Annotated in this window: 53 protein-coding genes and 2 pseudogenes (1 of these 55 running past the window's edge); 28 read left to right on the forward strand and 27 right to left on the reverse strand. The window is 54.5% G+C overall.

The annotated features are described in order from the left end of the window. Positions 1 to 213: hypothetical protein (locus tag ACHUEV_RS16335; protein WP_394181758.1), on the forward strand; the 213-nt coding region annotated here is incomplete at its 5' end. Between the two features lie 349 nt (positions 214 to 562). Here the strand turns inward: ACHUEV_RS16335 and ACHUEV_RS16340 are convergent. Continuing rightward, positions 563 to 700, reverse strand: a pseudogene (locus ACHUEV_RS16340) (IS30 family transposase); the annotation flags it as partial. 605 nt (positions 701 to 1,305) lie between these two features. Between ACHUEV_RS16340 and ACHUEV_RS16345 the strand changes: the two are divergent. Continuing rightward, the gene (locus tag ACHUEV_RS16345; RefSeq protein WP_394181760.1) at positions 1,306 to 4,449 is read left to right on the forward strand and encodes a Hint domain-containing protein; all 3,144 of its coding nucleotides are present in this window, start codon (positions 1,306 to 1,308) and stop codon (positions 4,447 to 4,449) included. Positions 4,450 to 4,942: 493 nt separating this feature from the next. On the opposite strand, the gene ACHUEV_RS16350 is transcribed toward ACHUEV_RS16345, so the two are convergent. Further along, on the reverse strand, positions 4,943 to 5,839 hold the full coding sequence (locus ACHUEV_RS16350) for a LysR family transcriptional regulator (protein ID WP_394181762.1): 897 nt from the start codon (positions 5,837 to 5,839) through the stop codon (positions 4,943 to 4,945). 117 nt (positions 5,840 to 5,956) lie between these two features. On the opposite strand from ACHUEV_RS16350, the gene ACHUEV_RS16355 reads away from it, so the two are divergent. The 6 genes and pseudogenes from ACHUEV_RS16355 to ACHUEV_RS16380 all read left to right on the forward strand — a co-directional run bounded on the left by ACHUEV_RS16355 (position 5,957) and on the right by ACHUEV_RS16380 (position 10,864). Then, positions 5,957 to 6,385 (forward strand): DoxX family protein, encoded by a 429-nt coding sequence (locus ACHUEV_RS16355; protein ID WP_394181764.1) that lies wholly within the window; start codon positions 5,957 to 5,959, stop codon positions 6,383 to 6,385. A 65-nt stretch (positions 6,386 to 6,450) separates the two neighbouring features. After that, the gene (locus ACHUEV_RS16360; protein ID WP_394181766.1) at positions 6,451 to 7,338 is read left to right on the forward strand and encodes a VOC family protein; all 888 of its coding nucleotides are present in this window, start codon (positions 6,451 to 6,453) and stop codon (positions 7,336 to 7,338) included. 9 nt (positions 7,339 to 7,347) lie between these two features. Next, a complete protein-coding gene (locus ACHUEV_RS16365; protein ID WP_394181768.1) occupies positions 7,348 to 7,848 on the forward strand; it encodes a cytochrome b in 501 nt (166 codons plus the stop codon). Between the two features lie 54 nt (positions 7,849 to 7,902). Further along, on the forward strand, positions 7,903 to 8,577 hold the full coding sequence (locus ACHUEV_RS16370; protein WP_394181770.1) for an NAD(P)-dependent oxidoreductase: 675 nt from the start codon (positions 7,903 to 7,905) through the stop codon (positions 8,575 to 8,577). A 386-nt stretch (positions 8,578 to 8,963) separates the two neighbouring features. Next, a complete protein-coding gene (locus ACHUEV_RS16375) occupies positions 8,964 to 9,341 on the forward strand; it encodes a ferric reductase-like transmembrane domain-containing protein (protein WP_394181772.1) in 378 nt (125 codons plus the stop codon). 362 nt (positions 9,342 to 9,703) lie between these two features. After that, positions 9,704 to 10,864 (forward strand): annotated as a pseudogene (locus ACHUEV_RS16380) (IS30 family transposase). Between the two features lie 843 nt (positions 10,865 to 11,707). Here the strand turns inward: ACHUEV_RS16380 and ACHUEV_RS16385 are convergent. From ACHUEV_RS16385 to ACHUEV_RS16410, 6 genes are all read right to left on the reverse strand, one after another. Continuing rightward, entirely contained in the window at positions 11,708 to 12,094 is a 387-nt protein-coding gene (locus ACHUEV_RS16385) for a hypothetical protein (protein WP_394181774.1), read from the reverse strand. A 629-nt stretch (positions 12,095 to 12,723) separates the two neighbouring features. Then, positions 12,724 to 13,257 (reverse strand): hypothetical protein, encoded by a 534-nt coding sequence (locus ACHUEV_RS16390; protein ID WP_394181776.1) that lies wholly within the window; start codon positions 13,255 to 13,257, stop codon positions 12,724 to 12,726. 76 nt (positions 13,258 to 13,333) lie between these two features. Next, positions 13,334 to 13,462 carry a hypothetical protein gene (locus tag ACHUEV_RS16395; RefSeq protein ID WP_394181778.1) on the reverse strand — a complete coding sequence of 43 codons (129 nt, stop codon included), beginning with the start codon at positions 13,460 to 13,462 and terminating at the stop codon, positions 13,334 to 13,336. 466 nt (positions 13,463 to 13,928) lie between these two features. Next, a complete protein-coding gene (locus ACHUEV_RS16400; protein WP_394181779.1) occupies positions 13,929 to 14,171 on the reverse strand; it encodes a helix-turn-helix transcriptional regulator in 243 nt (80 codons plus the stop codon). Between the two features lie 8 nt (positions 14,172 to 14,179). Beyond that, positions 14,180 to 14,821, reverse strand: a complete 642-nt coding sequence (locus ACHUEV_RS16405) for a hypothetical protein (protein WP_394181781.1) — start codon at positions 14,819 to 14,821, stop codon at positions 14,180 to 14,182. Continuing rightward, the gene (locus tag ACHUEV_RS16410) at positions 14,818 to 15,996 is read right to left on the reverse strand and encodes a tyrosine-type recombinase/integrase (RefSeq protein ID WP_394181783.1); all 1,179 of its coding nucleotides are present in this window, start codon (positions 15,994 to 15,996) and stop codon (positions 14,818 to 14,820) included. Before ACHUEV_RS16410 ends, ACHUEV_RS16405 begins: the two co-directional genes overlap by 4 nt. Positions 15,997 to 16,487: 491 nt before the next feature. Here ACHUEV_RS16410 and ACHUEV_RS16415 point away from each other — a divergent pair, with 491 nt between their 5' ends. Continuing rightward, positions 16,488 to 16,880, forward strand: coding sequence for a RidA family protein (locus tag ACHUEV_RS16415; protein WP_394181785.1), 393 nt, complete (start codon positions 16,488 to 16,490; stop codon positions 16,878 to 16,880). A 4-nt stretch (positions 16,881 to 16,884) separates the two neighbouring features. Next, positions 16,885 to 17,661 (forward strand): glucosamine-6-phosphate deaminase, encoded by a 777-nt coding sequence (gene nagB, locus ACHUEV_RS16420; RefSeq protein ID WP_394181787.1) that lies wholly within the window; start codon positions 16,885 to 16,887, stop codon positions 17,659 to 17,661. Here nagB and ACHUEV_RS16425 read toward each other — a convergent pair. The 6 genes from ACHUEV_RS16425 to ACHUEV_RS16450 form a co-directional block, all read right to left on the reverse strand. Beyond that, entirely contained in the window at positions 17,634 to 18,371 is a 738-nt protein-coding gene (locus ACHUEV_RS16425) for a copper homeostasis protein CutC (RefSeq protein WP_394181789.1), read from the reverse strand. The genes nagB and ACHUEV_RS16425 overlap by 28 nt on opposite strands. Next, the gene (locus tag ACHUEV_RS16430) at positions 18,368 to 19,567 is read right to left on the reverse strand and encodes an MFS transporter (protein ID WP_394181791.1); all 1,200 of its coding nucleotides are present in this window, start codon (positions 19,565 to 19,567) and stop codon (positions 18,368 to 18,370) included. Before ACHUEV_RS16430 ends, ACHUEV_RS16425 begins: the two co-directional genes overlap by 4 nt. Before the next feature lie 2 nt (positions 19,568 to 19,569). After that, positions 19,570 to 21,003 (reverse strand): M81 family metallopeptidase, encoded by a 1,434-nt coding sequence (locus ACHUEV_RS16435; RefSeq protein WP_394181793.1) that lies wholly within the window; start codon positions 21,001 to 21,003, stop codon positions 19,570 to 19,572. Between the two features lie 70 nt (positions 21,004 to 21,073). Beyond that, positions 21,074 to 22,978 carry a beta-N-acetylhexosaminidase gene (locus tag ACHUEV_RS16440; protein ID WP_394181795.1) on the reverse strand — a complete coding sequence of 635 codons (1,905 nt, stop codon included), beginning with the start codon at positions 22,976 to 22,978 and terminating at the stop codon, positions 21,074 to 21,076. Positions 22,979 to 23,002: 24 nt separating this feature from the next. Next, positions 23,003 to 23,773, reverse strand: coding sequence for an SDR family oxidoreductase (locus tag ACHUEV_RS16445; protein ID WP_394181797.1), 771 nt, complete (start codon positions 23,771 to 23,773; stop codon positions 23,003 to 23,005). Positions 23,774 to 23,834: 61 nt separating this feature from the next. Beyond that, a complete protein-coding gene (locus ACHUEV_RS16450) occupies positions 23,835 to 24,749 on the reverse strand; it encodes a MurR/RpiR family transcriptional regulator (RefSeq protein ID WP_394181799.1) in 915 nt (304 codons plus the stop codon). A 198-nt stretch (positions 24,750 to 24,947) separates the two neighbouring features. On the opposite strand from ACHUEV_RS16450, the gene ACHUEV_RS16455 reads away from it, so the two are divergent. From ACHUEV_RS16455 to ACHUEV_RS16500, 10 genes are all read left to right on the forward strand, one after another. After that, positions 24,948 to 25,451, forward strand: coding sequence for a hypothetical protein (locus ACHUEV_RS16455; RefSeq protein WP_394181801.1), 504 nt, complete (start codon positions 24,948 to 24,950; stop codon positions 25,449 to 25,451). Between the two features lie 2 nt (positions 25,452 to 25,453). Further along, positions 25,454 to 26,950 (forward strand): M81 family metallopeptidase, encoded by a 1,497-nt coding sequence (locus ACHUEV_RS16460; RefSeq protein ID WP_394181803.1) that lies wholly within the window; start codon positions 25,454 to 25,456, stop codon positions 26,948 to 26,950. Continuing rightward, entirely contained in the window at positions 26,947 to 28,050 is a 1,104-nt protein-coding gene (locus ACHUEV_RS16465) for a D-TA family PLP-dependent enzyme (protein WP_394181805.1), read from the forward strand. Before ACHUEV_RS16460 ends, ACHUEV_RS16465 begins: the two co-directional genes overlap by 4 nt. Positions 28,051 to 28,059: 9 nt before the next feature. Beyond that, positions 28,060 to 29,202, forward strand: a complete 1,143-nt coding sequence (gene nagA, locus ACHUEV_RS16470) for an N-acetylglucosamine-6-phosphate deacetylase (protein ID WP_394181807.1) — start codon at positions 28,060 to 28,062, stop codon at positions 29,200 to 29,202. Next, positions 29,199 to 30,119: an ROK family protein gene (locus ACHUEV_RS16475; protein WP_394181809.1), complete on the forward strand. Its 921-nt coding sequence runs from the start codon at positions 29,199 to 29,201 to the stop codon at positions 30,117 to 30,119. Before nagA ends, ACHUEV_RS16475 begins: the two co-directional genes overlap by 4 nt. A gap of 159 nt (positions 30,120 to 30,278) precedes the next feature. Next, positions 30,279 to 31,442, forward strand: coding sequence for a Gfo/Idh/MocA family protein (locus ACHUEV_RS16480; protein ID WP_394181811.1), 1,164 nt, complete (start codon positions 30,279 to 30,281; stop codon positions 31,440 to 31,442). Then, the gene (locus tag ACHUEV_RS16485) at positions 31,439 to 32,323 is read left to right on the forward strand and encodes a carbohydrate ABC transporter permease (RefSeq protein ID WP_394181813.1); all 885 of its coding nucleotides are present in this window, start codon (positions 31,439 to 31,441) and stop codon (positions 32,321 to 32,323) included. Before ACHUEV_RS16480 ends, ACHUEV_RS16485 begins: the two co-directional genes overlap by 4 nt. A gap of 9 nt (positions 32,324 to 32,332) precedes the next feature. Further along, a complete protein-coding gene (locus ACHUEV_RS16490; RefSeq protein ID WP_394181815.1) occupies positions 32,333 to 33,211 on the forward strand; it encodes a carbohydrate ABC transporter permease in 879 nt (292 codons plus the stop codon). A gap of 37 nt (positions 33,212 to 33,248) precedes the next feature. Then, positions 33,249 to 34,466 carry an ABC transporter substrate-binding protein gene (locus ACHUEV_RS16495; protein WP_394181817.1) on the forward strand — a complete coding sequence of 406 codons (1,218 nt, stop codon included), beginning with the start codon at positions 33,249 to 33,251 and terminating at the stop codon, positions 34,464 to 34,466. A gap of 92 nt (positions 34,467 to 34,558) precedes the next feature. Further along, complete coding sequence (locus tag ACHUEV_RS16500; RefSeq protein ID WP_394181819.1) at positions 34,559 to 35,692, forward strand: ABC transporter ATP-binding protein; 1,134 nt, start codon at positions 34,559 to 34,561, stop codon at positions 35,690 to 35,692. A gap of 107 nt (positions 35,693 to 35,799) precedes the next feature. Here ACHUEV_RS16500 and ACHUEV_RS16505 read toward each other — a convergent pair whose 3' ends face one another. Next, entirely contained in the window at positions 35,800 to 36,597 is a 798-nt protein-coding gene (locus ACHUEV_RS16505; RefSeq protein ID WP_394181821.1) for a sulfotransferase family protein, read from the reverse strand. 154 nt (positions 36,598 to 36,751) lie between these two features. Between ACHUEV_RS16505 and ACHUEV_RS16510 the strand changes: the two genes are divergently transcribed. Further along, positions 36,752 to 38,329: a DUF5928 domain-containing protein gene (locus tag ACHUEV_RS16510; protein WP_394181823.1), complete on the forward strand. Its 1,578-nt coding sequence runs from the start codon at positions 36,752 to 36,754 to the stop codon at positions 38,327 to 38,329. 8 nt (positions 38,330 to 38,337) lie between these two features. Beyond that, the gene (locus ACHUEV_RS16515; RefSeq protein ID WP_394181825.1) at positions 38,338 to 38,700 is read left to right on the forward strand and encodes an HIT domain-containing protein; all 363 of its coding nucleotides are present in this window, start codon (positions 38,338 to 38,340) and stop codon (positions 38,698 to 38,700) included. A gap of 42 nt (positions 38,701 to 38,742) precedes the next feature. On the opposite strand, the gene ACHUEV_RS16520 is transcribed toward ACHUEV_RS16515, so the two are convergent. Then, a complete protein-coding gene (locus ACHUEV_RS16520) occupies positions 38,743 to 39,672 on the reverse strand; it encodes an ABC transporter ATP-binding protein (RefSeq protein WP_394181827.1) in 930 nt (309 codons plus the stop codon). Positions 39,673 to 39,759: 87 nt separating this feature from the next. Between ACHUEV_RS16520 and ACHUEV_RS16525 the strand changes: the two genes are divergently transcribed. Beyond that, complete coding sequence (locus ACHUEV_RS16525; RefSeq protein ID WP_394181829.1) at positions 39,760 to 39,939, forward strand: zinc-finger domain-containing protein; 180 nt, start codon at positions 39,760 to 39,762, stop codon at positions 39,937 to 39,939. Here the strand turns inward: ACHUEV_RS16525 and ACHUEV_RS16530 are convergent. Next, positions 39,936 to 40,397: a hypothetical protein gene (locus ACHUEV_RS16530; RefSeq protein ID WP_394181831.1), complete on the reverse strand. Its 462-nt coding sequence runs from the start codon at positions 40,395 to 40,397 to the stop codon at positions 39,936 to 39,938. The genes ACHUEV_RS16525 and ACHUEV_RS16530 overlap by 4 nt on opposite strands. A gap of 35 nt (positions 40,398 to 40,432) precedes the next feature. Here ACHUEV_RS16530 and polA point away from each other — a divergent pair, with 35 nt between their 5' ends. Beyond that, a complete protein-coding gene (polA, locus tag ACHUEV_RS16535; RefSeq protein WP_394181833.1) occupies positions 40,433 to 43,246 on the forward strand; it encodes a DNA polymerase I in 2,814 nt (937 codons plus the stop codon). Positions 43,247 to 43,288: 42 nt separating this feature from the next. Here the strand turns inward: polA and ACHUEV_RS16540 are convergent, their stop codons facing one another. The 5 genes from ACHUEV_RS16540 to ACHUEV_RS16560 all read right to left on the reverse strand — a co-directional run bounded on the left by ACHUEV_RS16540 (position 43,289) and on the right by ACHUEV_RS16560 (position 48,613). Further along, on the reverse strand, positions 43,289 to 43,756 hold the full coding sequence (locus tag ACHUEV_RS16540; RefSeq protein WP_106356244.1) for an Hsp20 family protein: 468 nt from the start codon (positions 43,754 to 43,756) through the stop codon (positions 43,289 to 43,291). A 143-nt stretch (positions 43,757 to 43,899) separates the two neighbouring features. Continuing rightward, a complete protein-coding gene (locus ACHUEV_RS16545; RefSeq protein ID WP_394181835.1) occupies positions 43,900 to 44,709 on the reverse strand; it encodes a trypsin-like serine peptidase in 810 nt (269 codons plus the stop codon). 54 nt (positions 44,710 to 44,763) lie between these two features. Continuing rightward, positions 44,764 to 46,080, reverse strand: a complete 1,317-nt coding sequence (glcF, locus tag ACHUEV_RS16550) for a glycolate oxidase subunit GlcF (RefSeq protein WP_394181837.1) — start codon at positions 46,078 to 46,080, stop codon at positions 44,764 to 44,766. Further along, positions 46,080 to 47,159: an FAD-binding protein gene (locus ACHUEV_RS16555; RefSeq protein ID WP_394181839.1), complete on the reverse strand. Its 1,080-nt coding sequence runs from the start codon at positions 47,157 to 47,159 to the stop codon at positions 46,080 to 46,082. The genes glcF and ACHUEV_RS16555 overlap by 1 nt, the downstream gene beginning before the upstream one ends. Before the next feature lie 20 nt (positions 47,160 to 47,179). Next, on the reverse strand, positions 47,180 to 48,613 hold the full coding sequence (locus ACHUEV_RS16560) for an FAD-linked oxidase C-terminal domain-containing protein (protein ID WP_394181841.1): 1,434 nt from the start codon (positions 48,611 to 48,613) through the stop codon (positions 47,180 to 47,182). A gap of 82 nt (positions 48,614 to 48,695) precedes the next feature. On the opposite strand from ACHUEV_RS16560, the gene ACHUEV_RS16565 reads away from it, so the two are divergent. The 3 genes from ACHUEV_RS16565 (at position 48,696) to ACHUEV_RS16575 (ending at position 50,208) form a co-directional block, all read left to right on the forward strand. Further along, complete coding sequence (locus ACHUEV_RS16565; protein ID WP_394181843.1) at positions 48,696 to 49,394, forward strand: DUF599 domain-containing protein; 699 nt, start codon at positions 48,696 to 48,698, stop codon at positions 49,392 to 49,394. Further along, a complete protein-coding gene (locus ACHUEV_RS16570) occupies positions 49,391 to 49,729 on the forward strand; it encodes a hypothetical protein (RefSeq protein WP_394181845.1) in 339 nt (112 codons plus the stop codon). Before ACHUEV_RS16565 ends, ACHUEV_RS16570 begins: the two co-directional genes overlap by 4 nt. A 98-nt stretch (positions 49,730 to 49,827) precedes the next feature. Then, on the forward strand, positions 49,828 to 50,208 hold the full coding sequence (locus ACHUEV_RS16575) for a hypothetical protein (protein ID WP_394181847.1): 381 nt from the start codon (positions 49,828 to 49,830) through the stop codon (positions 50,206 to 50,208). A 15-nt stretch (positions 50,209 to 50,223) separates the two neighbouring features. On the opposite strand, the gene ACHUEV_RS16580 is transcribed toward ACHUEV_RS16575, so the two are convergent. From ACHUEV_RS16580 to ACHUEV_RS16595, 4 genes are read right to left on the reverse strand one after another with little or no spacing between them, the layout of a single operon-like run. Next, a complete protein-coding gene (locus tag ACHUEV_RS16580) occupies positions 50,224 to 52,290 on the reverse strand; it encodes a hypothetical protein (RefSeq protein ID WP_394181849.1) in 2,067 nt (688 codons plus the stop codon). Further along, positions 52,287 to 55,040, reverse strand: a complete 2,754-nt coding sequence (locus tag ACHUEV_RS16585; RefSeq protein WP_394181988.1) for a DUF4159 domain-containing protein — start codon at positions 55,038 to 55,040, stop codon at positions 52,287 to 52,289. The genes ACHUEV_RS16580 and ACHUEV_RS16585 overlap by 4 nt, the downstream gene beginning before the upstream one ends. Beyond that, complete coding sequence (locus ACHUEV_RS16590) at positions 55,040 to 55,909, reverse strand: DUF58 domain-containing protein (protein WP_394181851.1); 870 nt, start codon at positions 55,907 to 55,909, stop codon at positions 55,040 to 55,042. Before ACHUEV_RS16590 ends, ACHUEV_RS16585 begins: the two co-directional genes overlap by 1 nt. Next, positions 55,906 to 56,910 (reverse strand): AAA family ATPase, encoded by a 1,005-nt coding sequence (locus ACHUEV_RS16595; RefSeq protein ID WP_394181853.1) that lies wholly within the window; start codon positions 56,908 to 56,910, stop codon positions 55,906 to 55,908. Before ACHUEV_RS16595 ends, ACHUEV_RS16590 begins: the two co-directional genes overlap by 4 nt. Positions 56,911 to 56,980: 70 nt before the next feature. Between ACHUEV_RS16595 and ACHUEV_RS16600 the strand changes: the two genes are divergently transcribed. Further along, positions 56,981 to 57,556 (forward strand): DUF1285 domain-containing protein, encoded by a 576-nt coding sequence (locus ACHUEV_RS16600; protein WP_394181855.1) that lies wholly within the window; start codon positions 56,981 to 56,983, stop codon positions 57,554 to 57,556. Here ACHUEV_RS16600 and tmpT read toward each other — a convergent pair. Next, positions 57,553 to 57,671, reverse strand: the 3' portion of a protein-coding gene (gene tmpT / locus ACHUEV_RS16605; protein WP_394181857.1) for a thiopurine S-methyltransferase. It continues 520 nt past the right edge of the window; 119 of the gene's 639 nt are visible here — the last part of the coding sequence; its start codon lies beyond the right edge, outside the window; its stop codon occupies positions 57,553 to 57,555. The genes ACHUEV_RS16600 and tmpT overlap by 4 nt on opposite strands.

Raw genomic sequence — 57,671 nt, forward strand, 5'->3', positions numbered from 1 at the left:
AAGCGGCTGTGGCCTCGGCATGACTTTTTCTCGCCTGAACTATGGGTCGAAGACGATAACATCTTGGTTGATCGTTCGTGTTTCGAAGGTCCTGATCTCTGGGCCGATCCAAAGATAAAGTTCGTGTTTTTTATGAGTGATCGATTGGGCCAAGCGCAGATTAAGGCGCGTATGAAAAATGCGTTTAAGCTCGTTCGGTGCCGTGTTAGTTAGCTTCCCTTCGAAAGTAATAGCAGCACAAACAGCGCAACTGATCGGGTTTGCGCGGTGAACTTGCAAACTAACGCATTCTGACGCACACCGAGGCAGTTTTCCGTATACGCACTCGTTCGCAAGAAGCCGTCATTTGAGCAGAGCGCAGCATTTGTCAAAATGGGCTCACTGCCGCCATCAGATCGGTCGCAGCATTTTGCCAATTGGGTCCCGCCACCCCCTTTTAAGAACGGCCCATAGCCGCCGTTGACCATGTCTTCCAGATGCTGCGGTGCGGCCTGCCAGACCAGCCATTCGCTGCAAATGCGAAATCAGGTGATCCGCGAATTCACACAATGCGGGGGTGGTTTCAACTGATCGCTGCAACACGTGCTTCAAATTTCTTAGCAGCGGTTCGGTATTGCAAGGTCTTTCTAGGTCGCTCGTCAAGCTGGCGGGCGACGGCGCTGAGTTTGGCTTGGCTAAAGCCTGATATATCAGTGCCTTTGACCTATACATTTTCCCGGGCGGCAAAGAGCTCAAGCAATACCGCCGTGCCTATAAAACGCCGCGAACGGGCGCAAACAACGATGAGACGTTGCGTTATTGCGCGCGCAAAGCAGACTGTGGCGCGTGTGCCCTAACTGTCTGTGATGCTGACTCTAGCATTCAGACTGCTGTGGTGCACAAGTTGAACGATACCGCCAGCTTTCAAGACCGTACAATCCGGGCTCAGCTTGGGCTTGCAGGAAATCCCAAAGACTTGCCTCTCTTCCAAATGGCGATCGATCCTCCCGATCAAACCTACACCTACGAATAGTGGCGTAATCCTTCTGCACTTTCGCCTATCCTTTCCGCACGCTCGTGCGGACTAGGAATCGCGTTATTCCTTAGATGTCGTGAATCGGATTGGAGATGGACCATGGCACGGTTTCAAACCGTACGCCGAATTCGGCTTGAGGCTATCTATATCTTCACAGACCTCCACTTAAGCCGTGGAGCACCACCCTAACCCAAAACGCGATACAATTGACCGATTTGCCACTTGTGCGTGCATAAAGTCGGACCTAAACTGAAAATCAAGAATAGCTACTGAAGGCACTAGCTGGCACTATGGCAACGACATTCTCTCTGTTCTATCTTGGCATAGCGCCAGAAATCGACTCCGTCGAAGGCAATCTGACGTCCGAGAATCACAATGCGCTGAACGGATTAGTGTTTGGCGGGCCCAGCGACATCATTTCGGGCAACCTCCAGACGTTGTCACCTGATGCGACCAACTCCTACACTGGAGGTGTGAATGCGGACGCGTATGGGGCCGAAAATCTAATAGAGAACGAGACGTTTTCGATCGATGGCGGTGCGCTCCAAACGCATGACACGACGATGCTCTATAACAGCACGGTGATCCAATACACGGATGGATCGACCGCGACAGTCGATGCGATCGTAATGCAAGACACGGACGGAAGCCTGTATCTGCTGCCACCGACAACCGGCCCCAACGCCTATTCGGACGCGCTAGAGGCAAAGCCGATCGAGTCGGTAACACTTGGCACTGCGGCACCCTCTGGCGGAACCGATACCTACGGCATGACCGCTGATCGTTACGTTCTGGACTTCAATTACGTTGATACCGACGGCGATGGGATCATCGATTCCGAAGATATCGATGATGACGGCGATGGAATCCTCGACATTGATGAGGGTGCGAGCACCACAGTACCGACGACAATCACAATCATCTTTGACGCCGATGAAAGGGCTGATGGCGACAATACAAGATGGGAATTGCGTGATCCAAGTGGGACCGTAATCGCAAGTGACACGACAATTGCCAACAATGTGATCGAAATTACGGACGTTCCGGTGAACGGGGTGGGTGATTATACCTTCACCGTCAATGATAATGGCGGTTTCTTATCCTTTGGCAACGGGCTTAACGGCAGCGACCCCGCCAGCTATGTCGTCCAAGTTGACGGAGTAACCGTTGTCGACTCAGGGCCGAACCCAAATTTCGGCGGCTCAACGAGCCATACCTTTTCGGTTGCTGAAGTCGTAACCGAAGTCGACACAGACGGTGATGGTATCGCTGACCATCTTGACCTCGATAGTGATAATGACGGCATCACGGACAACGTCGAGGCGCAGACCACCGCAGGATATGTGGCACCTACTGGTATTGACAGTGACGGTGATGGGCTCGACGATGCCTATGAGACTGGCGGACTTACTCCGGTGGATACTGACGCCGATGGCACCGCGGACTTTCTGGATACTGACAGCGACAACGATGGCATCAGCGATACTGACGAGGCTGGCCATAGTGTAACACAGGCCGCTATCGATGCATCTGCCGATACGGATGGCGACGGTATCAAGGATGTCGTGGATGACGTGGTTGGTTTCGACGCTAACGACGCCGATATCGACGGCGCGGGAAACTTTACGCTGGCTGATAGCGATTTTGACACCGCACCAGATGGCAGCAACGCCGCGCCAACCACCACCGACCTTGACTATCGCGACACAGCAAGCGCGTTCGACAAGGACGGGGATGGCATCGTCAACAGCGCGGATCTCGATTCCGACAACGACGGGATATTAGACACGGACGAGGGCTTTAGCAGCGGTCAGGTCTATTGGGATCACAATGACGGCAGCGGGACGTCGTACCTCGCCAACACTAACGGAGATGCGGCTTCGATCCTCAACTCGACAAGCTCCATTTCGTTTGGTTCAGGATTCGTGGCACCGACCAGTTCTTGGGAACATATCCTTCAGGGCGCCGACGCGAACACTCTCGCCGAAGCGGTCGCGTTGGATGAGTATGTCGAGGTCTCTTTCACACTTACCCAAGATGCATATCTGACCGAAATTCAGCACGGTATCGTTCCACTGGATTGGGGTGGCACAGCCGCAGGCAGCTATAATGTCGCAGTGAGCGCGTCTGACGATGGCTTTATTTCTTCGACCACAATTTACGATGATGGGTATCAGCCCACCCCACCGAACGGGTCATATGGGATCAGCATCGAGTCCATCGAACCCTTCGAAATGGTGGCTGGTCAGCAATACACTTTGCGTTTCTATCTGTTCGACGAACAGAACAGTTATTCGCCCGACAACACGCTCGCTTTTGATGATCTGTTCCTTACATTGGAGACGAAGCCGGATTCCGACGGTGACGGTATCGCCGATTACTTGGATCTGGACAGCGACAATGACGGGATCACCGACAACGTCGAGGCGCAGACAACAGCGGGCTATATTGAGCCCACCGGGATTGATTCTGACGGTGATGGGCTCGACGATGCCTATGAAACTGGCGGACTTGCTCCGGTAGACACTGACGGTGATGGGACCGCTGATTTTCTGGATACCGACAGCGACAACGATGGCATCAGCGATACAGACGAGGCCGGCCATGGTGTTACGCAGGCTGCCATCGATGCCTCTGCCGATACCGATGGCGACGGTATAAAGGATGTTGTGGACGATGTGGTTGGTTACGACGCTAACGACGCCGACATCGACGCATCGGGCAATTTCACGCTGGCCGACACCGACAATGACACCGCCCCCGATGGCGCCGGCGCGGTGCCCTTGATCAGCGATCTTGATTTCCGCGATACAATTTGTTTTTCGCGTGGCACACAGATTATGACCGATCGAGGCGAAGTTGCGGTAGAGGACCTGTCGGAAGGCGACTTGGTTCTGACGGCAGATAACGGCTACCAGCAGCTACGATGGATCGGCAGCCAGAAGGTGTCGGGAAGCCGTCTTGAAGACGAACCAAACCTGCGCCCTATTCGAATCCGCAAAGGTGCCTTGGGGAATAACACGCCGTCCTGCGACCTCGTCGTATCACCCCAGCACCGCGTACTCGTACGCTCCAAGATCGCCCGCAGAATGTTCCACGCTTCCGAGATATTGGTAGCCGCCAAGTTCCTTCAGTCTGTCGACGGCGTGTCCGAAATCACAGATTGCGACGGCGTGGAATACTTCCATCTCTTGTTCGAGCGCCATGAAGTAATCTGGTCAAACGGGGCATGGACGGAGAGTCTCTTCACTGGTCCACAGGCCTTGAAATCGGTCGGAGCGGAAGCGCGCGCGGAAATCATGGCGCTCTTCCCAGAACTTATTGAACGCAATTACGAGGCTCAGCCTTGCCGCCAATTGGTCTCTGGTCGCAGGGGGCGCAAATTGGCGTTTCGGCACGAAAAGAACCAGGTCGCATTGGTTGAACATGCTTAAAGTCGAGCTTGTTGTATGGCTGCTCGGCAGCCTCAAGCGTGAACGAGGAAGACAGGTGATGCGCAGCAACGGCAGCTCACACGTCGGATCCTGAACTGCCGATTATGATCCTTAAACAATTTGTAGTGCTAAACGTCCGCTTTTGCACGACTTAGCTAAAGTTTCGCGTCCGCAGCGAATGACCGCAACCCGCCCTTGGTGTCGATCGACATGAACGGCCCGAAGCGGACCTTCGCGGATTGGCCTAACGCTGCGATGCAGCTTCCACAAACCAAACATTCACGCCATGTGTAGCAATTCTAATCCTCGAGGTTAGTTATGCGGACAAAGATGCCGTCGACACTTTTGGTTTGAAGGGCCGCTATCCTCGCCTTTCGCCAGCCGCAAAAAACGCCAACGAGAATAAGAACATCACTGTGGTCTGCATACGTGACACCATGGTGGTAAAACATAGGACTGGGCCAACTAGGTCACACATTTGGTTGTCGAGACACTACTTCAAAACGGCGGGGAACCCATCCGACCCAGCCAAAAAGTCCAGAAAACTTCTTACCTTGGCAGGCAGATAACTACGATCAGCGTAAATGGCCTGAATATGCAATTTCGGCCATGCTACGTTTGGCAACACGGCTTCAAGTCGATCGTCTTTCACGTCGTCTTGGGCGGCCCAGTTCGGAAGCATCGCAAAGCCCATTCCGGCTACCGCTGCTTGATGAAGAATGCTTTCGTTGGAGCTTACCAAAATTGGCCTGAGTTTGACATCAATCCCGTCTTCGCCGCCAAACTTGAGCCGCCCGTCCGCGGCAACTTGAGAATACGCAAGCATCGGGGCGTTGTTCAGATCTTCCGGAGTTCTGGGGCGGCCAAAGCGGTCTAAAAAGGAAGGGGCTGCCACGAGCTGAAACGTAACCTCCGCCAGTTTTCGCGCGATCAGCCCGTCGTCCAATTTGAACGCAACGCGCAATGCTAGATCAATACCTTCTTCTACCATGTTAATCTTGCGGCCACTTAGGTCGATATCAAAGGTTACATGCGGATTTTGCTGATGGTAGGTGGTCAGAATTTTCGCAAAGGCCGGATTAGACATCCAAACAGGTAGCGACATTCTGAGCGTACCGCGCGGCGAAAGGCTGTCTGTGGTCAATTGCGCTTCAGCTTCGGTCAGCCCGTCAAGCAAAGGGCGGATTGTTTGCAAATACTGCGCGCCAGCCTCGGTCAGGCTAACGTTCCTGCTATTGCGATTGAGCAAACGCGCACCGACGCGAGTCTCTACATGTTTGACGTGTTTGCTGGTCATCGCAGGGGAGATATTTAGGCGCTCTGCAACGGCCGAGAAGTTTTTGTGCTCTGCAACCTCTACAAAAACACGCAAGCTCAGAAGTGTGTCCATCATCAACTCATAGTAAATGTTGCTTCAATAAATAAACTGATGATGCCGAAATGGGAAATCTTTATTCATGTCCTCATCACAATACGCTTCAACAGCAGATTTATGAAAGAGAACGACATGACAACGATTGACACAAACCCCGTACAATCCAGCAAGGGCTGGAATATTGGCCTCTGGGTCGTCCAAGCCCTGTTGGCTGCGATGTTCCTGATGGCCGGCGCAACAAAGCTGATGTCCGGATCGGCCGAATTGGTTGCGATGGGGATGGGCTGGGCCGAGAACGCCCCCCTCCTTTTGATCAAGTTTATCGGTCTGGGCGAGGTCGCGGGCGCACTTGGCCTTATCCTTCCAGCTGCCACCCGCATTATGCCACAACTGACGAAACTAGCTGCTGTAGGCCTGTGTGTTGTTATGGTTCTGGCTGCCGGTGTGCATATCTTTCGCGGTGAATTCGAAGTCGTTCCAGTGAACGCCGTTTTGTTCGCACTGGCCGCTTTGGTGGTTTGGGGACGCGCGAACAAGGCACCAATTGCTCCACGCGGTTAGTCCATCACGGCTCGCGCTCTGGTGCCTCTTGCCAGAGCGCGTTATTACTCAAAAGGTTGCTTTCGATGCTACATACCCCCCTCCTTGCCAACACTGGCCACCCTACGCAAATTGACCGCCTGTCTTGGGGCATGGTGGAACTCCAGGTGACAGACCTTGATCGTTCGGTCGCTTTCTGGACCTCGGCCTTGGGGCTGGTCAAACGCGAACTTGCATCTCCCGGCATCGCACTTGGTACGAAAGATCGCACACTGATCGTCCTTCGTCCCGGTGCAAACACCCCTGTCGCCGCGCCTTATACGGGCATGTACCACGTCGCGATTGGTGTCCGCAGCCAGGCGGAATTCTCGCGCCTGCTGACCCGCTTGATCCACTTGAATGTTCAAGTAGGGCCGACGGATCACTTGATGGCGAAATCGCTATACTTCCACGATCCCGACGGTTTGGAGATTGAGATTACATATGAGACACCAGAACGGTTTAGCCATTTTGGAGATATGTCTAAGGGCCTGACTTTGTTCGATGTTGACGGTAACCGGCATTCTGGCCGCGGACTGCTTGATGTGAGTGTTGAACTTGCCTTTGCAGCAGGGGCGGACCCTATGGCCCCTTTGGCCGGTGACACCTACCTTGCGCATTTGCACTTTAAGGTCGCAGCACTCGAGTCCGCTTTGGATTGGTTCGAGACCCTTGGTTTTGAGCGTCACCTGACGCTGGATAACTGGGGTTTTGCCGATATGGGAGCAGGCCAACCCAATACGCACCGGTTGGCAATGAATATCTGGGCTGGGCCAAATCGCCCGCCTAGGCCGCAAAATATGGCTGGATTGGTGCACTACGAGCTGATCTCCAACGTGGACGTCGTCGCCTCCTCTCACCTGCGCCAAGACGGCGATGTCTTTCGCGGCACCGACCCCACAGGTGTCAACGTTACTTTGCGTATAAGTAGATAGGACCACCTAATGCCCCCACAACCTCAATCTTACCGCCCCGCTCAGATCATTTTGCACTGGGTCGTTTTTGCGGCCATCTGGGTGCAGTGGCTTTTTAACGAGCCCATAAAACGCACCATTCACGCAATGCAGATCGGTACCACACCGGCCGGAAATGACATGACGATGGCCTGGGTACATGTGGGATTTGGATCAACGATCTTTCTCGCTGTGTTGGCAAGGCTGTACCTGCGCTACCGCTATGGCACGCCCGGTCACGCCCCCGGCACACCCCCGATGCAGGCCAAGATCGCAACAACTGTTCACTGGGCGCTTTACGGCGCGCTGATCGGTATGGTGATCACGGGCGGGATGACATGGAACGGCGTTGCTGATTTGGGTTACGCGCACCGGCTTTTGAATATGGTGCTCTTTGGTTTGATCACGACACATGCTGCCGCCGCCTTGTTCAACCAGTTCGTGCGCAAAGATGGCACGCTACGGCGGATGATCGTGTCGCGCAAAATCTAACCAAAACGGGGTCCGTCACGATGGCGTGCCCACCATTTGTCAAAGGAAACGAAGATGACGAAGACAATCCTCCTTTACGGCGGTTCTGGCCGCACGGGAACATTTGTGATGCAACAGGCCTTGGCCGCAGGACACAGCGTGCGCGCCTTGGTTCGCAATCCGGCCGTAATATCGCAAACCGACGCCAAACTGACGCTTATCAAAGGCACGCCTGAAGATGCCGATGACGTGGCCGAGGCGATGCAGGGCTGCGACGTGGTTATCAGCACGCTGAATAATGCGCGCGCCTCGGATTCCCCGTTTTCCAAGCTGGTGAACCGGGACTCGCTGTTGAAAGATATCATTGATGTCACTATCGCCGCGATGCACGATCAAGGCCTGCGCCGCATCGTGTCATTGGGGGCCGCAGGGGCGAACGAAAGCTATGACACCGCACCATTATTGATGCGGATGCTCATCAAGTGGTCCCATTTGGGCCATGCCTACCGCGATCACGAAATGGTCGAGGATGCGCTCGCCGCGTCTGGACTGGATTGGACAGTGGGCCGCGCGATGATGCTGGGAAAAAAGGAAGGCACGGCCCCAGTCATCGAAAGCTATGTGGTGGGCGGAGCCAACCAACCTAAGCCCGTGATGCAGATCTCACGAACCTCCGTGGCGCAGTGGCTTATCGAAGCCTTGGATCGCGCAGACCTTCATGGCAAAGCACCGATGATCTCGCAAAAATAAGTCTGGCCCGCCGCGATAGAACTGCGCGGCGGGTTCGTATCACTACGACAAACACCACGCGGCCATTTTCAACTAGTTCGTGCGCAAGGACAGCACGCTGGCACGCATGTTCTCCGCGCTCAAGATGTGAGAATACCGCCCGAGCCGCGGCGAAAACTCATGGCTCAGGCGTATGTTTATAAAAGCACATATGACGGGACAAAAAATGCAACGTTTCTTCGCAGCGACCTCACCTTAGCTCACATGGGCAGTGCTTGCCTCCCCCGGGGTCATGATGACTTTCACCGCGTTGACATCCGATGATCCGCGGGTTTTCCACCAGCTCGTGCACCCGTCCGGTGAAACCTCCGCACGGTTGTTGGTCGTGCTGATGATGGCAACCCCCTTTGGCGCTGCTGCTCAAGGGATGGCGGGGGCCGCAATGGTTGAAACGCAATCGCCGCTATTTGGGCGTCGCCTCATTTGGCTATGCGTTGCTGCACACGGTGTTCTACCTGCTGGATAAGGCGTCACTGACCACTGTTGTTGATGAATTGCCGCGCCTTTACATTTGGACTGGCTGGGTGGCGTTTATCATCTTCATACCGCTGGCACTGACATCAGTGGATTACTTCGTGCGAAAAATGGGCACATGGTGGAAGTGGCTGCAACGCTGGACCTATGCCGCAGCCGTGTTTACACTGGTACATTGGGCCGCTTTGCATGATTGGAACGGAGCAGCACCCGCCCTGGTTGTCACTTTGCCCCTCCCTGATCGCGCTTGAGGCCTACCGTGTTTGGTACTGGTATCTGCGGCCACGGCACATAGTGGCATAGCGACTGCATCGACGTCCTAGATCAATATATCAAGGAGAGCGAAGGGGGTTAACCCGCAAGCGACGCTTTCCTCGTCTACTGTTGCGGTCATCAATACGGGATGTAATTGCAAAGCCGAATGTCGCTCGCCGCGGTTCGCAGCCATTCGTACGAGCCGCAGCATCGGTCAAATTAGGGCTCGAAGCCGACCTTCGCCGCACTTGCGAATGTCGTTCGGCGCAAAGTCAGCATGTCGATGTCGGCTATGCGGGGGCGGTTTCAACGGGTGAGCGCAACACTTTAATCTTTTTGGAAAGATGGAGTGTGAGAGATGAAATATCGGACGCGGACGTTTTACACGGACAAACAGAAGTCTGAGATGTGGGATCGGTGGCAGCGCGGGGATTCGATGAGTTCGATTGGGCGGCATTTCAATCGCGCATCGTCTTCAATCTTCCCGCATTTGAAACAGTTCGGCGGGATACGGCCCGCTGCCCGTAAGAGGTCGCGATTTGCTTTGAGCCTGACGGAGCGGGAGGAGATATCTCGCGGCTTGGTTTCAGAGCGGTCGTTGCGGTCTATCGCCAAGAGCCTGAACCGGTCGCCTTCAACGATCAGCCGAGAGGTTCGCAGGAATGGCGGGCGTCAGGCTTACCGCGCGGCGCGCTCGGATCAGCGGGCTTGGGACTGCGCAACGCGTCCCAAATCATATAAACTCTCGTTCAATGATCCATTGTGCCACCTGATTGCACGCAAGCTGCGTCGGAAATGGTCGCCGCAGCAGATTGCTGGTTGGCTCAAGCGGAAACATCCCGACGAGGAGCAGCATCGCGTGTCCCACGAGACGATCTATCGCAGCCTTTATGTGCAGACGCGTGGGGTCTTAAAGAAGGAATTGCAGGAGTGTTTGCGCAGCCCGCGTGCCATCAGGCGGTCACGGCACGCAACTTAGAAAGGGTTGAAGCTGCGCAAGATCAAGAACGCCATCCCGATCAGCGAACGGCCGCCCGAGATCGAAGATCGCGCCGTGCCGGGGCACTGGGAGGGCGACCTGATCGTGGGGGCTAACAACAGCTACATCGCGACGCTGGTAGAACGCCATTCCCGGTTCGTGATGTTGGCCAAAGTCGAGAACAAGGACACCCAAAGTGTTATCACGGCCCTGATCAAGCAGGCCCGCAAGTTGACCAAAGCACTGTATCGGTCACTAACATGGGACCGTGGTTCTGAGATGGCCGGACATGTGGCGTTTACCATGGCGACAAAGATCGACGTCTATTTTTGTGATCCGCAGTCACCTTGGCAACGCGGGAGCAACGAAAATACCAACCGGTTGCTTCGCCAATACTTCCCGAAAGGCACCGATATATCAGGCTTCAGCCAAGCCAAACTCAGCGCTGTCGCTCGCCAGCTCAACGAACGGCCTAGAAAGACCTTGCAATACCAAACCCCAGCAGAGAAATTTGACGCCTGTGTTGCTGCGATCAGTTAAAATTACAGGGACGAAGTTGCCGTTCGCCCCAGCTGCACCAATGGCCGCTTTTGAACGAACGGCTAAAGGTCGACTGCAATTCTGACCGTTCAACAAAAGGTCATTTTTGGACGACGCTGAAATTCGCTCCACTAATGCCCAATAAACAAACGGTATCTTTCAATTGTTGGACCCGTCGCAGACCGTAAGCTTTGCAAGTAAGCCTCTCTATTTTCCGTCCATTCATCACATAATTGCTTAAGTCTGACGCTGTCTTCGCGGAATTGACACCACTTGTCTGCTTGGGGTCCAACAATTTCGAAAAACATTCGTTCATAAAAGTTCTGACAAGATGATACGTAATCCGAAAGATAATATCGCCTTTGTGCTCCCCTTCTTGAAATGACTTTGACCGTTGCATTCTGATCCATCATTTCATCGGCCATTGCGCAGTCACTACTTTTTCGACCTACTTCCAGCCACTGTCTGATCGACCAACCTGGGTCCAACATTGTGTTCGATAGCACCGGGGGCGCAGATGGATCGTTCAAATTATGCTGAAGAGCATGTCTTTTTTAGTTGGTTTGCGCTCTTCGAGCTTCTCCCCTTGCGTCCATCCAAGCATACCAGCCCAAGAGCAATATGAGAATGACGCCACTTTTTATTATAGAACGCACAAATTTCGGCATCGAAGGCTGTCTCGTTTTGAAAGTTGAATTATAATCCAGATTGGTCTTGAGTGTTGGCCACACCAAGTCCTTAATTCACTAATCACACAGGGTGTTTCGTCTCTCTTGTCGATACATTCACCTGCATACCGAAACTGAGAACGCAGATTTACTACCGCACAAGCAACCTGTGTGATCAGGGGTCGAGTTGAGATAAAGGTATATATGCGTTTGCAGGATCCACGGCATCAGGAGAAAACTGATTGCATGTCGACACAACGGACGCTTTTGTTTGATCGACCGGCAGACCAGTTTCAATACCAGTTAGGGCCATGCTCAGCATAATATGACCGGCACTTCCTGGTTCGAATGACGAATACTCCATAACTTCTCTTGTCTGACCGATTGGATCAGACATATGGTCCGAGACCATTACTTCATAAATCCCATACGCATTCTCGACATTTCCCCCCCACAGATCGCATATTATTTTTTGCGCTTCTTCATCCGTTAGCGCAGCTACAGGTCCTGCAAATAATATCGCCATAGTTAGATAGATGGATTTGGTTTTAAAAAACTGCATGCGGTGAGGGACTTTCTGGTTGTTTGTACGATGACGAAATGCAGCGGCACCACAAATATTGCAGGGATAAGACTTGCACGGAATCCGGCGCCGATGCAAATCGGGGTTATCCCGCCAGTTTTCCTGATCCGGACATTCGCTGCGAGACATCAATTAGGCAATGTGGGCTCACTCCGGCCATTCGCTGCACCGAACGCAAAGGTCGGCTGTGCGGGACGAAGGGTGAATTCGCTGCGATTGCGAAAGAGGCTGCTTTCGTGCGCTTTGTGATAGAGCCGTCTGCGTTTCCTGTGACGGTGGTAAAGTTCCAAGCCCTCGTCGCCCCATAAGACATCGGTCGGCGTGATTTGAGCGATTTCTAGAAAGGCCGAATTGACGGGTCCAGTACGGTACTGGGAGGACGCCGCGCGCCTGTGGGGATCAGCGGCGCCAGGATGCACCCGGGCTGACGGGAACGGCGTTCCGCCAGGCGCTCAAACCCTTGCAGCGCCGACAGATCCGTTCTCCAAAGCCTTCACTCCAGAAAACAACATCGCATCTCAGACAAGGACGCTCTTGTGGTACGTCGCCAAAGGCCCTCCTGCGGGCGATGTCCGAAAATGCTACGTCGACCGAGGTTTTGTTCGTGATCATGTCAAATCCGCGCTGACTTTCGTGCGCATAGCCGACGTCGCGGTCGGTCGTGGAGGCATGCCCTCGTTTTCAGCAGCATGGATTGACGCCGTTTCACATGCACCTAGACGCGCCAGGTTCCGGTCCAGGACATCACTGTCAGACTGCGGCATTCGGTGCCCCGAATAGAGATGCCGCATATGTGCTGCAGAGACCCCGTCGGCCTCCATCACGAGGCGCACCATCGGATCAGCCAGCATTTCCTCAAGGAAGACGTCGGACAACGCTCTGCTTGTCAGCTTGTCCCTGGCGCGGGCATAGTCCAGATCGGCAAGGGAAACGGTCAGAGACCGTGTAAGCCCCGGATGCGATGTCCGGGGATGAAGTTTCACCATGACGGAGGCTTTCCAGGCTGCGGGATCCTGTTGACCCGGGGGTGAAACCAATTCCGTTTCGATCTCGTACTCTCCCGCCGGAAGCGTCTCGTTGAAGCCTGGAACGGTGAACGGGCGGGAAAAAACCGCAACGGTCTTGTTCGTCAATTCTTCCATGAGTGTGGTCCTTTCCCTTGTTGCTGCGGGTGGTCCGCGCGCCCGCTTAGAATGGGGCGCGTGGCCGGTGCAAATCTCAAGATGTCTTGGATTTCGCTGGTGCTTCCTTGCCAACGGCCTTGGACTCGTTCTCTTTGGCAGGGGTCTTCGCAGGCTTCGGCTTCATTGCGGCCGCAGCCCTGGCTGTCAGGTCCTTGAAGGACATATCATCGATCCTTTGATTGGCTGGTGCCAACATCGTCTTGTATCTTTGTTGTGACGGTCGGCTAGTAATAAAAGTAGCAACTTTGGTCCCGGGTTAAGTCCTCGTTGTTCAATGGCCCAAGTGGTGGCTCGATGGCTCATTTTTAGACTCCCTTCAAAATCTTAATATTAGGTTTAAGTTGTTGATATGAATGTCATGCGTGGGTTAGCTACGTTCGGAAAATAGCTAGTCCAGTTCTTGAGGCTTTAGACTGTTCCCGCGATGGTATTGAGCTAGTTTCTTATGGCTGTACTGCTTCGTTGATCTCGACGCCGAAATGGCGAACATAGTTACACCGGTGTAAGAGATCGTTGTGTATTAGCGAGAATGCAAAAAGCTCCGTTGAAGTAGTCAGCCAAAACACCCAAACCATTCCAACTAAGTGGATAATGGCCGGCTCAGCCCTCAGAACCCTCAGTGGTCGCTGCTAATTGTCCCGTCGTGTTTCCATGCGAGACAACGCCTCAAGAACTTCCGATTGTTTGAAACGGGAAAGCCGACCTGGTTTAATCGGTTTTGGCAGCGAGCCGTCTTCGATCCGACGATAGATCGAACTCCTGCCCAATTTTAGATAGGCCATCAACTCCGACAATTTCAGGTAATTTTCACTCATCTTTAGTGCTCCATAGTGCTTCTGATGGAGGCAAGATAATTCAGAAGAGTGCGACATATAGCGGGTTATGTCACACTTTTGTGCCGGTAATACAAACGGCAGTTAGATGTCACTGACCATTTGGGGTTTTCTTTGTTCAAATGCCTTGCGGCTGCCGCTATCGTTTTGCCTTCCGTAACAAGCTGGCGCATGCGCTTTATACGATCCCCACTGCTGTCATTCGGGGGGCGACCTCCTCGTACGCCACCTCTGCTCACTTCAGATCCAACATGAACATCATCATAGAAACGTTTACGCATTTCCATTTCTTGTAACGTTCTCCCCAAGCGAACACTAAATGCTATTAAGTGATCGATACTTGATTGATCTGAAGTATCATCCTTGATTTTTTCTTGCAGCTCCTCGATGTCTCTGACGCTAGCTGAAGCACGATCAATAAATGCCATTTCAGATAGTAGTTCTTTCTGTGGGTCTTGGTGTTTTGAGCCTGTTTTGGCAGCGCTACGTTTAACCGTGTCAAGAAAACTCTTGATATCTTCCAGGTTAACTGGCGACAGTGATCTGCGGGACGACTGTACAAGTACATTTGCCAAACCTTCTTGATCGTATGGGCCATACGGTGGGATTATGATTGTTGTCGTCCCAATGCGAGACATCTTGTCTTGTTGGGTTTTGCTTTCGACTTGCTTAGGTGTTCGTTGTGTCATGAACTGATCGATTTGAGCGCTTGTATGCCGTCACTGGAGATATGAGTCGCCCATCTTTCCATGAGCACGCGGCGTTGTTCGAGAAAGTCGGTACGGCGATATGAACGCTCAACTTGAGAACCGATTACGTGAGCTAATGCCGCTTCTGCGACCTCACGAGACACATCTGTCGCTTCTGCAGCCCATGTTCGGAAACTGGATCTGAATCCGTGAGGGCGGGCTTGCAGTGCTCGTGCCCGCATTAGCTTGGACATTGTTGAATCAGAAATGACACCTCGTTTAGTGCCGGGGAAAAGGTAACCGTCTCTTGCGTGGAGTTTTGCCTCATCGACTACCGATTGGGCCAGTTTTGACAGGGGAACACGGTGCTCTTTTCCTGACTTCATCCTGTGAGCGGGAATAACCCAAATGTCGCCATCTAACTCATTGATGTGCATTTCGCGCGCTTCAGTCGACCTAACAGCGGTCAAAATGACAAGCCGCAAGCAAAGGTTCGTTACTGTGGCAACCGATAAGGTTTGATAGAACTCCGGTACATCTTGCCACGGCATTGCAGGGACGTTGTTGGATACTTGCCGCGATTTGCCGAGCAGGGCAGCGGCTTTCGTTGTCGCTTGAAGGTCAACATCCAATCCCATTGCCGCGCCGTGCTTGATGACAATGCCAAGCCGGCGCATAGCTTTTCTGGCAGTCTCCCCCTTTGTGTGCCAGATTGGTGCCAGCGTGTTCTTAATGTCTAGCTGGTCGATCTCTTCGATTGGGACTTGTCCCAATTTAGGTAAGACATGCAGTTCTAACGGAGAAAACCAACGACTGTTTTTACCATCGTTTTTCAGTTCGGCTTTACGTGCTTCGAAGGCAGCCTCTGCGACGGCTTGCAGCGTGTTGTCTGAGCGTGCAGCTTGCCGTTTAAGTCTTTCGCGCTCCTTAATGGGGTCCTTGCCGGTGCGGGCAACTGAGCGCCATTCTCTCGCGGAGATGCGTGCTTCTTTTAGGTCAACTTCTGGATATGCGCCTAGGCCAATCTCACGACGGCGGCCATGAATTGTAACACGCAAAAACCACTGTGCGCCGCCATCATTCCTCCGGTGGAACAAAAGATTGTTTCCGTCTGAATACTTGCCACTGGGTAAGTTGCGTAGTTGCATTGCCGTCAACTTATTATGTGCCGCCATCGTCCACCTCACAATCCACCTTTAAGGGCTGGATATCATGAGACTGCGTTGGACACTATGGTTTGGATAGGGTCGTTTTATGGTAGGCTTTGTCTATATTTACAGGCGCCTTAGACGTGACTTGAAGCGTACAGGGGCATGTTTCCAAAGCTGGCCGCGGGCACCACTTAAATCAGCATTGGTGACTAGAATAAGCTGACGAGCAGTCGCTACAGGGCGGCTGATTGGCGGCCACTAACGGACCAATGATCAGCACTGGGTGACATTTGGCGCGCTCTGAGCAATAAGAGGTCGTTGATCTTGACGATTCCCGAGTGTTTGAAGCTATAAATTAGGCGTGTTAAGCACCTTCTCACAACAGGCATATTCGGATGACAAGAAAGACGCTCATTTGGTGCCCGTTTAGATAAAAAATCTGTTCGCTTTGCTTGCTCCAATCGCGTTTGTTGGGCTAGTCTCAAGACATAAAAATCTCATATTTGGAGTAACTTATGTCTGAACAACGCCTTATTCGATATGATACTGCTGACGCTCAGGCGGGTGGGCAGAAACGACCTTTTGCGAAGGCCGTGCGCGCCGGTGATTATGTGCATGTTTCGGGGCAAGTTCCGACCGTTGATGGCGAGGTCGTGAATGGTGGCATCGTGGCGCAGACTGAACAGGTCATTTCCAATATCAAAGAGGTGCTGGCGCTTGCCGATTGCGGCATGGAAGATATCGTCAAAGTGAATTGCTGGCTTGAGGATACGCGAGATTTTTCATCATTCAACGCAGTATTTGAAAAACACTTTGGTCCCAATCCACCGGCACGATCGACTGTGGAATCACGTCTCATGATCGACGCAAAGGTCGAGATTGATGTGCTGGCATGGAAGCCGTTGTGATCTGATGAAGGTCCTTATTCACGAAACCCAAGCTACGGCAGTTGATTGCGTTGCTGGCCTTTTCGCGGATCGTTTGAAGCAAGAGCCCGAAACGGTTCTGGGTCTTGCGACTGGCGGCACGATGGAAGCGGTTTATGAACGTTTGATCGCACGTTACAAGGCCGGCGACATGAGCATGGCCAAAGCGCGGTCGTTTAACCTAGACGAATATGTTGGGCTGCGCCCTGATCACCCATGTTCTTATTGGTATTACATGCGCAAAAAACTGTTCGATCATGTTGATATCAAACCAGAGAACACGTTTTTGCCATGCGGCGATGCCCCGGACCCAGAAGTTGAGGCCAACCGATACGAGGATGCCATTGCGGCGGCTGGGGATATCGGTTTGCAGCTGCTTGGATTGGGCGCGAATGGCCACATCGGTTTCAATGAGCCGACCTCGAGCCTTGCATCACATACCCGGATCAAAACCCTGACACGGACCACTCGGGAAGCAAATGCGCGCTATTTCGATAGCTTTGATGATGTGCCCCGTTTGGCGATAACGATGGGGATCGGCACCATTATGCGTGCTGAGGAAATCGTTTTGCTCGCGTTTGGTGAAGCAAAGGCGGATGTAGTCGCAAAGATGATCGAAGGTCCCGTTTCTGCGGCTTGTCCAGCGTCAATTCTACAGATGCATCGCAAGGTGACCGTCGTGATTGATGAGGCCGCCGCGAGCAAGCTCGCGTTACGTGATTATTACGAAGAAGTTCACCCAGAGGTGCGTGCACCCAGTTGATCGAGCGCAGATCGAAGCGCTGCAACGCGGTTCGCATCGGTGCTTCGGGCATCTTTTGGTTGGAAACCAAAGTCGCTGACCTTTTCGTTTTCGGGAGGAGGCAAAGGCGAGGAGCAGGATGCGTGAACCTCGGTTAGGTTCAGGTGTGATGCTAAATCGGCGATGTTTTCTGCGCTAATACCGCCCCCGGGCATGACGGTCACGCCGTGGCCCGCCATCCGCGACAGGCGATCCGCACCCGCCAGTGCATTGTTTGCGCCACCTGAAGACAGGATGCGTTTGATCCCGATTTCCCGACACAACCGCATCGCGGCATCCACATCTGGTGTCAGGTCAATTGCCCGGTGAAGCGTGATGTCGAGCCCTTCGGCTGCTTGGACCAATGTACGCAACATTTGTTCATCAAGCGATCCGTCCGGCTGTGACGCGCCAATAACAACCCCCGATAGCCCAGCATCACGTACCGCAGCGATTTCGGTGAGTTGTGCGCTGAGTTCTGTCGCGGACCAAACAAAGTTACCTGCGCGCGGACGGATCATGGCCATGACAGGTAGCGGGCAATGTGCTGCGATTTGCATCAGGCCAGCCGAGGGTGTCAGACCGCCGACTGATAATGCGGTACATAGTTCAATCCGGTCTGCCCCACCGTTGACGGCTGCCGCAATTCCTGCGGGGTCGTCAACGCAGATCTCCAGCGTGATCCGTTTCATGGTGTTTTCCATTCTAATGCCATTACTAGACCCGCCCCGACACAGCCGGCGATCCCGCTAAGCACCGCAGCTAGGCCATAACCACCAAATGTTGTTCCAATTCCAAACATCGCCGCACCCAATCCACCGCCAAGAAAGACGTTGACCGCAAGTAATGACGCGGACAAGCCTGGGCGGTCGCTGATCAGGTCTAGCAGATAACTGATTGGTAGCGAAATAATTCCGGCTGCTGCAAAACCTGCAATGCAGCTTGCCACATAGATGTGCCAAGGCGCGGTCGCCGCTGCAATTGCGCCTAGGTATGCAAGGTAAAGCGCCGAACAAATGAGTAGGGCGGTGGTGATCCGCAATGTCCGGGTCACCCGCGACCAAAACACCATGAAAATAACTTCGATCACGGCAACCAATCCGACAAGGAAGCCGACATCTGCAGTCTGACCTTGGGCTGACCCCGTGACCACAAGCGGAAGCAGCGCCGCATTCACATGAAGCACCTGACTAATGAGCGCGATACCGAGCACCCGCAAAAGCAGCCGAGGCGCAATGATACGGCGCAGATCGTGCAACGCGGCAGGCCGGGGAGTGATTTCAATGGGCCGGGTTTTTGTGTCCGGTTCCATCCAAAATGTCACCGTTAGGAAAATCCCCAAGGCAACGACGGCAGCGATTAGATAGGCAAAGACCATGCTGTCCCGCCCCGCAAGCAAGAGACCAACAGCGCCGGGCATCAAGACCCACGACAGTGAAATCATGATCCGCATCAATGCGTTCGCGATGCGTGCTTCCTCTGGGTCAAAGCGGGCCGAATGTGCGCGGACGTTGCCGAACAACATGGAATTCATCGCGTGAAACAAAGCCAGTGGCCCCAATATGGCGATGGTGAAAGTTGTGACGCTGGGAAACGCCCAGACCAATCCAAACCCCAAAATGCCAAAGCAGCTGACGAAAATTAGGGGGCGTCTATAGCTTTGAAAGCGGTCAGAAATCATCCCGACACCAATCGCCATAAAAACGTTGGCCAATGCTGCGGCAAGCGCCAGCGCTGCATAGCCGCCGTCGCTCATCCCCAATTCTTTGATCGCGATCATCGATTGGTAGGGCGACGTGGCCGCGCCGCTGAACCCATAAAGGAATACAGCCGCAGCCGACGCGCGCATCACGCGATGGCGTTTTAGAATGTCAAACCAAGGACCCATTATCAGCCTTTGAAGCGTGCCGAGACTTGCGGCTCTGGCGTAAAACTATCGCGTGTCTCAAAGGGCAGGGTGCCTTTAGGGCGGTGAATGTTCGCTAGGCGCGGGATGTCTTGATTGACCACACCATCTGTCAGGGCCATCAGATTAGGGTTTGCGATAGGGGCAAGCTCGGGCGACAGATAGCCGGATTTGACGACCAAAAGCGCGACCTGCGTTGGGCCCAACCCAAGCAATTCGAAATCCGCGATATTGTGGTAGGGGCGCCGCCGCGCTGCCAAAACAACGGTGATCCCGCCAATTTGGACGACGGCCTGTCGATCAGCGGGGCTCGGACCCTCATGACACGTCTGGACTGCCACATCCGCGGTCACGCTAACACCACTTGGATCAAGCGATGCGCCTATTTTCAACGTCAGTTCCGCACCTTGGCCCGCCACAAAGCAAGCATCGACCGCAGGCTGGTCCGTGATGCCCGCGACCAATGCGTCCTGCCAGTCGCGCGCGATTAAAGCGGCCAGAACGTCGGCCCGATCACCCACGCCGCCGCCGGTTGGGTTGTCGCCGCTGTCAGCTAGAATGACGGGACTTGTTTCAGTTTTGATTGCCAGATCAAGCATGTCGTCCAAGGTGCCTGTCGTGGGACCAAAGTGGAATTCATTGCGTGCCTCCCAAAAGCTGCGAGCAATAGCGCTGGCGGTTTTTTCTGCTGCGGGGCGGTTCGTTGCGGTGACGACGGCGCAAGCCGCCGCGCGTGGTTCATCGGCCCAAACGTAACCTATCATCAGGTCAGTGCGCCAAATGTCGGCGTTTTCATAGCCGGGAAAGGCGGCATAAAGCGATTTTGCAGGCTCGTCTTCGGTTGAGGAACGTTCACCGGGTAGGAGATGCGGGATGGGTACGCGCGCCACGCCCGGACGCCACCCGGTTTTTAAAGCGCGCATCAGCATGCCAAAGGCCGCGTTCATCGTTTCCGCGATGTCGATATGTGGGGCTGTCCGGTAGGCCGCAAAAATGTCGATCTGATCAACGATCTTTTGCGATACATTGCCGTGTAGATCATAGCTGACAGCGATTAACATATCGGGACCAACAGCGGCACGCACCGCAGCGATCCAGTCGCCTTCGGCGTCGAACATGCCATCCACATTCATTGCGCCATGCATAGCTAAATATACCGCGTCGAATGGTTTGGCGGCTTCTAGCCGTTTTTGGAATTCGGTCTTTAGCGCCTCATATGTATCGCGCGAAACGGGTCCACCGGGCACCGCGCGGGCATGAAGAAGCGGCGCGATGTCACTCTCATAATCGCCAAGAAACGCAAAATAGGGGTCTGCGGTCAGGTTGTCACCGCGTAAAACGCGGAAGTCCTCAAGCTGCATAAGAACCGGAGAGTAAGTCGAACATTCGGTGTGAATACCGCCAACGGCGATGCGCATAGGATAATCCTTGTCGAAACAAATTTAAGTAATTGGGAAGGTGAGCGGGCCGAATGCGGCCCGACCCGTTTTATAGTTCTGGGTGCAGTCGCACCTGACGCGCAAAGCGCAGCCAGTCTTTGTTGTCTTTCTGGGTCCAAGCGGCCTCGGCGACGGCGCTAAGGCGGGGAAAGACAAGATCGTTAAACCACTGGCGTGTCGTGAAATGTTCGCACCAGATGCACGCCTGAACGCCACGCATTTGGCCGCGCAGTTCGCTAGGGAAATCACCCTCGGCTTCGTAGTTGTAGGTTTGTTCCGGAGGCACTGGTCCGGCCCAGCCTGCGCCGTTTTCCAGCCAATCGGTGCCTTGTACCATGTCTAGATAGTAGGCCTGACCGGGGGTCATCACGACGTCATATCCCTTTCCGGCCAGTTCGATTCCAACTTTTGGGTTTTCCCAAGCCATGAGCAGTGTGTCTTCTGGTGGCACCCCGCCGCCATGCGCGATTTCGTTCCAGCCAACCATGGTTTTGCCGCGGGCGGTTAGCATCTGCTTGACCTTTTTCAGGAACCAGCTTTGCAGTTCGAAAGTGCCTTGCAGCCCTTCCTTTTCCATGAGTGCCTTAGCCATCGGTGAGGTCAGCCAAGCGTTATGCGCTACCTCATCACCACCGATATGGATGTATTTTGATGGAAAGATTTCGGCGATCTCGTCAAAGATCTTATCCAGCACTGCAAAGGTCTCTGGCACCGCTGGGTTCCACGCATTGTTGAAATACCCTTGGACCGGGTAATAGCTGTTCGCGGGTTCATCGGGGTCCACAAGAAAGGGAAGGGCGGCCAGAACTGCAGCCGCATGACCGGGCGTTTCTATTTCCGGCATAACCTCAATCCCGAGGCTTGTAGCATGAACGACGACAGCGCGCATTTGGTCTTGGGTGTAGTAACCGTGGCGCGCTGCTGCACCATCGCCAAGCTGCGGCAGCATGTTGGGTACATCAGCGCCACGCGTTGCCCCTGTTTGGGTTAGTTCAGGGTAGGCTTTGATTTCCGCCCGCCAGCCTTCGTCGTCGGTCAGATGCCAATGGAAGATATTCATTTTGTGCCAAGCAAGCATGTCGATGACGCGTAGGACTTCGTCATAGCTCCAGAAGTGGCGCGAAACATCTAGGTGGCAACCGCGCCAATCATAGCGCGGGGCATCGGAAATCGTGCCACTTGCCGGGAATTGGAGCTCTAGATCAGTGAATGCGCCATGCATCATTTGGGCCAGAGCGATTAACGCGTATCTGCGTCCCTCGTTGGTGCTTGCCGATATTGTGATCTGATCGCCGAATTCGATTTTATATCCCTCGTCGGATATGGCCTGATCATCGGCAAAGCCCACCGCGCGGCTTCCCGGCGTCGGGGATAATTGAAATAGCCGTTTGCAGGTCGGGAATAATCGCCTGTGAAGCGCGCCAACCGCTAGCATCTCACGTTTATGATCGACAGTTGTTCCGCTGGCAGCGTGCAAAATGACCGGGGCAGCGTTACCAGTGGCTTCGATTTCATTGGGCCATGGCAGCAGCGCGAAGGGTAGCGTCAGTCGCCCCTCGGGCAGTCTTGAGACCGGGCGGGCCGGGGATTGGTCCGCGTGCATTAGGTCACCTACCTGCACGGTCGTATGCGTTCCGGACGCGTCTGTTACCCAAGCAGTTTTGGCAGCGTCGTTGCGGTGAAATGGTGAGCGGTTGATACCCGTCACTGAAAATGTCCAACTATCACCCGGCTGAATAGGTGTGTCATCGATTGGTGCGAGTTCGTGGAAATTGGCGTCGCGGCGTAAAAACGTGGCTCCGGTTAGTTCATGTTCTGGCATGATCCGCGTGATCGAGGTCAGCGATAGCTTGAAATCCTTTAATGGCGCATCAGACAGGTTCGTGAGTGTCAGCGTCCAAGTTCCTTCGGGCGCAGGGGAAGGGTGCCACGCATTTTCAAGAAAATAGGTCATCGGGAAAGTCCTGTTGGGGTTTTTCTAATAATCTTCTGATTGGCTAAAAGTGCGGGCCAGAGCGGGAATGCCTGCAGTCAGACCGCAATCCACGGGCAGGCAAATACCGGTGATTGCTGCGGCTAACGGTGAGGCAAGAAAACCGACCGCCTCGGCCACATCAACCGGGTCGACGATGCGGCCTAGGGCGTAATGCTCGGCGGCTTCTTCAAACACTTTGGGGTTGGCGATGGCGCGGTCGGTCCATGCTTGGGTGCGCACAGTGCCGGGCGCGACCGTATTGGCGCGAATTCCGTGTTTACCGTATTCCACCGCAACCATTCGGGTGAAATGGATTAGGCCGGCTTTGGCGGCGGAATAGGCGGGGTGGCCGAAAACGCCCATCCCATTAACAGAGGCGATATTGATGACAGAGCCTTGCGATTTAATGAGCTGATCCGCGAGCGCCTGAAACACGAAATACGCACCGTCTAGATTTAGTGATCTGTCCGCTTTCCAGTCGTCGACGGTCGCGCTTTGGAGGCTGACTGCGACCGAGGCCCCGGCGTTGTTGATCAACGTCTTGAGATGCCCCATTTCCCCGACGCTCTTCGCCATCTGCGCGCAACTATATGTGTCAGTGACGTCAAGCCGAAGTGGAACGAACCCGTCACCCAATTGCGTGGCTGCGCGGGTTGCTGCGTCGCAATCAATATCCGCAAGAACGATAATGTCGTGGTCGCGTTTCAGGCGCGTCGCTATGGCGCGTCCAATGTCGCCGGCGCTTCCGGTGATGATAGCAAGGCTTGCCGCCATGGTCGTCCTCGTTCGTGTCCTAAGGGCCATGGTCGGCGCAGTCGCCGACTGGCCGCGTTGTTTAGTCGCCTAAAATTTGGCTATCGTCGCCGCCGTCACGATGTTTCAGCAGCTGTTCTTTGATCCCGCGTAATATTTGGGTGGATTTGTTACGGTCCTGATACGCGACCAGGTTTGCAATGATATCGATCACGGCCAACGACGCGTAGCGTACAGATGTGGCGCGAAAGATGTTCTTGCCCTCGGGCAGGCTGACTGGGACGACAACGTCGGCTACTTCAGCTAACGGCGACCCACCTTGCGTCAGTGCAATCGTTGGCATGCCGCGATCGCGCAATAGCTCAAAACATCTGATAAGTTCCTCGTTGCGCCCAGAAACGGAGGCCCCAAAAACGACTGTGCCGGGCTGGGCGGCAGCAGAAAGCATCAGGTTCATGCCGTGATCGTTTGACGCTGAAATCTGTGCGCCAAGTCGAAACAGGCGGTTCTGAAGTTCGTTCACGATCATCGAGGAATTTCCGCCAGACCCAAAGGCATAGATCATCTGCGCGCCCGACAGCAGCTTTACCGCCGCGTTGACCTGTTCCAGATCCAAAGTGCGGTGCATTTCAAAAAGCGCGTTCTGCGCTTTTGTCACGATGTCCTCGGCGACTTGTTCTGGTGTGCTGGTGACCGCTTCGGGTTTTAGATAACGCAGGCCGACGTAGGCGCATTTGGCCAGTTGTACTTTGAAGTCAGAAAATGATGCGCATCCGAGACGGCGACAAAAGCGCGTAACAGTTGGTGGGGATACGCCCGCACGCTCTGCTATATCGGTGATCGAGGCATTGGTGGCAAATTCCATGTCCGACAGAACGGTCTCGGCCAACTTCTTTTCTTGCGCTGATAGTCGCCCGTCTTCATCGGCGAGCGCTAAAACGAGGTTCCCTGCCGATGTGTTACCTGCGGCAAGAGAAGGGTCAGAAGGGTCGGTCATGTTTAATCTACCGCTTTGCGGTCCTTTTTTCGTCTGGTTGCCTTTACAGTGCAAGGCGATGGACCCCGGCGTCGGGATCAATTTTTGGGCAATGACGAAATTTATTTTCGCCTTTTGATGTTATTCAGGCATATTCGTCTGGATTTATCCAGATAAATTGCACCATAATAGAAATTAATTTCACAGGACGCCTGATAAATGACCAAACGCGACCCATTTCAGAACCCATTTCCGGAAACCGACGCTGATCGGCGGGAAATATGGGAGATGCTTGTCCCAAGGGACATTGATGCATTCGTCGCGGCCGATTGGTCAGAGGTGGCTGACGACTTTATTGCAGAGAACTTTACTGGCGTCAGCGGCCATTTTCAGGAAGACCCGGACAAATATGACTTGGCCTACCCGACACTGGTGGCTTATCGCGATGACTGGTTGCGTCAGGCGCAAGATTTTAGGGCGCAGTGTGACGCAGGCGTTTACGTGAACGACCCCCGCGACGCTATCTACCACGCGACCCGACTAGAGCAGATCGAGATAACTGGCGACGCTGCATTGGTGCGCAAGAAGTTCGATGGTCATAACCCGCGCACAGATGGCACCTCTGAACGCATGAATTGGCAGACACTATACTGGTGTCGCAAGCAGGACGGACGCTGGAAGATTGCTGGTTTCGTCGGCTACTTGCCGCATATCAAGGAATAAGCATGGCTGACCTCGACGCAAAGCGCATCTTTGTCGCAGCGATGGCAACGGAAACGAATACGTTTTCGCCTATCGTCATAGACCGAAGCGCATTTGAGGAATCCTTTTATGCTGCGCCGGGCACCCATCCTGACACGGCCACCTTGTGCACCGCGCCGATACCGGTTGGACGCAAGGTTTGCGCCAGATTGGGGTGGCAATTGATTGAGGGCACTGCAGCTTGGGCTGATCCCGCGGGATTGGTTTCGGGCGCAGCACATGTCGGGTTGCGCGATGAAATTTTGTCGCAGCTGCGGGATGCGATGCCCGTCGATGCTGTTGTGTTGGGCCTGCATGGCGCGATGGTCGCGCAGGGCTGCATGGATCCCGAAGGTGATTTGCTTGCCCGTGTGCGTGATATTGTTGGCCCCGATGTGCTGGTCTGTGCGGAAATGGACCCACACAGTCATTTGACAGCGAAGCGCGTGGCTGCTGCGGATTTCTTTGTCGCGTTTAAGGAATTCCCGCACACCGATTTTGTTGAAAGGGCCGAGGACCTTTGGGCAATTGTTGTGGATACGCTGCAAGGGCGTGTGCGTCCCGTCATGTCGACCTACGACTGTCGCATGATCGATGTGTTTCCGACATCGCGCGAACCAATGCGTGGCTTTGTGAACCGAATGATTGGGTTGGAAAATGATGACCCCAAGGTGCTGTCGGCGTCGGTCATTCACGGCTTTATGGCTGGTGATGTTCCGGAAATGGGCAGCAAGATCATTGTCGTGACGGATGGTGATCAGCGGCATGGTGATGATTTGGCTGAAAAGCTGGGGCAAGAGTTGTTCGCCAATCGTGGTAAGCACCTGATGCCAACCTTGACCGAGCAAGAGGCCGTTGCTGTCGCGATGAATGCAACAGTTGGTCCGGTTGTTCTGGCGGACATGTGGGACAATCCGGGCGGGGGTACTGCGGGCGATGCGACTGTGGTGTTAAAAGAACTGATCGCTCGAGGGGCAACTGGCGTTGCCGTCGGCACGATTTGGGACCCCATCGCCGCCAAGCTGTGCATGGCTGCGGGTGAGGGTGCGGTGATGCCCTTGCGCTTTGGTGGGAAATCCGCGCCGGAGACAGGTGACCCAGTTGATGCGTTGATCAAGGTGGTCCGCCTGAATGCCAGTGCTCAAATGGGGTTCGGCGAAAGCATCGTGCCGTTTGGGCCCGGTGCCCGTATTGCTTTGCTGGATACGAATGGCAAAGAGATCGGTATCGAGGTGATTTTGAACACCGTGCGCGCGCAAAGCTATGATCCATCACTGTTCACAGCCATGGGAATTGATCCAACGGCGCAAAGCATATTGGTGATCAAATCGACCAACCATTTTTATGCGGCGTTTGAACCGATTGCGTCGGAAATCCTGTATTGTTCGGCTGGCCGTCCGTACCCGAACGATCCAGCGACAAATCCGTATCGGTTTGTGCGTAAAGATATCTGGCCCCGTGTCGAGGACCCATTTGCATGACCAAGACTGACGACTTTCCATGGCCCGCACCGGGCACCCCCTTGGCCGATGTTTTGACGCCGATGCCTGTGATCGATGAAGTGCGGTTGGCCAACAACATTGCCCGTGCGCAGGAATATGTAACCGCGCAGGGCAAGGCGTTTCGTCCGCATATTAAGACCCACAAAATTCCGGCGATCGCGCATCAGCAACTGGCGTCGGGTGCGGTTGGTATCAACTGCCAAAAAGTAACCGAAGCCGAAGTGTTTGCAGATGCAGGATGCGATGATATTTTGATTACTTACAATTTGCTTGGGTCCGCCCGGTTGGCGCGATTGCAGAAGTTGAATTTGCGTGTGAACAAACTGCGCGTTGTTGCTGATAGTGCCGTTACCGTTGCGGGTTTGTCGGATGCGTTTGCCGATGCCAGTAAACCGCTTGCAGTGCTGGTCGAATGTGACACCGGGGCAGGGCGCTGCGGTGTGCAAACACCTGACGATGCCGTTGAATTAGCGCAGGCGATCAACGCGGCAAAGGGGCTGCGGTTCGATGGCTTGATGACTTATCCTCCGGTCAGTGGTGCCGCGACGGTTGAAGACTTCTTTCGCAAAACAATGGCACGTCTTGCTGACCTTGGGATCGACTGCCCTGTGCGTAGTAATGGCGGTAGCCCTGACTTGTTTGCTTCGGGCAAAGTGCCAAGCGCGACTGAACACCGCGCTGGCACCTATGTTTACAATGACAGATCAATGGTGCGGGCGGGCGAATGTGGGGCCGACGATATCGCGATGCACGTCTTGGCGACTGTAGTCTCAAGGCCAACGCCGACGCGTGCGGTGCTGGATGCTGGATCAAAGGCGCTGACCTCGGATTTGCTAGGGTTTTCTGACCATGGCGAGATTGTAGAGCTACCCGGCGCGCGGATTACGTCGCTGTCAGAGGAGCACGCTGTCGTTGATCTGACGGATTGCGCGGGGCCTTTGCCAGAGGTTGGTACGCGGGTCCGGGTGATCCCAAACCACACCTGTGTCGTGTCCAATTTGTTTGATCGCATGGTATTTCACAAAAATGGTGTCGTAACCCGCGTTGAAACCGTGGCTGCCCGTGGAACGGTTTGGTAGGGTCGCTGCATGACTCAGCAAACTGCTTTTCACGCTGCCCGCATTTTTGACGGGGAGACATGGCACGACGATGCCGCCCTTGTTGTCGAAGATGGCCGCGTTGCGGGGATTGTGCCTGCAGTGCGTGCCCCCGCGGCGCAGCGCTTGTCTGGCGTGATTGTGCCTGGGCTTGTTGATCTGCAGGCGAACGGTGGTGGCGGTGTTTTGTTTAACAACGCGCCAACGGCAGAGTCGATCGGCGCGATCTGCAATGCACATGCGCAGTTTGGTACGACTTCAGTGATGGTGACGCTGATTACTGATACCGAAGATATCACGGTACGCGGAGTTTCCGCAGCGCGGGATGCCAAGAATGTGGACGGTTTTCTTGGGCTGCACCTTGAGGGGCCGCATCTGGCAGCAAGCCGTAAGGGTACCCATGATGCGGTTTTAATCCGTTCAATGACAGCGCGGGATCAGGCGTTGCTGGTCGATGCTGCCATGCAGATCGAACACCTGATTTGCACGGTTGCTGCGGAATCCGTCAGCCCTGAGCAGGTTCGCGCCTTGGCCGATGCCGGGGCGACGGTTAGTCTTGGTCACACTGATTGCACATATGAAATTGGCCGCGCCTACGCGGACGCAGGTGCGACGATGGTTACCCACTTGTTTAATGCCATGGGGCAGATGGGGCATCGCGCGCCGGGGCTGGTTGGGGCTGCGTTGGATGATGGGCGCCTTTGGGCGGGTCTGATCGCGGATGGATATCATGTTGCTAACGCTGCGATGCGTGTGGCGCTGCGCGGCAAGGCTGGCCCGGCCGGTATTTTCCTTGTGTCTGATTCAATGTCCACGATTGGCAGTGACCAAACGGGTTTCACACTGAACGGGAGAAAGATTTACCGCGCTGATGGGCGGTTAACGCTTGCCGATGGTACGCTTGCGGGTGCTGACATCGCGTTGATCGATGCTGTGCGTTATGTGCATCGGTCGCTAGGTTTGACGTTATGTACCGCCTTGCAGCTCGCTACGGTGCAGCCTGCGCGCGCGCTTGGGATTGAGGATCGTGGTCATCTGGGGCAAGGCGCACATGCAGATTTCTTTTGTATGACCTCTGACCTTAGGGCTGATGGTACATGGATTGCAGGGCGAAAAGTAAAGGTAGCTGCATGATCTTGTGTTTTGATATCGGCGGTACTGCCATCAAGGTGGCCGAGGCTTATAGCGCTGACAAGGTGATCCCAAAGGGGCGGGTTGCGACGCCGACCGACGATTTTGACGCTTTCGTTGCGGTGCTAAAAGATGAAATCGACAATGCCAACACACAGCCAGAGGTGATCGCCTTTTCCATGGCAGGCGTTCTTGATCCCGAAACCGGCGTTGCCAATATGGCAAACATCCCTTGCCTGACAGGACGCAAATTGCAGGCCGAACTGGAGACGATTTTGGGTCTTCCGGTCGTGCTGGCCAATGATGCGGATTGCTTTGCCTTGGCCGAAGCGACGGTCGGTGCGGGGCGCGGACATGACGTGGTGTTCGGCCTGATCTTAGGTACTGGCGTGGGCGGCGGTGTTGTTGTGCGCGGTGCGCTGATTAACGGGGCAGGCGGCTTTGCTGGCGAAATCGGGCATGGTCCGATCACCCAACGGATTATCGACGATCCTGCGGTGACTTTACCCGCGTTTGAGTGCGGTTGCGGGCAGGCCGGGTGTCTTGACGCGATTTGTTCAGCGCGTGGCGTTGAACGCCTCCATCACCACCTACACGCCATACGCCAAGATAGCCCCGCAATCGTCGCAAATTGGGAGGCGGGCGATCCCGCCGCATCGCAAACGATTGCCGTTTGGATCGCGCTTTTGGCTGGGCCATTGGCCGTGATGGAAAACATGTTGGGTGCTGGCATCGTTGCTGTTGGCGGCGGTATGTCGAATTCGCCGGCGCTGATTGCGGCGCTTGATGTTGCCGTTCGCGACAGATGCCTGCGTCGATTCGAGCGCCCTTTGATCGTGCCAGCGCAGTGTCCGGTCGAGCCAGGGCTGGTTGGGGCGGCCATTTTAGGCCTGCAGCATTATAAAACGATCGCGGCCTAGCACGTAAATCAGTTTCATCGAACTGCTGCTTTTTTAGTAGTTTGTGAAAACAAATTACACAAGCTGTAGATCTTTATCGGCTTTCCATGAATATTTCTTGACGGTTAGGTGTATTTCAGACCAGTCTAAGAAAATAAATTTCTTATCTGGGGGCGCGACATGAAAGTCGCCATTATCGGTCTTGGGTTTCGTCTGGGCTATCTTGGTCACGTTTTTAACGAGATGGACCCCGATTTTGAGATCGTTGGATATTATGATCCGGCACCCGCTGGGCTGCCCACGCTAGACGAACATGGGATTAACCCCGGCACAGCCTTTGCGACCCCGCAGGACCTGATCAAAGCGGGTGGGTATGATCTGCTGATGATTGGTTCGCCCAATCACCTGCATCTTGAGCATATTCAGATGGGGTTGGAAGCTGGGAATAAGGTGTTCTCTGAAAAACCTATCGTTTCGACGATTGAACAGACCTATGCTTTGGCCGCGCTGATGGGCAAGTTTGGGCCGGAAAACCTGATGGTTGGTTTGGTGCTACGTTATGCGCCGCTGTACCAAGATCTGATCGCTGCCCGCGATGCCGGGATGTTGGGTAATATCGTGTCGGTCGAGGCAGCCGAACATATCTACCCATATCACGGTGCGTTTTTCATGCGTGATTGGCGCAGATACGAAAAATGGTCGGGCAGCTTTATGCTCGAAAAATGTTGTCATGACCTGGACCTGTATAACGGTCTGATTGGCGCGCGCCCTGAACGCGTCGCGAGCTTTGGCGGCCGCAAAACCTTTGTCCCCGAAAATGATCCCCGTAACGAAGGGATCAACGATATGGATATCTTTCATCGCAAGCCGACAGGTTGGAATGGGTCTGACAAGGTCTTTGATAGTGATGGCGATATTATCGACTATCAGGTGGCGATCATTGAATATGCCAATGGTGTTGGCATGAATTTTCACACCAATCTAAATGCCCCAGACCAGTTCCGGCGCTTTGCGGTGTTCGGGACCAAAGGGCAGGCCGAAGGTGATTTCATTCGTGCAAATTTTAAGGTCACCGATGTTCTATCTGAGGAAACGAAAATCGATAAAACCTACGTGGCGAGCACGCTGTCACAGCATTATGGCGCTGACGAAGAAATGGCGTCCAAGGTTGTGGCGCATGTCATGCATGGTGGGCCGTTGCCCGTATCGCCATTGGATGCGCTTGAGGCAGGTATTCTAGCTTTGGCAACTGACGACGCCCGGCGATCACGCCAAGTCGTCGACCTGCGCCCTATTTGGGATCGCTACGACGAAGCCCTCGCTACCAAGGAATTTGTCGCATGACTCAGAACCGTTCGGCATGGATTTTTGCATGGGCGTTGCTGGCACCTGCGATCCTATATGTCTTGGTCATCGTGGCTTGGCCATTGGTCGAGACTTTTCGATTGTCTTTCACGAACGCTTCGCTGCGGCGCACCGTCGATTATGTTGGCTGGCGCAACTACGAGAAAATCTTTGACGCCGATTTTCTGGAAATCATCATACGTACGTTCACTTGGACCTTCTTTTCAGTGCTGCTGAAGATGCTAATCGGCACGTTTGGTGCTGTCTTGCTGAATTGCGCAGTTCCGGGGCGGCATTTGTTCCGTCTGCTGACGATGCCGCCGTGGATTGTGCCAATGGCGATTGGCATTTTTATGTGGGGTTGGATGTATAACGGGCAGTTCGGCATGATTTCCGGATTGCTACAACGGTTTGGTATTGTTGACGGCCCGGTTGCTTTTCTTGCTTACGGAAATACGGCCTACTGGTCGACCATCGTGACCGATGTTTGGATTGGTGTGCCGATGGTCACTATCTATTTCCTTGCCGCAATCCAATCCATCCCCCGCGATCTGTACGAAGCTGCATGGACCGATGGCGCAAGCCGATGGATGCGTTTTCGCCGGATCACACTGCCATTGATGGCACCCGCAATTATCACGATGTCGATGTTGTCGTTGATTGCGACGTTCAACAGCTTTGACATCATTTGGATCCTGACACAGGGCGGGCCTTCGGGTTCGACGACCACAATGATCATCGACACCTATTCAACTGCGATTGGATCCAAGAAATACGGTGAGGGTGCCGCACGCGCCGTGGTGATCTGTATGTTCCTTTCGCTGTTTTGCGTCGCTTACTTTCGGATGACCCGCAAGCTGGCAATGGCAGAGAACGGGTAGGGCTTAATCATGGCTAAGATATTCAAAATAAACAAAACCAGCACCATGATTGACCGCTACAACTGGTACGAGCTGATCGGAATTTATGCTGGCATCGCGCTATTCCTGTTCTTCATGCTCGCGCCCTTTATCGAAGGGTTTCTTGTCAGCCTTAAACCTTTGTCACAGCTATTTTCATCGCCCTATTCATTCTGGCCTGAAAACGGCTCGTTCCGCGCCTATTGGACGATGTGGGAAAGCGTGCCGCAATTTGGTTGGTATATCTTCAATTCACTGCTGATTTCGACCGTCGCAACGTTGATCGTATTGGTTTTGGTCGTTCCCGCCGCATACGCCTTTGCCCGGTTTAAGTTCAAAGGAATGGCATTGGTGCTGGGTGCGTTTCTGGCGGTGTCGATGTTTTCTGGGGCGGTCCTGCTGATCCCGCTATTCCGCCTGATGCGGACGCTTGGGCTGCTGAATACGTATTTTGCGATGATTGTGCCGGGGGCTGCGTTTCTTATACCATCGGCGATCTGGCTGTTGCGGACATATATGATGCGCATCCCGATTGAGCTGAACGAAGCCGCCTATATGGATGGGGCGTCGCAGTTCTATACCTTCCGGCGGGTGATCCTTCCGATTGCTCGGCCCGGTATCATCGTCGTGGCGATCATGACGTTCATCGGTGCCTATGCGCAGCAGTTTATCTTTGCGCTGACCTTTAATTCCAAGACCGAATACATGCCGCTACCGGTCGGGCTATATGCTTATTTCGGCAAGCAAGAGGTCATCTGGAACGAACTTATGGCCGCCAGTTTTGTCGGCATCGCCCCGGCGCTTGTCATTATCTTTTTCCTACAACGGTATCTTGTCGGCGGTCTGACCGCAGGCGCGATCAAACAATAATAAGAAACTTAACAATCAACCAACGCGGAGACATAAATTGAATACTTTTACACAAAAGACCCTTTTGGGCGTAATGCTTGCCGGTACAACGGCGCTTCCAGCTTTGGCTGACGACATCAGCTGGATCTACTGTGGTGACTCTATTGACCCGGTGCACGAAAAATACATCGCCGATTGGGAAGCGGCCAACGAAGGCTGGACCGTCACCCCAGAAGTCGTCGGTTGGGCGCAGTGCCAAGACAAAGCCACCACTCTGGCCGCAGCGGGTAGCCCTGCAGCAATGGCCTATGTCGGTTCACGCACGTTGAAAGAATTCGCGCTCAGCGAATTGATTGTGCCTGTGCCAATGACCGAAGAAGAGCAGGGGCTTTATTACCCACATATCGTCGACACTGTAACGTTTGAGGGCACACAGTGGGGCGTTCCAATCGCCTTTTCGACAAAGGCATTCTACTGGAACAAAGACATCTTCGAAGCCGCTGGCCTAGACCCCAACACGCCGCCAGCGACCTGGGAAGAAGAAATCGCCTTTGCAAAACAGATCACGGAAAACACCGACTTTGCTGGTTATGGGCTATCGGCCAAAACCTTTGATAACACGATGCACCAGTTCCTGCACTGGGTTTACACTAACAACGGCCAGATCATCGACGCAGACGACAACATCGTGATGGACAGCCCAGAAGTGCTGGCCGCGCTTCAGGCATATCAAGATATCGTGCCGTACTCTGTCGAAGGGGCGACCGCATACGAACAAAACGAAATGCGGGCGATCTTCTTGGATGGTCAGGTGGGGATGCTACAGGCATCCGTTGGCGCGGCGATGCGTCTTGCAGATACTGATATCAACTGGGGGGTTGCGAACCTGCCGCTTGGCCCGTCGGCTGACGGCCCCGGTACGCTGTTGATTACGGATTCACTGGCGATCTTTGCAGGATCCGGCGTCGAAGAAAAGGCGATCGAATTCGCAAAATTCATCACCTCGCCAGACGTGCAGTTGGAATACGAAATGTCGCCAACAGCAGGCCTGACACCGCTACGTCCGTCAGCACGTGTTGATCAGCTTGTCGAAGAAAGCCCATTCTGGGGGCCTTACATCGAAGGCATTGCTTACGGCGGGCCTGAACCTTTGTTCACCGATTATAAAGGTTTCCAGAATGTCATGATCGACATGGTTCAATCCGTGGTGACTGGCGACGCGGAACCAGCTGAGGCGCTAAGTGAAGCAGCAGCTGAAATCGAAGAGTACAAATAAGTATCCCCCGTGTGGTCCAGCCGCCATTCTGCCGGTGGCTGGGCTGCGGAGGCCGTATCGGTAAAATACAAAGATGACGTCAGGAGAACCCGTTGGGTCAGCTTTCTCTTAAGAATATAATAAAGAACTTTGGTGATTTTGAGGTCGTAAAGGGCGTTTCTCTTGATGTGAATGAAGGCGAATTTGTCGTTTTCGTTGGCCCATCTGGCTGTGGTAAATCAACGCTGTTACGCATGATTGCAGGCCTAGAGCACACAACAGACGGCGACATCGTCATCGATGATAAGCGCGTGAATGATCTGGCACCCGTCAAGCGTGGCATCGCGATGGTGTTCCAGTCTTACGCGCTCTACCCACATATGTCCGTTTATGAAAACATCGCGTTCCCATTGCGGGTTGAACGCGCATCCGAGGCCGAAATTCGTAAGAAAGTTCAGGCCGCTGCCGAAATTTTGCATCTGGACAGCCACTTGCAACAAAAGCCCGGCAACCTATCGGGTGGGCAGCGCCAACGCGTCGCAATTGGCCGGGCCATCGTCCGCGAACCCGAGATTTTCTTGTTCGATGAACCCTTGTCGAACCTTGACGCCGCATTGCGTGCGGACATGCGGATCGAACTTACGCGCCTGCACAAACAACTTGGCGCGACGATGATCTATGTGACCCATGATCAGGTCGAAGCCATGACAATGGCGGACCGTATTGTGGTGTTGAACGGCGGCTATATCGCCCAAGTCGGCGTCCCGCTTGAGCTTTATCATAAACCACAGAACACTTTCGTCGCGGGCTTTATTGGCAACCCACGCATGAACTTGCTGCCAGTGAATGTTCTAGCTGTGACCGAAAACGGGCTTGAGGTCGATTTCAACGGAAAACCACTGCGTGTCGACGTGCATGTACCGGAGGATAAGCGCAGTACACTGGTCGGCATGCAAGTCACGCTAGGCATCCGCCCAGAACACGTCGCGCTTGGGGCAGGCGAGGCAAGTATGTCTGTCACACCCACAGTTGTCGAACAGCTAGGCCAACAAACAATCGGATATGCGGCGCTATCTGAACAGGAAAACAATTTCTGCTTCGTGCTGAGCGGAACCCAGATTATCGAGGCTGAACAAGCAACACAGGTAAGCTTTTCTGCCGGCGACTGCCATATATTCGACAGGGACGGCAACGCGTTTGAGCGTAAAATCGACCTATCTGAGATGACGGCGCCAAAGATTGGGTAGGTGAAACCCTTGGGTTGCTGCCGTCCCGAAGGCGCGGACCGAGTACAAAACATCGGTTAATGAACGCCATGTCGCTAAGTGAGAAGAAATTCGAAATTGTTACCGCACTAGCTTCCCAGCTTTGCGTGGACTTCGTCTAGGTCGATTTCGCCAATGGGCATTTTGTTCGCTGGGTTTTCAAAGTCGTACTTAAAGATACGGAAGTCCTTTTTGTACATCTCGTAGACAAGGTGCATCGAAAGATCATCGAAATAGTCTTCGACGGGGTGTAGGCGTTTGGGGCCGTGACCTTCGCTTTCGTTAAAGCGTGGAATCGTTTCTAGGTCGATGGAATGCGGGGTTTCGATTTCATCAAGGACGTGTTGCATGCCTTCATTGAACTTTTCAGTCCAAAAGATGCTATCGTAGCGGCCACCGTTCACAATGTAGGTCGAGATATGGCCAGACATGGCAGACCAGTGGATGTCGGGCTCCATCGGGCGGCGCCAGCGGATGGTGTCACGCGCGAAAAGCAGAAAACGACGAAAGCTCTTGATTTGATCGAATTCAAAGCCGGTTTCTGGGTCGCCGACTTCTATCCCGTATTTCTGGATCAAAAGCGGTACGAGGTTGCCGCGATAGTATTTGCCGTTACGCTGAATGCCGCAGATCTTGTCAAAGAAAGAAGACAAGATACGGGTGTAAGGGTTGCGAACGCATGTGAACGCATAGCTTTTGTGCTGCGCTACATTGTTGGCAATTGGTCCTTGGCTTTCGTCCAGCGCCCATTTGTGCATGCCTGATTTGGCGTCGTGGATATCGCCATCAAAGAATTCGCCGTGGTCGGAATAATACATGATCTGCCCGATAGTCGAGCATGCGCATTTTGGGACCACCCGATAAACGACGCTTTCGCTGGTGGTCATCCAGGTTCCGGGAAAACTTGGCAATTGTTATCTCCTTTTGCGAAACGGCGCAGTCATTTACCCTTTAAGAGCAAAGAAACACTGTTTATTCAATGACTGTTCACGGTAAGAAGCCGTAAACTGTCATTCTGATTGCAGGGGTCGCCTACCGCACATGGCAAGAATCGCCTTTATCCTTCTATGCCACAAGAACCCCGATGCGATTGTTAAGCAGGCGGAGCAGCTGACGGCGGCTGGTGATTTTATTGCGATCCATTTTGACGGCTCTGCGAATGCGCAGGACTATGCGACGATCACGCAGGCATTGTCCGATAATCCTAACGTCACCTTTGCAAAGAAACGTATCAAATGTGGATGGGGCGAATGGAGCCTTGTCCAAGCAACGCTTTATGCAATCGAAGCGGCCGTTGATGCATTTCCCCGTGCGAGCCATTTTTACATGGTGTCTGGGGACTGCATGCCGATCAAATCGGCGCAGTTCACGCATGATTTTCTTGATGGCCACGATTGTGATTTTATCGAAAGCTACGACTTTTTTGAAAGCACTTGGATCAAGACCGGGTTTCGCGAAGAGCGTCTGATTTATCGGCACTTTTTTAACGAACGCACCCAAAAATGGTTGTTCTACACTTCCCTTGGATTACAGCAAAAGCTTGGGATCACGCGAAAGATCCCCGCTGACATTCAAGTCATGATTGGGAGCCAATGGTGGTGTCTGCGGCGGCGTACAATCGAGGCATTGCTAGAGTTTGTCCAAGAACGGAAAGACGTTATGCGCTTCTTCCGTACGACGTGGATTCCGGATGAGACATTCTTTCAAACTCTCGTGCGCCACTTGGTCCCGAGCCAAGAAATCGACAATCGGACGCTGACATTCCTGATGTTTACCGACTACGGGATGCCAGTGACGTTCTATAACGACCATTATGATTTGCTGCTTGGTCAGAACGGATTATTCGCCCGCAAAATTAGCGCCGAAGCCGAAAATCTACGTGAAGAGCTGGGCGAATTGTATGCGAGCGATAAGACGGATTTTGTGATCTCTGACGAGGGCAGGAACCTGTTTGGTTTCTTGGCCGACCGCGGGCGTATTGGCCGCCGTTTTGCACCTCGGTTTTGGGAGAGCGAGACAACGTTAGGCCGTAGCCGTGAACTGCTGATTGTCGCATGTAAGAAATGGCACGTTGCCAAGCGCCTAGTTGCTGGCATTCGCGAGCATACGGGTGTTCCGGCTGTTGAGTATCTGTTCAATGAAGAAGACACGCCCCTGCCTGATTTAGGCGGTATTGAGGCGAGCCTGAGCAAGCGTGGTCGCCATCGCCGGGCGTTTTTGCGTATGTTGTTTGATCACTACCAACGTGATCGCATGGTCATCTGCTTGGATACAGCGGATTTGGAACTGATGCGGGATTTCTTTTCTGATCGGGCGACGGTGCGATTGCTAGAAGTCGAATGTGAATTCGATGACGATTACCTTACAGGTCATGCAAAACGCGTTGGGCTTGCGGGTGCTGACGCAAGCGAAGCGACCATTTCCCGGCTGTTGCCAACAATTCGTAACGATATTGTCCACGAACGAAACAGCATGCGCGATGAGGCGTTCTCCGGAGCGCTAAGAATTCGAGAAAACGCGAGCATTGATGAAAACGCTGCCGCCATTGGCCAGTTCTTAAGCGTGAACGCTGACGTGGCGCGCGCCCTTGCTGAAACCCCCCATCTATTTGTCGATTGAGGATACCCATGGAATACGCATACGACGACCAGAACATTTTCGCAAAAATCCTACGCGGTGAAATTCCGAACAAAACCGTGTTTGAGAATGATCACGCGCTCGCGTTTCACGATATTCAGCCACAGGCCCCCGTGCATGTCTTGGTGATCCCCAAGGGGCCATATATGAGCCTTGATCATTTTGCGCGCGACGCTTCGGTTGAAGAACAGGCCGGATTTTTCCAAGCGATCGCTGCTGTTTGTGATCAAATGGGCGTAGAACAAGGGTTCCGCAGCATTTCCAATACCCGTGTTCATGGCGTCCAAGACGTGCCGCATTATCACATGCATATCATTGGCGGTAAGCAGTTGGGCCGTATGCTGCCGAACTGAGGGGCGGCGATCAAATTTAGCTAAATTTGATCTATGCCTGCGCTACTTTGCTGAGGTCAGCGATAGAAATACATCCTCAAGATCGGCTTGCTGTGTTTTCACGTCTTTGATCGTGATGCCTGCGTTGCGAACGATATTCAGCACGTCGTCTGCTGGTGTCGTCGTGCTTTGATAGGTAAAGGTCAAAGAGCCATTGTCGAGCTTCTGTCCTATGATGGCGTCAGGTAAGTCGGGCAGGTCAACTGGGCTATCAGGGGTGATCACCAGCGTTTTACTATCTAGCTGACCGAGCAGGTTCGCGGTGCTGTCCCTCACGATGACCTCGCCATGATTGATGATCGCGATATCGTCGCACATGGCCTCGGCTTCCTCGAGGTAATGTGTCGTCAGGATGATCGTCATCCCTTCGTCGTTGAGTTTGCGCACGTTCTGCCAGAGCATATTGCGCAGCTCGATATCGACGCCAGCGGTCGGTTCATCCAGCACCAAGATTTGCGGTGAATGCACAAGCGCCTTGCCCAGCAACAACCGGCGCCGCATCCCGCCCGAAAGTGAACGCGCATAGGCATCGGCCTTATCGGTGAGACCGATCAGTTCAAGAATCTCGGCTGTTTTACGTTGGGCTTTGGGCACGCCGTAAAGCCCGGCCTGTACATCAAGCGACCCGGCTGGGGTGAAGAATGGGTCAAGATGCGGTTCTTGCGGCATAATTCCGATGGATGCACGTGACTGGCGTGGATTAGTGTCTTGGTCGAATCCCCATATTTTCACAGACCCTTCGGTTTTGACCACAAGACCCGCCAATATATTGATAAGCGTAGATTTTCCTGCGCCATTCGGCCCCAGAAGTCCAAAGATGGACCCGCGCGGGATGTTCAGATCAATGCCTTTCAACGCTTCTTTTGCTGGGCTGCGCCCCGTGGCAGCATAGGTTTTCTTAAGCCCGGAAATTTCTATTGCGTTGTCGGTCATGCTGGTCTTTCCCCTGCGCGTCGGCTGCGGTATATCAGCACTGATCTAAGGCGGGCAGCGCCCCGCGGCAAGCTAACAGGTGATATCATGACCACGCCCGCCCCAGAGACCCGGATTGTAAACGATTGGCGTGTTGCCTGTGATGGTGGCGAGGGCGGTCTGGGCCATCCACGCGTTTGGCTGCAGATCCCACACGAGGTTGGTTTCGTTGAGTGCCCATATTGCGATGCAAAACTGGTGCATGCCGATTTTGAGGGCAAGGTTTAATCTAGTCTGATTGCGCCATCGGGGCACAGTAGTCTTGCGTTGCCGTCACCTGAAACGACGCGTAGCGCTGACTTGATATCCTGTGCGACCCAGACCTCGAAGGCGCGGCCATCATCCAGTTGAGCATGACCCGTGCCATAAGTTTGGTGCGGAGCATGGTTTTCGTAAACGACGGTGCCCTGCGTTTCATCTGTGCATTCTAACGTGATCTGACCAGTCAGTGTTTTGTTGTAGTGCATGCGCTGCCCGGTGCAGGCAATCCCATTGTCCAATGTACCAACGACAGAATTCAATGGGCCAAACCCAAGTGCGATGCCACTAAACCATTGCCCGTCCGTTCCAATGCAAGCCAATATTTGGTCGCACGGTTGCTCATTATTGGTTGGGCAGGTTTCCAAGTATTGTGCGCCCAAAGGGCCACCGGCGAAGATGATCACTGGAAGGATCAGACGGAACATGGCAAAACTCCGGTCTAGCAATAGGGGACGGTAACATGACAACGCAATTCGGCAAAGGTTGCCATCTTCATCTGATCGACGGTTCGGCGTTCATCTTTCGCGCCTATCACGCGCTGCCACCACTGACGCGCAAATCCGATGGTTTGCCAGTGGGCGCTGTCAGCGGCTTTGTGAACATGTTGCAACGCTATGTTGAGAATAACTCTGGCCCCGATTCCGCGACCCATGTTGCCGTCATTTTTGATAAGGGCAGCCATACATTTCGCAACGACCTCTATGATCAATACAAAGCCAACCGTGAAGCAATGCCAGAGGATCTGCGTCCGCAGATGCCACTGACGCGCGAAGCCACACGTGCATTTAACATCGCCTGTGAAGAGATCGAAGGTTTCGAAGCTGACGATATCATTGCAACTCTTGCGCACCAGGCGCGTGATGCCGGTGGGCGTGTCACAATCGTTTCATCGGATAAAGACCTCATGCAATTGGTCGGTGGCGGCGTTGAAATGCTTGACCCGATGAAGAACAAGCGCATCGATCCTGACGGCGTGCATGAGAAGTTTGGCGTTGGTCCCGAAAGAGTGGTCGATGTGCAAGCACTCGCTGGTGATTCCGTCGACAACGTGCCTGGTGCGCCGGGAATCGGGATCAAAACAGCGGCTCTTTTGATCAATGAATATGGCGATCTGGAAAGCCTTCTTGACCGCGCGACAGAGATCAAACAGCCCAAACGCCGTCAAACGCTGATCGATAATCGCGCGCAGATCGAATTGTCGAAGCAGCTCGTCCAGCTTGATTGCGATATGGACCTGCCATTCGATTTGGACAGCTTAGAAGTACGCGATCCTGATCCGGAAACGCTGTTGGGGTTCCTTGCGCAGATGGAGTTCCGGACGGTTACCAAACGTATCGCTGACAAGCTTGGGGCCGAGGCCCCGGTGATCGAAGCAGCACCACAAGCCACCGAGGTCGCAGCGCCAGAGGCGGTGCCTTTCGATGCAGATAGCTATGAATGCGTGTCCGACGACGCCGCTTTGCAGGTCTGGATCGATCGCATCCGCGAACGCGGTTATGTCGCTGTTGATACTGAAACCACTGGTCTGAACGAAATGGTCGTTGATCTGGTCGGTATCTCACTAAGTGTCGAGCCAGGACAGGCTTGCTACATTCCGCTGGCCCATAAGGCTGCGGCGTCTGATGACTTGTTTGGCTCTGACGATGTTGCCGAAGGGCAGATGGATTTTGACCGCTGCCTCACGATGCTGAAACCTGTTCTTGAGGACGTGTCGATCATCAAGATCGGTCAGAACATGAAATACGATTCCAAGATATTTGCTCGTCTTGGTATCGCCGTTGCCCCGATTGATGACACGATGCTGATGTCCTATGCGATGAATGCAGGCGTGCATAACCATGGCATGGACGTGCTATCTGAACGTTATTTGGGGCATACCCCGATCCCGATCAAGCCGCTGTTGGGCACGGGCAAGTCCGCCATCACATTCGACCGTGTGCCAATTGCTGACGCTGTGAAATATGCAGCAGAGGATGCCGATATTACTCTGCGCTTATGGCAACAGTTTAAACCCCAGCTGCATGTAAAGCGCGTCACCACCGTCTATGAAACACTTGAGCGTCCGTTAGTTCCTGTTCTGGCGCAGATGGAAATGCACGGCGTCAAAGTTGATCGCGATACGCTGTCGCGGATGTCGAACGCCTTTGCCCAGAAGATGGCGGGGCTAGAGCATGAAATCCACGAAATGGCAGGGCGCAAGTTCAACGTCGGATCACCCAAACAATTGGGTGAGATCATGTTCGACGAAATGGGGCTGGAAATGCCCGATGGTAAGAAACCGTCCAAAGGCAAGACCGGCGCGTATTCGACGGGTGCAGATGTGCTTGAAGATCTTGCGACGATCCATGACCTTCCGCGCCGGATTTTGGATTGGCGGCAACTGTCAAAGCTAAAATCCACCTACACCGACGCTTTGCAGGAACACATCAACGCGGACACAGGGCGCGTGCATACGTCGTATTCTATCGCTGGCGCGAACACGGGGCGCTTGGCATCGACTGACCCTAACTTGCAAAACATTCCTGTCCGGTCAGAAGAAGGGCGTCGTATCCGTGAGGCCTTTGTCGCCGAACCGGGTAAGGTTCTTGTGAGCCTCGACTACAGCCAGATCGAATTGCGTATTCTTTCCCATGTTGCAGGTATTGATGCGCTAAAGCAGGCGTTTAGTGATGGCGTGGATATTCACGCGATGACCGCTTCTGAAATGTTCGATGTGCCATTGGATGAAATGACACCAGATATTCGGCGGCAGGCCAAAGCGATTAACTTTGGTGTAATTTACGGGATTTCAGGCTTCGGCCTTGCGCGCAACTTGCGCATTCCACGGGCCGAGGCGCAAGGGTTCATCGACCGCTATTTCGAACGCTTCCCCGGTATCCGGAAATACATGGATGACACGGTCGCATTCGCGAAAGATCACGGATATGTTCAAACGTTGTTTGGACGCAAAATCAACACGCCCGAGATCAACGCCAAAGGTCCGCACGCAGGGTTTGCCAAACGTGCTGCGATCAACGCACCAATTCAAGGGACAGCCGCAGACGTGATCCGCCGCGCAATGATCCGTATGCCTGCTGCTATTGCTGACCTGCCAGCGAAGATGCTGTTGCAGGTGCACGATGAACTGATCTTCGAAGTGGAAGAAGGCAGCACCGACGCGCTGATCGACACCGCCCGCGACATCATGGAAAACGCGAGCGATCCGGCCGTAAAGCTTGATGTGAAATTGTCGGTGGATGCAGGGCAGGGCGCAAACTGGGCCGAAGCACACTGATAAGTAGGGTGGATTTAAATCCACCCTACGAGACGTCTCAACTTAGTTGACGGATTTCGCATCAACGAGGTTTGCATCTTTTTTGCCCGCTGCGGTGATTGCGACACGGCGTGGCTTTAGCGCCTCTGGGACTTCGCGGACCAGATCAATGTGAAGCATGCCGTTTTCATGGCTCGCACCGGTCACGCGTACGTGGTCGGCGAGGTGAAACCGGCGTTCAAACGCGCGGGTCGCGATGCCACGATGCAGGTATTTGCGTTCGGTTTCATCTTCGGCCTTGCGGGCGGTCACATGAAGCGAACGATCTTTTACTTCGATGGCAAGATCGTCATCTGAGAAGCCAGCGACAGCGATTGAAATACGCCAGCCGTCATCAGCAGTCTTTTCAATGTTGTAAGGGGGGTAACTGTTCTGGCCGACGTCACTGGCAAGCGCGCGATCCATCAGATCGGCAATTTGGTCAAAGCCAACGGTGGCACGGTACAGGGGGGCTAGGTCAAAACTACGCATTTCGGGTCATCCTTTATCAAGCGATAACAATTGTGATGCCTTCCCAGCGGGACAGGCGGTATATTCCAAGACCCATCATTGGCGCCTTGGTCTATTTGATTTGGGGTGGATGTTTCGCGGTTTCAAGTCCCCGCTAAGGACCGTTAGTTAACGCTGACGAATTTCGCGCCAGTGTTGTTGCGTTCACCGATTGAGATCAGGCGCTGCGTTCCGCCCGGACGTGCTGGTCCGATTGTAGAAAAATGCGCCATCAGTTCTGATAGCGGCCCATCAAGCGACGTACCCAGTGAAACCTTTTGGCCGTCAATCTGTGCCATTGCAGATACGACCGAAGCGATCCGGGTTTCGCCGTTGCGCATAGTAAACACGGGCGAACCGCTTGAACCGAAATCGACGTCACAAGTCATGACGATCACGCCCGTTTGCCGCCCAAGAACGCTACAGACTTCTTGCAGGCTAGGTGCGTCTTCACGTCCGCGACCGTATGAGACGACCCCGATTTCATCACCCGTCAGTGGACGCGCAGCGATCAGATAGGGGCGAATACGTGTGCTTTGGATCGGACGATCGAGTTCGAGGACAGCGATATCCATCGCCACCTCTGAAGGAACAAAGGCGTCGCCGTTACTGTGATAATCAGGGTGTGGGATCGCGCGATTGATTGCGCGCGTGGCCGATGCCCGGCCGTCACGCAAACCTGCCCGAAACTGGAACCGTTCGCTGGCGATCATCGACCCGTCAGAATCGTACAAACAATGTGCAGCTGTCAGGATCAGGCTTTCGCGGATGAGAGCGGCGGTGCAAAATCCTTTGCCAGCAATGTCCAATCTGCCAACGGCCTCCCAGCCTTGGCTATCCTGTCGCGTTTGCAGTGTTACTAGTTCGGTTTCTTCGGCCCGCACTGGCAATGCAGCTACCAGCAAACAAACCGCAAAAGTCAAAAGTCGCCGCATGTCGTCCCTATTCTTTGCGCCAACTTCGCCGACAGTTACGGCAGGAATATGGCATCAGCGCAGGATGGGGACTTTGATGTCAGATTTTCCAGCGCTGTCCAGTGCTGGCGGTTTAGGGCCGCCGGTTGCCCAATCAAGAAGCTCCACAGTATGAACGATGGGCACATCAGTTGCGCTACCAATCTGCATCATGCACCCAATGTTCCCAGCTGCGATAATATCAGGCGAAAGCGCCTCAAGCGTGTCGACTTTACGCGTCTTAAGCTGGCCTGAGATTTCAGGCTGCATAAGGTTGTATGTCCCCGCCGATCCACAGCACAGATGGCTGTCGGCAGGTTCGAGGACCGTGTATCCTGCTTTTTTTAACAGCTCTTTGGGGTAGGTTTTGATCTGCTGGCCATGCTGCAATGAACAGGCGGCGTGATATGCGACCTTGGTTTCTTTGCTGGTACCCATCGGCAGATCAAGCTTCATCAACACTTCGGAAACATCCATCGCGATGGCACTGACGCGCGCGGCATCTTCGGCCAGTGGATCGTTGCGGAACATGTGCCCGTAATCTTTGACAGTCGTGCCGCACCCAGAGGTGTTGATCACAATCGCATCCAGCCCTTTGTCCATCTCGCGCACCCATGCCCTGATATTCTTGGCTGCCGCTGCATGGCTTTCGTTTTCTTTGCCCATGTGGTGGGTCAAGGCACCACAACAACCTGCGCCTTCGGCAACAACCACCTCTGCGCCCAACCGCGTTAGCAATCGAATAGTCGCGTCATTGATGTCAGTGTTCAGCGCCTTTTGCGCACAGCCAGTCATAAGCGCGACACGCATCTTTTTCCCCTGCGCTGGAAATGTCTGCGGATCGTCATTACGGCTAACTGGTGGGATTATTTTGGGGGCCATCGCGATCATTGCACGCAGGCGTGGATCAGGTAGGAACCGCGCAAACGGACGCGTGATTTTCGCGCCCAGTAAGGCCAGCCGGAACCGGTTAGGGTAGGGAAGAATGCGTGCCAACACCCAGCGTAGCGCACGATCCGACCAGGGGCGGTCGTAGTTTTCTTCGATATAGGCTCGGGCATGGTCCACCAGATGCATGTAGTGAACACCCGACGGACAGGTCGTCATACAGGCAAGGCAAGACAAACAGCGGTCGATGTGTTTGACCGTTTTCTCATCCGGCTTGCGATTATTCTCAAGCATATCCTTGATCAGATAAATCCGACCACGGGGGCTATCTAACTCATCGCCAAGCACTTGATAGGTTGGACAGGTGGCTGTGCAAAAGCCGCAATGCACACAGGCCCGAAGGATTTCATTCGCGCGCGCAGTACCAGGATCGGTTAGCTGTTCTGGTGTGAAATGGGTTTGCATTAGGCCATTAACCCCCGGTTCAAAATGTTGCGTGGGTCAAATTTCTTGCGCAGTCCCGCGCTGATCGTTGCGAGCGGTGCGGGTTCTGGCTGGAATGTTGGTGCATCGGCAACGCCGCGGATCAATGTCGCGTGGCCTTTGAAGCCGCCCAATGTTGTGCGCAGGTCACCATCATCGGTCAACGCCCAAATCAATCCGCCGCCCCAGTCGTACTGAACCGCCTTTGCGCCCATCTGGGCGACAAGCGCAGGTGCATCAGACGGCTTGACGCTGATCCGCCAGACGTTTCCGGGTTGGTCTGCAAAGGCGCTTACATCACGAATTGCCGCCCAGTCTGTATCTTCCTCCGACGGCGTTCCAAACGGCGCAAGCACATGTGCAAGCTCTTTGGCGCGATAGGCAACGGAATCAACGAACCCTTCGAGCCTGAAGCGCGTTTTGCCAGCGGCTGGATCGTGCGCTGCACCGGTTACTTCATACGGGGATGAAAGTGCTGCAGACATGGCATGCACAGCCTGCGCATCGTCCAACCCTGTCAGCACCAGCGTCGTTTGGCTGGCTACGTTTGGTAAGACCTTGAATGAGACTTCGGTCAAGACACCTAATGTGCCGTAGGATCCCGCCAATAGCTTAACCAAATCATAGCCCGTGACATTCTTCATCACACGGCCACCGTTTTTGATGATGTTCCCAGCCCCATCAACAAAGCGCACTCCTAGCAGGAAATCACGACAAGCCCCAACCGAGATACGGCGCGGCCCAGAAACATTCGCGGCAACGACACCACCGATTGTGGGCTCCCCGGTCGTGCCAAGCAGTGAACGGTGATCCATCGGTTCAAACGCAAGACGCTGGTTTTCGGCGGCAAGCGCTGCGTTGATTTCAGATAGCGGCGTTCCGGCCTTTGCGACAATCGTAAGCGCACCGGGTTCGTATAGGGTGATGCCAGACATTGCACTCATATCAAGAACGCCGCCTTCGGCATGACCATAGCGGCGGGTGCCGCCGCCTTGGATGCGCAGCGGGCCATTGGCGTCCGTGATCAATTGGGCGAGGTCTTGTTCGCTGTTAGGCTTCATTTCTAGGTCTTTCGAAATTGTTAGGCAGCGCGCCGGGCTTCGGAACTGGCAAGCGGAAAGACTTTGGCGGCATTCAGCAGCCAAGCCGGATCAAACACGTCTTTGATCGCCATTTGTGCCTCTAGATCGGCGGGGTCATATTGCACCGTCATCAAGTCTCGCTTTTCGATGCCCACGCCATGTTCGCCCGTCAGGCAGCCGCCGACCTCGACACATAGTTTAAGGATATCGGCACCAAAGGCCTCGCAGAGTTCCAGATCGCCGGGCTTGTTGGCGTCAAACAGGATCAGGGGATGCATGTTTCCGTCGCCCGCGTGGAACACATTGCCGACACCCAGCCCGTATTCAGCGGACATCTCGCCAATGCGGCGCAGCACATAGGGCAGTTGTGACACGGGGATGGTGCCGTCCAAACACATGTAGTCGTTGATCTGGCCCATCGCGCCGAACGCGGACTTGCGGCCCAGCCAAATGCGGGCGGCCTCGTCCGCCGACTTGGCCTCACGCAACTCTACCGGGTTATGTTTTGCCGCGATCTCCATGATCAGGGCCAGTTGCGCGTCAATCTCTGCGTCTGATCCCTCGACCTCGACGATCAGCAATGCTTCGCACATGGGATAGCCTGCCTTGGCAAAGGCTTCTGTAGCTTCAATGCAGGGACGGTCCATGAATTCGATCGCGACGGGCAGAACGCCAGCCTTGATGATGTCGGTAACGACCTGACCCGCGACTTCGTTACTGTCGTATCCCATCAGAACCGGGCGTGCGCCTTCGGGCTTGGGCAGGATGCGCAGGGTTGCTTCGGTCACGACGCCAAGCTGGCCTTCGGAGCCGCAGATCACCCCCAGCAGGTCCAACCCGCCTGCATCCAGATGCGCGCCACCAATTTCGACAATCGTACCGTCCATCATGACCATGGTGACACCCAGCAAATTGTTCGTTGTCACCCCGTATTTCAAGCAATGCGCGCCGCCTGAATTCATCGCGATGTTACCCGCAATGGCACAGGCCAACTGGCTTGACGGATCGGGCGCGTAGAAAAAACCATCGGTTTCGACCGCACCAGTAACCGACAGATTGGTGCGACCTGTTTGGACCTTGATATAGCGATCCGGATAGTTGGTTTCGATCACAGCGCTCATCTTGGCCACGCCAAGGATCACTGAATCGGCAGTGGGCAGCGCCCCGCCAGCCAGCGATGTGCCGGACCCACGCGGGACCACAGGTACGCCCATCTCATGGCAGATTTTCAAGACTGCGGCGACTTCTTGGGTGTTGGATGGCAGCACAGCACAGAGCGGCGGACAGCGGTATGCGGTCAGGGCGTCGCATTCATACGCGCGGGTCTCGGCCTCGTCAGAAATGACCGCATTATCGGGTAATACAGCCCGTAAACGGCTGACAATCTGGTCTTTTCGGGACAGGACGCTGGCGTTTGGTGCTGGCATTTCCATGGGTGGCCTCCATCATTGGTAAAAATATATTACCAATTTTTACGTATAGCAAGTGGTAAGCCGACTGGCTACATATTGAAATATGACACTGATTGAACACCTTAGCCTTTTGACCCTTTGGGACTGGTGCGCTGCGGCGCTAATTATTGTTGCGTGGTATGGGATTGGTTCGCTCATCGACCACTCTGGAAGCAAGCGACCATCCGTGACGGTGTTGATGTCGGAACATCGGCGGACTTGGATGAAGGTGTTTGTCGAACGATCCCCGCGCCTATTCGATAGCCAAATCCTAAGCAGCCTGCGGCAAAGCACATCGTTTTTTGCCTCTACCTGCCTATTGGCGATGGGTGGTGTTCTTGCGTTGATCGGGAATACTGATCCCCTAAGCGGTGTGGCGCTTGAGGTCACGGATATGCCGGTCCCGGTGGTCGTCTGGCAGCTAAAGCTGGGCCTTGCCGTGCTGTTCCTTGCCAACGCGTTTTTGAAATTCGTCTGGGCGAACCGCGTGTTTGGATATTGTGCTGTGGTTATGGCCGCGGTCCCGAACGACCCCAAAGACCCGGTCGCATTTCCACGTGCCGCGCAGGCAGCTGAATTAAATATTCGTGCTGCTGTAAACTTTAACCGTGGGCTACGCGCGATGTATTTTTCGCTCGCCGCGTTAGCGTGGCTATTGGGTTCGGTTGCATTGATCATCGCAACTGTCGTTGCGGTCTGGATCGTCTGGACACGAGAATTTGCATCGATTCCACGCAGTATTCTGCTAAACGAAAAGATATGAAATATGCACTGATCCCCATTCTCGCTGCGACAACCGCTTTGGCAGATGCACCCCAAGTGCAGAACGTCACGGTAACTGGCGATAGAGTTGATGTGACAGTGCTGCATCCCGATACGGGTTGGGACCATTATGCCGATGGTTGGGAAGTCCTTGACGCAGATGGGAAACGGTTAGGGTTTCGTGAATTGTTTCATCCGCACGAAAATGAACAACCCTTCACGCGATCACAATCCGGGATTGTTATTCCCGAAGGCGCGACATCCATATTCATCCGCACGCGCTGCAACGTTGATGGTTGGTCGGATGAGCTGTTCGAAGTCACCCTGGCACGGTAGCGTATTGGAGACACTCTCGCATTACGCGAATTTTCCGGTTTAAAGGATACAGCGATATTGTATCAACGCTTCTACGAGGGCGAACATAGGGTACAAGTATGTCGGATATGAGAGATGAGGTGCAGGACGATGACTGTGTTTCGAAGAAGCCATGGAGCGAAGTTGTAAGCCGTTCGTTGAAACTCTTTACGTTCAATGCTGCCCGAGAAGGCGGTAAATCGTTCGGCCGAGTGATCTTCTATATTATATTGGGGGTCGTTGTACTGGTCGTCGCGACATACATCGTCGACAGTATTACTGGATGGTTCAGTAGTTGGTTCGACTTCTGGCCGTTTAATAGTACGCCTGAAGCTCCGCCACCTGAACCCGAAGAGCGTGGCTGGTTTGACTGGTTGCGTAAAGAGGAACCCGTGGTTGAACCTGCAGTATTGCCAGCTGAAGAAACACGCTGGTACTGCAAGTGGAACCCTGTCTGCTAGTGCGCGGGACCGAACCTAACGCCGCCCCTCGCGCAGCCATGCACCTATAATCAGCACTGATGCCAGAAGCAGCCATGCCCATGAGGGCAGTATTGGCGTGATCCTGATATCAGCCGTTTGGTATGCGCCGCGCGGTGTAATCCCGATCCAGCCGCGTCCGTTTGCAGGGCGACCCGCACGGACCGTACGTATGCTGATGTCGCCGTCCGATATCGGCATGATGCCACCACCTGTACCTTCAACAAGAGGCTCCAAGGTTTCGCCAGTCGCGATGGTCTGTTCAAACTCGCGGGGTGCAGCGGGGCCAAGCGCGATGACGGATGTCTCTGTTCCGTCACCCAAACGGTACAACCCGATCTCTGGACCATTCCATAGCGTTTCATACCGTCCGGGTGAAACCTCTTCGAGAGTGAGGACAGTTTCAGTCCCATCGGGATGGGTAACCGTCACGTCACCAGTTTCCTCGCTCAGTGTGCGGCGAATGATGCGCATGGTCTGACCGCTTGGTTCAGCCCAAAGCGCCTCTTCCTCAAGCTCGGGTTCTTTCATCATCCAGTGGGCAAGGCGACGCAGGAGTTCCAATTGTGGTCCGCCACCTTCGAAACCGCGATCCCATAGCCAGCTATGATCCGAGGCTATCAGCGAAACGCGCCCTTCTCCGATGCGGTTCAGTGTCAGCAGCGGACGGTTGTCTAAGCCGGACATGACCGTCGTGGCCTCTGTTGGAACAAGAACGTCAACCAGCCGGAACCAGCGCCCCCAACCGGGACCTTCGCCCTCCAGATTGGGTGAGAATTCTTCCAGCCCTTCGGTCACCGGGTGGCGCTGTCCGATGTCGGTGATCTGAGGCACGAACCCTTCTTCAAATACGCGTGCAGTCGGTGCACCGGGCAGGATTTGCCCGAGCGGAGACCGATAGATGCTTTCTGCTGCGCCGTATTCAGGCCCAGATGACACCAGCACTGCGCCGCCTTGTTCAACATACTGACGGATGTTGTCGAAATAGCTGGCGGGCAAAATTCCGCGGCGGCGATAGCGGTCAAAGATGATCAGGTCAAAGTCATGGATTTTGTCCAAGAACAATTCACGTGTCGGAAACGCGATCAGAGATAATTCGTTGACCGGTACGCCGTCCTGCTTTTCGGGTGGGCGCAGAATGGTAAAGTGAACGAGGTCGACGGTTTGGTCAGATTTCAAAAGGTTCCGCCAAGTCCGTTCTCCTGCATGCGGTTCACCCGAAACAAGCAAAACACGCAAACGATCACGTACACCGTTGATTTGTACGACGGCAGTGTTGTTACGCGCAGTGAGTTCGCCATCAGCCTCTGGGATCGAAAACTGTAGGACGTTCATGCCGCCATGGGGCAGTTCAATTGGGATCTCGATGTCTTGGCCAATGGGGATCGGCAGGCTGATTGGCGTGTCACCGTCCACTGCAATTGATAGCACAACCGCATCAGTTGTCGGGACAGCACCTTGGTCGTCTACTCGCAGGGTCAAGGTGACTTGTTCGCCCAGTATGGCAAAGGCGGGGGCGTGCGACACAACAAGCCGTCGATCCCAATCGTCCGGTTGGCCGGTTAGCATCAAATGCATCGGGGCGGGCAGGCGCGGTGCGCGTTCGATGTCGTGAAGCCGCCCGTCACTAAGTAGAATTACACCGGCGATCCGGCCTTGCGGTTCCTCGGACAGCGCCTCGGATGTTGCGGTCATAAGGGCGGTGCCGCTGTCGCCGTCTCCATCGGCTAACCGCACGATCCGCAGCTCAGCGTTTGGATGCCTTGCAAGCTCTGCCTCGACATTCGCAATTGCGGCTTCGTTCTGGTCGACCCGGTCAGCGATCTTTTGGCTGGCGCTTTCGTCAACTACAAGCAAGACAATGTCCGACAGCGGCGCGCGGTCTTCTTGTTGTAAAGACGGACCTGCGATCGCGGCAAGCAACGCAAGGCCCGCCGCCCCGCGCAGCCAACTGCCGGGCAGGCGGCGCCAAAGCGCAAATGCAAAGGCGATCACAACCATTGCCGCTACGCCAAGAAGCATTGGCAATGGGATCAGCGGATCAAAAATCAAAGTCTCGGTCATTGTCCCAACCTATCCAGCAGGTCCGGTACATGGACTTGGTCTGATTTATAGTTCCCAGTAAGCACGTGCATGATGACATTCACGCCAAAGCGCAGTGCGATCTCGCGTTGGCGTTCACCAGCCATTCCGCGCCCAACGGGCAGCATGGGAGAACCATTCGGGTTCACCGCCCAAGCGGCAGCCCAATTGTTGCCCCCAATGATAACAGGTGTCACCCCATCATTCAGATTGCGGAATGGCATGCCTTCGACTTGGGTCGCGCCAATGGGGGCCGCTTCGACCCATACGTCGCGGCTCGCATAACGGCCGGGAAAATCCTGCAAAAGATAGAAAGTACGCGTCAGCACATGGTCTGACGGCACAGGTTCAAGCGCAGGAATATCAAGCGATCGCGCAATGGCTTGCAGCTTGCGACCTTCGGGTGATCCCGATCCAAATCGCGCGGTGTCAGCGTCACGCGTATCAAACATGATCATGCCACCTGCACGCAGATAGCGGTTTAATTTAGCGTATGCATCATGTGACGGCAGTGGTTGATCTGCGGTGATTGGCCAATAGAGAAACGGAAAGAACGCGAGCTCATCGGTCTCTAAGTCGACACCGATAGGCGCTGACGGCTCGATCGACGTACGGCGGAATAGGGTTTGCGATAGCCCCAATAAGCCCGCTTCGGCGATTTCATCGGCTTGGGCATTGCCGGTTATCACATGGCCCAGCACGACTTGCGACGTGGCGCGAAGCGCGAAGGCGTCGTCAGTTTGTGCCTGTGCATCGGGCGCACTGAACATCATGAGCGCAAGCAATGCAGCAACGTCGGCTCTTGGGCCGCGCAGACGCCCGCCAACGGCAAGCGATGCAATGACATCAATTAATAACAGCATGATTGCAGCGCTAAGCAGCCAGCCCTTTAATGCGGTTTCACGCAGTGTGGCCATACCTTCGACCGCGATGCGGGCAGGCCAGTTTGCAACGGATAAGACGGTCTCGGACCCAATCACATTAACAGCGAGCTGTCGGTCGTTACCCGCGTAAAGACCAGGTTGAAGCAACGGACCAGGTGCAGCAGTGGCAAGCACCTCACCGGCGACGCCGGGTAGGTGCTTGCCGTCTTCAAGTCTGCCGTATGCGTCCAGAACTTTATTAGGCAACCATGTCGTGCCAGCAAGTTCTGTCGCGTCGGGTGTCGCGGGGCGGGTCGAGACTGCCAGTCGTTCAAGCATCTGTACAAAAAGTCCTGACAGTGGCAGCGAGGACCATTCCGCGTTTGCGGTGACGTGGACCAATACGACCTGTCCTTCGCCTGTGATTTTGCGTGTGACCAGCGGCGTCCCATCGGCCAGTTGCGCGATGACGCGATCTGCTAGCGTGGGATCGGGCTGCGCCATCACTTGGCTGGTGACGTTTACGTCTTCGGGGATCGGAAGGCCAAAGAAGGGGCTGTCGTTTTCAAACGGAGCCAGCGTCTTGGGCTCGCCCCAGCTCATCGCGCCGCCGACGGTGCGGCCACCACTGCGTAAGCGAACGGGTAAAAGTGGGTCTTCTTGACTGCGACCAAGGTCACTTGCCGCCAGCCGTGGCCCTGCAAAACGCAGCAGCATGCCACCGTTTTCGACCCAATCGTGGACAGCGTCTGTTTCAGTTTCACTTAGCGTCGCGACATCTGCCAAGACGATCACATCTGGATTGGCGAGCAAGATATCAGACAGGGTGCCATCAATAAGATCGGCAGTCGGTTCTAAGGCCTCGCGCAGGTAGTAGAGCGGCGAAAGCAATTCTAGACCTTCACGGCTGTCGCTTCCTGCGATCAAAGCAACCTCGCGACGCTTCAGCGCATCATCCGTCAGGCTGACTGCCCCGGCAGATCGGTTTCCAGTGATCTCAAACCGTGTGATCCGGTTGCGAAGCTCTGGTGGTAATACCATTGCTGTCTCAGCATCTGCGTCACCCGCTTCAAATGCCAGCGGAACGGTGGCAAGCTGGCGTTCAACGCCAGCAGGATCTAGGCCGACTGCAGTGATTTGAGTTTCATAGGCGGCACCGACTGGCGTGCGGGTTGCTGATACGATGACTTGGCCATCTTCGAACCGCGCGGGGCGCACCCCTATTGTCAGTTGCGGCGTTTGGAAAGCGGTTACAGAACCTGCGCCCTCAAGGGCTTCAAGCAATGCGTCGCGCCCTTCAAAATCAACGCCATCAGACAGCCAATAGGTTTCAAAGCTGCCTTGTTGCGCGCTGAAATAATCTGCTGCGTCCAGCGGTTGCCAAGGCTTTGGTTGCAGATTTGGCAAACGGTTTTGCCATTCGTTTGGGGCAGTAAATGGGAGCGTGTCACTCGGAAGGTCCGTCAAGGAAACAACGGCAACGCGGCGATCGGCAAGCGCTGCCTCGGTCAGTAGCGCGTTCACACGATCCATGCGGGCCTGCCAATTCGCTGCCCCAGCCCATGTACCATCCAATGCAATGACTAAATCCCCTTTACCATCGCGTGCGGCCTGCGGGTTCAGTACTGGTCCGGCAAAACCGATAATCACGGCAGCCACAGCCAACAGCCGAAGCAAAAGCAACCACCAAGGTGTGCGGTCGGACTGGCTGTCTTCGTCTGCAAGCCCAAGCAGCAATGCAACGCCGGGAAAACGCCGCCGGATTGGCGCAGGTGGTACGGCGCGTAGCAGAACCCATAGGATGGGCAGCGCCGCCAAAGCAACAAGAAGCCAAGGCGCGGTGAAACCTATCGGGCCTAGTGTCCACATCATGTCCGCCGTTCCAATGCGCCGTAAAGCCAGAGAAGGGCAGTCGTTGCCGGCTGTCCCGTATGATGGGTCTGGAATTGCCAACCTGTGGTCCGGGCCAAATGCGTCAGGCTGTCTTTACGCTCGGCCAATCGGTCGAGGTAACGCTGTTTTAGATCACCGGCTTTGAGCGTTTCATGTTCCAACGCGCCAGTCATCGAGGTGAAGATCGTGCGCCCGTCAAAGGGGAAGTCTTCTTCTTGCGGATCAAGGACCTGCAAAAGCGCACCGCGCACGCCACGGTCGGCAGCGCGCAGCAGGGCTTCTTCTACTGGTGCGATGTCCCCTAGAAAGTCGCTGATAAATAGTGCGCGCGAATGCGGTAGCATGCCTTGGGTCTCGGGCGCGCCGTAATCATGGTCACTGTCCTCTGAAAGGATCTGCGCCATTTGCATGATCTGGGCTTCACCGCGACGCGGTGGCAGGCGTAACCCAGTTAGACCGACCCGTTCGCCGCCACGAATAAGCAAAATCGCAGTTGCTAGCCCCAGCATGCGGGCGCGGTTGCCTTTGGTGGGTAGATCGCCGGACTGGAAGCCCATTGATGCCGCTTGATCGACCCATAGCAAGATCGACTGCGCGATCTGCCATTCTTTGTCCTGAACGAAATTAGAGTCGGATCGGGCCGACCGCCGCCAATCGATGCTACGTGCAGCGTCGGTTGGTTGCGCGGGGCGGTATTGCCAAAATGTGTCCCCCACACCCGCGCGCCGCCGCCCGTGGTCACCCAACAATACGGTTGTGGCCAGATGTTCTGCCTCGGCCAAAAGCGCGGGCAGCGGCGCGGCCAAGCTTTCGGCGTCGGCGCGGAGGTTCAGCGGTGCAGTCATGCGGCGGTTGCGACCTCGGTCACTTGGGCCGCAACGGTATTGATAATTTCGGCAATGCTTTCGCCACGGGCGCGGGCAGCAAAGGATAGCGCCATGCGGTGTTCAAGAACCGGAACAGCCATTGCGCGGACATCTTCGGCCGATGGGGCAAGCCGCCCATCAAGCAATGCTTGGGCACGTACGGTCAGCATCAGCGCCTGCGCGGCACGCGGGCCTGGGCCCCAGCTGACATTCTGGCGGATAATATCTGGTGCATCCTCATCAGGACGACAGGCGCGGACAAGATCAAGGATCATTTCGACGATATTGTCGCCTACAGGCATACGGCGCAGCAGGGCTTGGGCATCAAGCAGCTCTTGGGCTGTGAACACTGGTGTCGCTTCTGCCTCGGCTACGCCAGTCGTTGCGATCAGAATATCGCGCTCTGTTTGGCGGTCTGGATAAGGCACGTCGATTTGGACAAGGAAGCGGTCAAGCTGCGCTTCGGGCAGAGGGTAGGTGCCTTCTTGTTCAATCGGGTTTTGCGTCGCAAGCACATGGAACGGTTCACCCAGCGGGCGGTGTTCACCCGCGATGGTGACTTCTTTTTCCTGCATCGCCTGCAGTAGCGCGGATTGCGTCCGGGGGGACGCACGGTTGATTTCGTCGGCCATCAACAGCTGGCAGAAAATCGGCCCCTCGATAAAGCGAAAGTTGCGTGCGCCACCTTCTGCAGTTTCCAGAACCTCAGACCCCAGAATATCGGCGGGCATCAGATCGGGTGTGAATTGAATGCGGTTCCCGTTAAGGCCCATCACCGTCGATAGCGTGTCGACAAGACGCGTTTTGCCAAGGCCGGGCAGGCCGATCAAAACAGCGTGGCCCCCGCAGATAAGCGAGGTCAAAGTCAGATCAACAACACGGGGTTGGCCAATGAAGCGCGCGGCGATACTGCTGCGTGCGTCTTGCAGCTTTGCGCCCAGACTTTCAATTTGGGCGACAAGATCGGCGAGATCGGCCATGACTTTCCTCCGGTTGAACTATATCTGTCTATACCAACAGATATTCGAACGAACCCCAATGGCAAAATCAATGAGCACACAAAAGATTGTGACCCCATCGGCCGAAAGCATCGCGAAAAGCGCGCGAGCCGCTCAAAAAGGCGGTTTACCCCCGGTTCATCTGTGGAATCCGCCGCATTGCGGGCATATCGACATGCGGATCGCGCGGGATGGGACGTGGTTTTACATGGGCACGCCCATTGGTCGCCCCGAGCTGGTGCGCCTGTTTTCGACGATTCTACGCAAAGACGGCGACGACTATGTACTGGTTACTCCGGTTGAAAAGGTCGGAATTACGGTCGATGACGCACCTTTTGTTGCCGTCGATTTCGACGTGGTTGATGGCGTACTGGTGTTCCAAACGAATGTTGGGGACAGTGTGAAAGCAGGCCCAGACCATCCAATCCGGGTAGTACGTGATGCTGACACAGGCGAACCCAGCCCATACGTTCACATCCGTGCAAACCTTGAGGCGTTGATTGATCGAAAGTCATTTTACCGTCTGGTCGAGATTGGTGAGAAAGCCACCCATGACGGTGATGAATGGTTTGGTGTGCGATCGGGTGGCGTGTTCTTTCCGATCATTCCGGCAAGCGATTTGGATTAAAACGGTGTTAGCTGCCAGATAGTCTCAGTCGCGGGTGTTGTGCCGCGTAGCCCACCTTCGACGGAAACCGTCTTTAGCAGAGCAATGGCGTAGTCGTTTTCGTACAGTGAACGCA

It is taken from the genome of Yoonia maritima, from assembly GCF_043641945.1.
GTDB lineage: Bacteria > Pseudomonadota > Alphaproteobacteria > Rhodobacterales > Rhodobacteraceae > Yoonia > Yoonia maritima_B.

Coding starts and splice junctions, on each gene's coding strand:
- ACHUEV_RS16345 (WP_394181760.1), top strand. CDS start 1,306: ATGGCAACGACATTCTCTCTGTTCTATCTTGGCATAGCGCCAGAAATC.
- ACHUEV_RS16350 (WP_394181762.1), bottom strand. CDS start 5,839: ATGGACACACTTCTGAGCTTGCGTGTTTTTGTAGAGGTTGCAGAGCAC.
- ACHUEV_RS16355 (WP_394181764.1), top strand. CDS start 5,957: ATGACAACGATTGACACAAACCCCGTACAATCCAGCAAGGGCTGGAAT.
- ACHUEV_RS16360 (WP_394181766.1), top strand. CDS start 6,451: ATGCTACATACCCCCCTCCTTGCCAACACTGGCCACCCTACGCAAATT.
- ACHUEV_RS16365 (WP_394181768.1), top strand. CDS start 7,348: ATGCCCCCACAACCTCAATCTTACCGCCCCGCTCAGATCATTTTGCAC.
- ACHUEV_RS16370 (WP_394181770.1), top strand. CDS start 7,903: ATGACGAAGACAATCCTCCTTTACGGCGGTTCTGGCCGCACGGGAACA.
- ACHUEV_RS16385 (WP_394181774.1), bottom strand. CDS start 12,094: ATGCAGTTTTTTAAAACCAAATCCATCTATCTAACTATGGCGATATTA.
- ACHUEV_RS16390 (WP_394181776.1), bottom strand. CDS start 13,257: ATGGAAGAATTGACGAACAAGACCGTTGCGGTTTTTTCCCGCCCGTTC.
- ACHUEV_RS16395 (WP_394181778.1), bottom strand. CDS start 13,462: ATGTCCTTCAAGGACCTGACAGCCAGGGCTGCGGCCGCAATGAAGCCG.
- ACHUEV_RS16400 (WP_394181779.1), bottom strand. CDS start 14,171: ATGTCGCACTCTTCTGAATTATCTTGCCTCCATCAGAAGCACTATGGA.
- ACHUEV_RS16405 (WP_394181781.1), bottom strand. CDS start 14,821: ATGACACAACGAACACCTAAGCAAGTCGAAAGCAAAACCCAACAAGAC.
- ACHUEV_RS16410 (WP_394181783.1), bottom strand. CDS start 15,996: ATGGCGGCACATAATAAGTTGACGGCAATGCAACTACGCAACTTACCC.
- ACHUEV_RS16415 (WP_394181785.1), top strand. CDS start 16,488: ATGTCTGAACAACGCCTTATTCGATATGATACTGCTGACGCTCAGGCG.
- nagB (WP_394181787.1), top strand. CDS start 16,885: ATGAAGGTCCTTATTCACGAAACCCAAGCTACGGCAGTTGATTGCGTT.
- ACHUEV_RS16425 (WP_394181789.1), bottom strand. CDS start 18,371: ATGAAACGGATCACGCTGGAGATCTGCGTTGACGACCCCGCAGGAATT.
- ACHUEV_RS16430 (WP_394181791.1), bottom strand. CDS start 19,567: ATGGGTCCTTGGTTTGACATTCTAAAACGCCATCGCGTGATGCGCGCG.
- ACHUEV_RS16435 (WP_394181793.1), bottom strand. CDS start 21,003: ATGCGCATCGCCGTTGGCGGTATTCACACCGAATGTTCGACTTACTCT.
- ACHUEV_RS16440 (WP_394181795.1), bottom strand. CDS start 22,978: ATGACCTATTTTCTTGAAAATGCGTGGCACCCTTCCCCTGCGCCCGAA.
- ACHUEV_RS16445 (WP_394181797.1), bottom strand. CDS start 23,773: ATGGCGGCAAGCCTTGCTATCATCACCGGAAGCGCCGGCGACATTGGA.
- ACHUEV_RS16450 (WP_394181799.1), bottom strand. CDS start 24,749: ATGACCGACCCTTCTGACCCTTCTCTTGCCGCAGGTAACACATCGGCA.
- ACHUEV_RS16455 (WP_394181801.1), top strand. CDS start 24,948: ATGACCAAACGCGACCCATTTCAGAACCCATTTCCGGAAACCGACGCT.
- ACHUEV_RS16460 (WP_394181803.1), top strand. CDS start 25,454: ATGGCTGACCTCGACGCAAAGCGCATCTTTGTCGCAGCGATGGCAACG.
- ACHUEV_RS16465 (WP_394181805.1), top strand. CDS start 26,947: ATGACCAAGACTGACGACTTTCCATGGCCCGCACCGGGCACCCCCTTG.
- nagA (WP_394181807.1), top strand. CDS start 28,060: ATGACTCAGCAAACTGCTTTTCACGCTGCCCGCATTTTTGACGGGGAG.
- ACHUEV_RS16475 (WP_394181809.1), top strand. CDS start 29,199: ATGATCTTGTGTTTTGATATCGGCGGTACTGCCATCAAGGTGGCCGAG.
- ACHUEV_RS16480 (WP_394181811.1), top strand. CDS start 30,279: ATGAAAGTCGCCATTATCGGTCTTGGGTTTCGTCTGGGCTATCTTGGT.
- ACHUEV_RS16485 (WP_394181813.1), top strand. CDS start 31,439: ATGACTCAGAACCGTTCGGCATGGATTTTTGCATGGGCGTTGCTGGCA.
- ACHUEV_RS16490 (WP_394181815.1), top strand. CDS start 32,333: ATGGCTAAGATATTCAAAATAAACAAAACCAGCACCATGATTGACCGC.
- ACHUEV_RS16505 (WP_394181821.1), bottom strand. CDS start 36,597: ATGACCACCAGCGAAAGCGTCGTTTATCGGGTGGTCCCAAAATGCGCA.
- ACHUEV_RS16510 (WP_394181823.1), top strand. CDS start 36,752: ATGGCAAGAATCGCCTTTATCCTTCTATGCCACAAGAACCCCGATGCG.
- ACHUEV_RS16515 (WP_394181825.1), top strand. CDS start 38,338: ATGGAATACGCATACGACGACCAGAACATTTTCGCAAAAATCCTACGC.
- ACHUEV_RS16520 (WP_394181827.1), bottom strand. CDS start 39,672: ATGACCGACAACGCAATAGAAATTTCCGGGCTTAAGAAAACCTATGCT.
- ACHUEV_RS16525 (WP_394181829.1), top strand. CDS start 39,760: ATGACCACGCCCGCCCCAGAGACCCGGATTGTAAACGATTGGCGTGTT.
- ACHUEV_RS16530 (WP_394181831.1), bottom strand. CDS start 40,397: ATGTTCCGTCTGATCCTTCCAGTGATCATCTTCGCCGGTGGCCCTTTG.
- polA (WP_394181833.1), top strand. CDS start 40,433: ATGACAACGCAATTCGGCAAAGGTTGCCATCTTCATCTGATCGACGGT.
- ACHUEV_RS16540 (WP_106356244.1), bottom strand. CDS start 43,756: ATGCGTAGTTTTGACCTAGCCCCCCTGTACCGTGCCACCGTTGGCTTT.
- ACHUEV_RS16545 (WP_394181835.1), bottom strand. CDS start 44,709: ATGCGGCGACTTTTGACTTTTGCGGTTTGTTTGCTGGTAGCTGCATTG.
- glcF (WP_394181837.1), bottom strand. CDS start 46,080: ATGCAAACCCATTTCACACCAGAACAGCTAACCGATCCTGGTACTGCG.
- ACHUEV_RS16555 (WP_394181839.1), bottom strand. CDS start 47,159: ATGAAGCCTAACAGCGAACAAGACCTCGCCCAATTGATCACGGACGCC.
- ACHUEV_RS16560 (WP_394181841.1), bottom strand. CDS start 48,613: ATGGAAATGCCAGCACCAAACGCCAGCGTCCTGTCCCGAAAAGACCAG.
- ACHUEV_RS16565 (WP_394181843.1), top strand. CDS start 48,696: ATGACACTGATTGAACACCTTAGCCTTTTGACCCTTTGGGACTGGTGC.
- ACHUEV_RS16570 (WP_394181845.1), top strand. CDS start 49,391: ATGAAATATGCACTGATCCCCATTCTCGCTGCGACAACCGCTTTGGCA.
- ACHUEV_RS16575 (WP_394181847.1), top strand. CDS start 49,828: ATGTCGGATATGAGAGATGAGGTGCAGGACGATGACTGTGTTTCGAAG.
- ACHUEV_RS16580 (WP_394181849.1), bottom strand. CDS start 52,290: ATGACCGAGACTTTGATTTTTGATCCGCTGATCCCATTGCCAATGCTT.
- ACHUEV_RS16585 (WP_394181988.1), bottom strand. CDS start 55,040: ATGTGGACACTAGGCCCGATAGGTTTCACCGCGCCTTGGCTTCTTGTT.
- ACHUEV_RS16590 (WP_394181851.1), bottom strand. CDS start 55,909: ATGACTGCACCGCTGAACCTCCGCGCCGACGCCGAAAGCTTGGCCGCG.
- ACHUEV_RS16595 (WP_394181853.1), bottom strand. CDS start 56,910: ATGGCCGATCTCGCCGATCTTGTCGCCCAAATTGAAAGTCTGGGCGCA.
- ACHUEV_RS16600 (WP_394181855.1), top strand. CDS start 56,981: ATGAGCACACAAAAGATTGTGACCCCATCGGCCGAAAGCATCGCGAAA.